This window comes from Scytonema hankhaensis NUACC26 (assembly GCF_045865695.1).
Lineage (GTDB): Bacteria > Cyanobacteriota > Cyanobacteriia > Cyanobacteriales > Nostocaceae > Scytonema.
This window is the reverse complement of sequence record NZ_BAACAP010000228.1, coordinates 56160-105513: the sequence shown is the minus strand read 5'-3', so window position 1 is coordinate 105513 and position 49354 is coordinate 56160. Positions and strand designations below refer to the sequence as shown.

The window sequence follows — 49354 nt, the reverse complement described above, 5'->3', positions numbered from 1 at the left end:
GAAATCCACTTTATGAAGTCATGTTTGTCCTGCAAAATACTCCAATGTCTGTGCAGGAAGTGTCTGGATTAACCTTGCGTACTTTGGAGTTTGATAGCGGTACAGCTCAACTAGATATTTTTCTGTCAATGTCTGAAGCCGAAGAAGGATTAACAGGGTGTTTGGAATACAATACAGATATTTTTGATTCAATAACAATTACCAAATTTATCAACAATTTCCAGACTTTGTTGGAAAATATCGTTGCTAATCCAGAGCAACGTCTCAGCGAATTGTCGCTACTAACTGCTTCTGAGCAAGAGCAACTATTATTTAAGTTTAATCAAACTCGTGCAGATTATCCTCAAGATGTATCTCTGAATCAATTATTTGAGCAGCAAGTTGAACTAACACCTGATTCTTTAGCACTTACGAGCGAGTCTGAGGAACTAACTTATCGTCAACTTAATTATAGAGTTAATCAGCTTGCTCATTATTTACAAAAACAGGGTGTAACAAAAGAAACCCTAGTTGCTCTATGTCTGGAACGCGACCTAGACATGGTAGTAGGAATTTTAGCTATTCTTAAAGCTGGTGGTGCATACATTCCCCTCGATCCAAGTTATCCAGTGGAGCGTCTGAATTTTATGCTCTCTGATTCTCAAGTGTCATTGGTCATTAGTCATTCGTCATTGGTTAATAGGTTCAGACAAATGACTAATGACAAAGGACAAATGACAATCATTTACTTAGACAGTGACTGGGAAATAATCAAGCAAGAAAGTCAACAAAACCCCATTAACATTTCAAAAGCTGATAATCTCGCCTATATTATCTACACTTCTGGTTCAACTGGAAGACCTAAAGGCGTTCTTGGCACTCATCGCGGTACAGTAAACGGCTTACACTGGTTATGGAAAACCTATCCTTTTACCCAAGGAGAAGTTTGTTGTCAGAAAACAGCTATTAGCTTTGTCGATTCTGTATGGGAAATTTTTGCTCCTTTACTTAGAGGAGTTCCTACAGTAATTATCAGCAATGCAACTATACTAGACCCGCAATTATTTATAGAAACTCTAGCGCATCACAAAGTGACTCGTATCATACTTGTACCCTCACTACTACGCTTACTTCTTGATAATTACAGTCACGTAATCAAGAAATTATCACAGTTAAAACTCTGGATAACTAGCGGAGAATCATTATCTGTTAAGTTAGTTCAAAGTTTCCGAGAATTGATGCCGTCTGCAAAACTAATCAACCTTTACGGCTCATCGGAAGTTTCCGCCAATGCTACTTACTACGATACCAATTTATTACCAAATCAAGCGCACAGCGTCCCCATCGGTCGTCCTATTGACAATACTCAAGTTTATGTGCTAAGCCGCGATTTACAACCAACACCTGTAGGAGTTGTCGGTGAACTTTATGTTGGGGGTGATGGATTAGCGAGAGGTTATTTGCATCGTCCGGAATTAACTCAGGAAAGATTTATCGATAACCCCTTGATTCCTGGAAATGAACTTTACAAAACGGGTGATTTAGTACGGTATCTCAAAGATGGTAATCTTGAGTATTTGGGTCGCCGTGATGAACAGGTAAAAATCAGAGGGTTTCGAGTAGAGTTGAGTGAAATAGCAACTGCGATCGCACAACATCCAGATGTGCAAGAATCAGTGGTAATTGCCAGCGATGATATTCAGGAAAATCGGCGTTTGATTGCTTATATCGTGACAGATAAACAGGATCTAGCTACACAACTGTTGCCAGACTTACAACAAAAACTCCCTAATTATATGCTACCATCTGCTTTTGTTGTACTGGATGCACTTCCACTAACACCTAATGGCAAAATAGATAAACGTGCGCTGCCGAATAATAAAATTAGTCAAAAAAATAAAAATGAATCCTTCATTGCTCCTCGTAATTTTATAGAATTATCATTAGTAAAACTTTGGGAAAATCTCCTCAATACTAGTCCTATCGGGGTGACAGACAACTTTTTTGATTTGGGCGGTCACTCATTTTTGGCTGTTCGCTTAATGGCTCAAATTCAAGACAGATTTGGGCATAACCTCACCCTATCTACTCTTTTTGAAAATCCAACAATTGAAAAACTAGCGCTCGTTGTCAGCCAGCCATTTCGTGAGAGTTCTAATTCTCCTCTAGTAGCAATTAACTCGAATGGTTCCCAAATACCTTTCTTCTGTATACATGGCGCTGGTGGCAATATTAGCCCATACTTTAATTTGTCCAAGAGACTTGGTGAAGATTATCCACTTTATGCTTTGGAAGATACTCTAGAGCAGGAGAAGCCTGAAATCATATCAGTAGAAGAGACAGCAACTCGCTACCTGCAAGAAATCCGTCAAGTACAGCCAAATGGTCCTTATCTTTTAGGTGGTCATTGTTACGGCGGTGTACTAGCTTTTGAAATAGCGCAACAATTACAAAAGCAGGGTCAAACAGTAGGTTTATTGGTTGTCATCGATGCCATATTATCAGAAACACCCATTAAATCTACAGAATCGGACGATGCAAAATTTTTACTTCGCATAGCTGAATCAATGAAAACTGATAATAATATAGACTTTTCATTGCCTTTTGAAGAACTTCGAAATTTGCCATTAACTGAGCAACTTAATTTGATTAATAAAAAGGCCAACTTCATCTTTAGCGATGCAGAAATTCAAGATTTTCTCCGTTATTACAACCTTTTCAAAGCTCATGTTCAAGCCATGCGAAAGTATATTCCCCAAGTTTATCCTCAGTCTATAACTCTATTTCGAGCTTCGGAGGAAATAATTCATGACTTCGACAATCCAGAATGGAATACTAACGATCCCTTATTAGGTTGGAGTAAGTGTTCTAGTCAATCTATTCAAGTCATTGATGTTCCTGGGGATCATTTCTCGATTTTCGTTGAACCTCATATTCAAGAATTAGCTAAACATTTGAGAATTTGTATCGATAATGCTGTGTGCGATCTAAATAGATAATAGGAGTAAAAAGGCTTATGAAACTACCCCCAGAACCGAAAACTCCTTCTTGGTTGCTAAGTCTACAATTCAAGGCCGATCCCTTTGGCTATATGGATGCTATTTCCAAACGTTATGGTGATATCGTTACTCTAATGTTTGGTTCTACACCAACAATTTATGTTAGTAATCCTTCAGGAATAAAGGAGATTTTCACAAATACTAAGGAAATTACAGCTAGTGGCGAATTGAACCGAGATGACGCCCTGATGACAGGAAAACAAGGAGTCCTTCAACTTGATGGGATACGTCATAAACATCGACGTAAGCTTTTAATGCCTGCTTTTCACGGTGCGCGGATGCAAACCCAAGGACAGCGAATTTGTGACCTTACACACAAGGTTATGCAACAGCAGGCAATCGGCAAGCCTTTTATTGGCTATCCAACAATGGAAGATATCACTCTGCGGGTGAGTATAGAAGTTGTGATGGGATTGCCTGAAGGAGAGCGTTACAACAGACTCAAGCAATTGCTTTCTTTGTCTTTGAAACAGATGTTATCTCCTTTGCTGATAATTGCTAAAAAACTGCCTTTTGGAGGACGAGATTTAGGTCGATGGAGTCCTGCCGGATACTTGCTTTACCTCCGGCAAGAACTTTTTGATTTGCTCTACACAGAAGTTCAAGAGCGCCGCAAGCAAACAGATACTTCACGCACTGATATTCTCTCTGAGTTAGTATTGGCAAGCGATGAAGCAGGTAATCCTTTGACGGATGAGGAAGTGCGAGACTTATTAATCTCACCTCTTTTTGCAGCTCAGGATGCTTCCTCAACAGCACTTGCTTGGTCTTTGTACTGGGTTCACCGTTTACCTCATGTTCGCTCGCGCCTGCTTCAGGAACTTGATAGTCTTGGCGAAAATCCAGATCCTATGAGTATTTTTACACTTCCGTATTTAAGTGCTGTTTGTAACGAAGTTTTACGAATTTACCCAACTCAGTTATTCACATTTCCCAGATTGGTAGAATCTCCTGTCCAGGTGATGGGCTACGAGTTGAACCCCGGTACAATACTTATTGGTAATATTTATTCAACACATCAGCGTGAAGATTTATACCCGACACCAAAAGAATTTCAGCCAGAGCGCTTTTTAGAAAAACAATTCTCCCCCTACGAATTTTTACCTTTTGGCGGTGGTTCACGTGTGTGTATTGGCGGAACTTTTGCCCTATTTGAAATGAAACTTGTATTAGCAACCATTCTTTCACATTATGAATTAGAGCTAGTCAGTCAGCGTCCAGAACGTCCCAAGTATATCGATTTGATTTGTTACCCTGCTAGCGGTGTGAAGATGATCGTGCGTGGTCTACGTCAACATCAAGCACAGTCTCAGCCATCGGTTATTGGCTTAGTTTAACACCTATCTATAATTTAACATTTATCAAAAAATCCTAATGAAACTACCTGATGGACCAAAAACTTCTCCCCGATTGCTTAGTCATCAATTTGAGACCAATCCCCTTGGCTTCATGGATGCTATGGGCTCGTGCTATGGGGATATTTTCACCATTATGGCTGATTCTATACCTTTAGTGATAGTTAGCAACCCAGAAGGGATGAAGCAAATTTTTACTAATGCAAAAGAGATTACAGCTTCTGGTAAGTTAAATCAAGGTGGAGAATCAATAGTCGGGAATCACGGGTTGCTCGCACTAGATGGGTTGCGTCATAGAAATCGTCGTAAGTTGTTGATGTCACCTATGCGCGAAACTCAGACGCAAGAATACGGACAGCGTATCTGTAGAGTGACAGAAAAAGTCATGAATCAATTGAGCATAGGTAAATCTTTTCTGGCTTACCCGACAATGCAAAAGATTACCTTGGAAGTAGTTTTACCAGCATTGTTTGGTTTGCACTCAGGAGAGCGTTACGAACAATTTCGACAACTGTTTTCTCACTTAATAAGTTATGCTAGGTCTCGCTGGCTAGATATCTCTCTTTCCTATCCAATTTTAAAAAAGGATTTAGGTCGCTGGAGTCCTTGGGGATACTGGCTTTATCTGCAACGGCAATTTGACAAACTACTCCATGCCGAAATTGAAGAACGCCGTCAAAAAGTAGACTCTTTAGGTACTGATGTATTATCAGAATTGGTGTTTGCTTGCGATGAAACGGGTCAACCAATGACCTATGAATATACACGAGATTTGTTTCCATCATTACTATTTGGTGGTCAAGATGCGTCAGCAACTGCTATAAGTTGGTCTCTGTACTGGATTCATAGTACACCTGGTGTTCGCGATCGCCTCCTTGAAGAACTTAATACCCTTGGTGAGTCCTTAGAGCCTGAGAAGATTATTGCATTACCCTACCTGAATGCTGTTTGTAATGAATCCTTACGAATTTATCCAACTCAGGTTGTTACATTTCCACGACTTGTAGAATCGCCAATTGAAATAATGGGCTACCAATTAGACCCAGGTACAGTAGTAAGAGGATGTATATATTTAACTCATCAACGAGAGGACTTATATCCACAACCAAAGCAATTCAGACCAGAGCGCTTTCTAGAAAAAGAATATTCTCCCTATGAATTTCTGCCTTTTGGGGGTGGCGCTCGTCGCTGTCCGGGTGAAATATTAGCGCTTTTTGAAATGAAACTAGTCTTAGCAACAATTCTCTGTCGCTATCAACTTGCACTAGCCAATGAAAAAAGAGTCGAAAAACCGAAGGCTCGAGGTGTTAACTATCCTCCTGCAAGTGGCTTAAAAATGGTAATGCTTGGTGAACGTCCACGCCAACAGCGATCGCACCAACTTATTGTTAGTTCAGCTAATCCATAAATATGCAAACTCAACAAATCGATCGACTTCCCCTGACAGATTGTCGTTTTTGCTCGCTGGTTTCCAAAACTAATGGAGAAGACCCAATTGGCACAGCAGGTACTTGCGACCATTGGCTAATTATGGAAATCCCACAACCTTGGTCGCAAAACATCTTTCAGGAAAATGCCACAATCAAAGCATTGATAAGTTTATTCCAAGAAATTATTGTCAAGCATGGAATTAACCTGAGACCAATGCTGATTGCTCCAGATCGCGATTACTCTCATCCTGGCTTTACCCGCGTGCTGTACTACTATCGTCCTACCAAACTGTTTTCTCAGTTTGAGAAGCAGGAGTTTGTCCTCCCAAAGAAAGAAGCAATTCCTTTGGTAACGGCAATACTGAAGCAGTTGATACAACAACCCAACGATTTATCAAAGTTTCAGCAGTATCAGCAACAAACCAGCCATATCCGCGAACTCATGGTTTGTACCCATGCTCAAGTAGATCTTGCTTGTGGCAGATTTGGAACTCCCTTGTATCGTCGGTTACGCAAAGAATATGCTCCTGCTGCCAATGGAAAGTTAAGAGTATGGCAGACAACTCACTTCGGCGGTCATCAATTTGCTCCTACCCTAGCGGATTTACCCCAAGGGTGCTTATGGGGACATTTAGAACCAGAAGTCCTTGATTCACTGGTCAAGAGAAATGGTTCAGTTGTTGACTTGCGTAAATTCTACCGAGGATGGACGGGTTTAACCAAGTTTGAGCAAATTGCTGAGCGCGAAATCTGGATGCAGTTGGGCTGGACTTGGCTCGACTACTTGAAAGCTGGTAAAGTGGTTGCTATTGAAGAAGTTGGTCAAGGACAAGAAGCTGATTGGGCGGAAGTACGTATTGATTATGCTGATGCTGCGCCTGATGAGAGTTTATCTGGAGCCTATGAAGCCAGAGTTGAAGTCAGTGGTGAGGTCATAAGCGCACTTAGCTCGGGAAAAGAGATGGAGTTAAAAGCGGTGAAGCAGTATCGTGTTAGCCGTTTAGTCAAGGTTGAGTAAACAGCAAAAAACCGAGAACTTAAAAATGACTTTCCAAAAACAATCTCAACTCACTAATGAGATCCTCCAAGGCAATCTCATTAAACTGATGTTCAAGTTATCAACTCCCGGTATTTTAGGAACACTGCTACTAAGCTCAAGCACTTTTATTGATGCTTTATTTGCAGGGCAACTTATTGGTGAAACTGCTGTCGCTGGTATATCTCTTACTTCACCATTAACTTCTATCATAAATGGTTCTGCTTACTTAGTTGGAGTAGGTTCTGCTTCTGTTCTCAGTCGAGCTATTGGTTCTGGAGATATCAAAACTCAGTCCAAAATATTCGGCAACTTAATAGTAATAGGTGTTGTTATCTCCTTTGCGCTCACAATCGTTGGCTACAGTTTTAGTGAAGAATTAGTTGTATTCATGGGAGGAAATGGTGAAGTTGCCTCAGATGGAGCAGAATTTTTTAAGACTTATATGCTTTGTTCAGTATTTTGCATCATAGGTGTTTCTGCTAATCATCTCATTAAATCTGAAGGTAAACTCAGATTGTCTATGATATTTGCTGGTATTTTTGTTATCGTTAACATTATCTTAAATACTATATTTATTAGCATCTTTCGCTGGGGAATTCGGGGATTAGCTCTTGCTACAGTTATTGCAATGATTGTTTACTGTATTGTCATCTTAACCTATTTTATTTCTGGGAAAAGTTCTATCCCAGTTCATCTCAAAAAATTGGTTATAGCAATAGATTTACTACCTGATATTTTATCAGTAGGAATCGCAGAGCTACTGACTCCAGTTATGAGCTTAATTCAAAGTTTTGTAGTTTTTCAATCCATCTCTCATTATGGAACACAGAATGATATAGCCTTTTTCGGAGCAACACTAACATTAACTTCATTGGCATTGATTCCCTTAAATGGTTTTATGCAAGCCTTACAACCCGTTATTGGTATAAATTATGGAGCCAGAAATTATGACAGGCTCAAAAAAGCTTATTTAACTTTTGTCATTGGTGCCATTGCTTTATTAACATTATTTTGGCTACCTCTACAATTGTATCCAAAAACGTTTCTAGGCTGGCTGTTGCCAAACATTACTTTTACTAAAAATGATTTACTCAACTTTCGCATTTTTAATTCATTTATACCAATTATGCCCTTTGTTCCCTTTGGAGCAGTTCTCTTTCAATCTATAGGTAAAGGGAAAGTAGTTGCCATAATAGTTATTTTAAAAAGTCTAATTTTATTTATTCCATTTGTGGTGATATTATCAATGTTGATGGGTTTAAGAGGTATGTATTATGGTATGGTTATGACAGATACCGTAATTCTATTAATTGCACTTAAATTAACAATTAAAGAATTTTATTGTTTTAGTAAGAAGCAAAGCCAAAAACACTATTTATAAATGATTTAAAAAAAATAAACTTATTTTTAAGTTTTTATCTTGCAGATAAATGTTTTACCGATCGTGAGGGTCAAAAAAATGGTTCAGAGACAAAAAGGTGCTGTTTTGATTACAGGAACATCTACAGGAGTAGGTCGAGCAGCAGCGCTCTTACTTGACAAAAAAGGATATCGTGTGTTTGCTGCGTTGCGTCAAGAAAAAGATGCTGAATCACTCAAGCATGATGCATCTGAGAATTTGACACCAATATTGATGGACATTACAAAAGGAGAAGAGATTAAATTGGCTGCAGACATTGTCTCGAAAGCTGTCGGTGATGAAGGACTGGTTGGATTGGTGAACAACGCAGGTCTGTTGGTGGATGGACCAGTGGAGTATATTGCGATTGACGACCTCAGATGGCAATTTGAAGTGAATGTTTTCGGGCAAATAGCAGTTACGCAGGCATTCTTACCGTTAATCCGAAAAGCAAAAGGTCGGATAATCAACATTGGCTCAGTAGGCGGTAAAATTGCCGGACCATTTGTCTCTGCCTTGTGTGCTTCCAAGTTTGCATTGGAAGCATTTACAGATGCATTGAGAATAGAATTAGATCCTTGGGATATTGAAGTCATTTTGGTCGAACCGGGTTCAATTGCTTCTGCAGCGCCGGATAAAGTGGAAGAAAGCTTTCAGAAAAATTTTGCTAATATGTCACTTGAAGCTAAAGCTATGTATGGTGATGCCTACAAATTTTATGTTGAGGGTTTGATTAGATCGAATCGTACAGGAATGCCACCTGAACAAGTTGCAAATGCAATTTTAGAGGCTCTAGAAGCTAGTAAACCCAAAACGCGTTACTTTTTATCCAAAGGACAGATATTTCTAATGCTTGAGTTGATGCTGAAAAAATTCATGCCCGATCGGAGTTTTGATGCAATGATACTCAAAAGTTGGAAGTTAAAAAATCAGAATTGAAGCTATCTTTTTGTATTCTATCCAACTAGGTACTCGAAGCCGAGGTAGATTCACGCTCGAATGCTTTCAAAATAACAACACGCAAGAGATTTAGTTAAAAACCATGATTTTATCAGACTCTAAGCCTAGCAAGATACAGTCTCTGTTGACCCCCATACAATGGGTACACGCCTACTGGGTTTCACGGTGTATCTATGTCATTGCTAAACTTGGCATTGCTGATTTGCTCAAAGACGGTTCCCAGCACTGCGATGCTTTAGCTGCTGCAACAAATACCCACAGTGATTCTCTTTATCGGGTGTTAAGATCTCTTGCTGGGCTCGGAATTTTTGCTGAGATACAACCTCGATGCTTTGAGCTAACTCCACTAGCAGATTGTTTGCAGAGCAATGTCCCTGGCTCCATACGGGATATGGCAATCTTCCGGGGCGAAGAGCATTACTACAAATCGTGGGGAGATTTGATGTATAGCTTACAGACAGGAAAAAGTGCCTTTGAATATTTGTATAACATGGATTTGTTTGAGTACAACGAGCAAAATCCTCTTCAAGGAGAAATCTTTGATCGGGCTATGACTTCGTCAAAAGACGAATATACCGAATTCTTAAAAGCTTATGATTTTTCGTCAATTGGCACGCTGGTTGATGTTGGTGGTGGCAAAGGTAGCTTTTTGAGTGCTGTACTCGAAGCAAATCCCACAATGACAGGGATATTATTCGATCAGCCGGAAGTGATTGATAGAGCTAAGAATTCACATCAATTTCTTAATAATCGCTGTCAACTTGTAGGCGGTAGCTTTTTTGAGGGTATTCCAGAGGGAGGAGATGCCTATGTACTTAAACATATTATCCAGGACTGGGACGATAGGCGATCGTGCGCCATTTTGAGGAACTGCTATCAAGCCATGGGAAAATATGCTCGACTTTTGGTGATAGACTTCGTACTTCCTCCTGCAAACGAGCCTTCTGAAAGCAAGTTTATTGATGTTAATATGCTAGTGATGTGCCCTGGTGGATGTATCCGTACTGAAGCTGAGTTTCGAGAATTATTTAAATCTGTAGGATTTAAACTCAATAAAGTTATTCCAACCCAATCCGAAGTTAGCATACTTGAAGGAGTCAAAATAACCAGTTAACAGTCATTAGTTATGTACTGTTGACCGAGCGCTGAACACTCTTAGAAGAGGTATCACGATGGCAACAATGGGAAAATATTGCAAAGCTTATCCAATCCAAAAATTACGACAGTTCAGTCAGTGGACTGAGAATGCTGAAAATACCAGAAAAGAGAAGAAAGAAATTGATGGTAAAGAAGTCGAAGTCAATAGAGAGTTAACAGATGATGACTTTCTCTATCTGCAAGAAAACTACGTAGTCACAGATGGGATTTTCAAGGACGAGAATATCATTTTTGATAATGTAACTCCCGAATGGAAAGAGTTTTGCCACAAGTCCCTCGCTTTTGAGATTCCAGTTTACGAACCCGTGCAAGTCAAAGCATCAGCAGGTCAAGAAAAAAGTAAGCCCTAAAATTAGGATAAACTGTAATGAACGAGTTAGTACAACGATTGTCATCCGGGGAACACCCTGTTGAAGCCAGCTTACGACCTGAAAAAACACCTACTGCTTTAAAAGAGTGTATTGACCGTGGATATGTTCATATCAAATTCACGAATACCAGGGGAGGGACTGATTTAGGTGTTAGACTTGACCCAAAAGCCTCTAATTTCAATGAAGCTGATTTCGAGAACCAAAAAGGTCAGGTTCATCTAGTTGGTGATTTGACACTGAATTATGTGAAAGTTAGATGTATTGCGGATATTGACCTGGGGACATTGGAAGGTAAAGGACGCCTGGAACCTGTGGAAGTATAATGTTGATTGAGATTTTAACTGCAGACGGACGCACCCTCGACGCAGATAGTTTTCTAATGTATTAGCTAGGAGGATAAATATGTATCAAGACGACAAAGAAGATACGACGATTTACAAAGTTGTCGTCAATCACGAAGAACAGTATTCTATTTGGCCTGCTGCCCGAGAGAACGCACTAGGTTGGAAGGATGCTGGCAAAAGTGGAGAGAAACAAGAATGTCTCGATTATATCAAAGAAGTTTGGACTGACATGAGACCGCTGAGTCTTCGGAAAAAGATGGAGGAAGCTGCTCGCAGTCAAGGATAACGCAAATAAGCTCGTACATTCATTCAAGAGTCATTAGTCATTTATCCTTAGTCGTTTGTACTTGTACTAGATAAAGGACAAATGACTAAGGATAAATGACGATCGCAAATTATGAACACCACACAAATATCTGACTCCTGCGTTACTTGTCCCTATCCTAACCCTCAAGCCTCCCTGCGTTTATTCTGCTTTCCCTACGCAGGGGGCAGTTCTCTCATTTTTCGTCCGTGGTTCAACAGCCTACCTAAGACTGTCGAAGTTTGTCCTATCGAGCTTCCTGGACGAGGAATTCAGATGAAGTTAACTCCTTTGTCACGGCTAGAACCCTTGATTGAGGATCTAGCTTCCGCCCTCGTGCCACATTTAGACAAACCATTCGCCTTCTTTGGCCACAGCATGGGTGCGCTTGTCAGCTTTGAGCTTGCCCGTCTACTCCGCAGAGAATATAATATCAGCCCAATTCACCTGTTTGTATCCGGTCGTCGCGCTCCTCAAATCCCTGACCCAAAGCCACCCATCCATGCTCTACCAGAACCTGAGTTTATAGAAGAACTGCATCGCCTCAACGGTACGCCCAAAGCAGTACTAGAGAATGCCGAACTGATGCAGCTACTTATCCCTATCCTACGGGCAGATTTTTCCGTCCACGAAACTTACATTTATACTCCTGCACCCACCCTCGACTGCCCTATCACTGCCTTTGGTGGTTTGCAGGATGAAGAAGTCAGTGGCTCGGAACTCCAAGCTTGGCAAGAGCAAACAAATGCTACTTTCTCTCGGCAAATGTTTTCTGGAGACCATTTCTTTCTGCACTCAGCCCAATCACTTCTGCTACAGTCTCTTTCCCAAGAACTACACCGAATTACAAGTGAAATAAGTTGTTAATCTCTTTAACTCAGGGGTAAGAGGATGTCGGCTAAACATTCCAAGTTTTTCCAACTCACCTCATGATTCCACAAACACGTCCCAATGATTACCGATATCCCATCACTGGGGACAATAAAGTTGAGACAGTGCGCTACACCTTGCCGGAGCAAAGTGCGAGCAAAGGGCTTGTTTGGATTAACCAAACACAGTACTTTGAAGGCATATCAATGGATGTCTGGAACTTCCGTTTGGGAGGGTATCAGATTTGTCAAACGTGGCTCCAGTCTCACCAAGGCTACTCTCTTTCTCATAAAGATATTCAGCAATATCAGCGCATTATTGTAGTATTAGAAGAAATCATTGAGTTAATATTAGGAATAGATACAGCCATTCGACTTAGCCAATTGAAAAACCAGAAAATTTTTGAAAAATTGCAAGTCATAGTCGCAGAGCAATTGGGGATCGAGCAGAACCAAGTCAGCTTAACATCAAATTTTGCTCTAAACTTAGGGGCAGATTCCTTAGATATGTTGGAATTACTCATGGTTCTGGAAAAAGCTTTTAACATTAAAATTAATGATGAAGTGGCTAAGAATATTTCGACAGTACAAAATCTGGTTAATTACATTAGTCAAAAGGTGGTGATTTAAAAGTGTTGCCTGAAGAGATTATCGATCGAATTCTAGCTAAAGTTTAACAAGAAAAATGCTTAACATCATAATGATTAACCAAGATTTTGTCATTTGGAATAAAGTTTTGAATTTAAGAGAAGGACATTGTACTGAGTCCCAAAGGGGACACATTTCGCGTGCCTCGCTCTACGAGGAGCTTACGCTTAGGCGGAGCATCTGGGCAGGAAATACACGCAATCGCACAATGGCTCTCAAAAGCTTGCGTGCAAAGTTTCATGATTCTCCTTGCTCTTACACTGGTCGGTATTCCTTTTCCTACGATCGCATCCGAAGAGAAGCCCGAAGCCAGTAACAAACTGGAACCTCTTCAAACCGAGATGACACAACTAGACCTCAAAATTATTGAGCAGTTAGTTGCTATTGCTCAGCGCAACTCAGCTTCTGTGCAGGAGACAAAAGCAGCAATGGGATTGAATGCCTTTGGAGACGTTTTGTCCATAGAATTATCATCCTATCAAACCACGTCAAATTTTACATCAGCCGATGTCTCATCAAATGAACGCGGTTTGTCCCTCAACGTCACAATCGATCCAATTAAGCTCTTAGGTACCATTGAGAAACGATCTGTCATGCAGGTTCGTTGGAATGAAGCCAAGCATCAAAAACGACTAGCCGTCGTGAAATACTATGTTGCCTATCTCCAAGCCCGTCAAGCTGCAAAAATTGCCGCCTATCAAATGCAAAAGTTCACAAGGAGTACTCCCATTGCCAGTCTCCATGCCCAAGCAACCTCTCCTGAGAGCGTCAATCATCTTGCCAATCCTGACTATGTTGCCGCTGTAACTCAAATGCTGAGTACGAGCACAGGCGAACGAGTCGCATTGGAAGAATTAGCAGCTTGTGTCGGTTTATCTCCTCAAGCAATAATTCCTGTTATCAATAGTCGATAGATATTGTACAGTTTTTACTACTTATTACCAGCAAATTATAATTTCTACCAGTTTATGGTTTACTTACATAAAACTTTCAGGCGAAAATCATTCCGACTTTTACCATTTGTACTTGGTCTGATCTTTACTTTAGTCATAGGGTGCTACACTTCAGCACAAGTGGCAAAATCCACTGAGATACTCTGGGACACATATGGAATTCCCCACATCTACGGTAAGGATGCTCAAAGTGCTTTCCAAGCATTCGGTTGGGCGCAGATGCAAAGCCACGGTAATCTGCTTTTACGTCTGTACGGTCAAGCACGAGGACGCGCTGCTGAGTATTGGGGAGAGAAATATTTAGAATCAGACCGTTGGGTACTGACTACAGGAGTGCCAGAACGCGCTCGTTCTTGGTATAAGGCACAAAGTCCGACTTTTCGCAACTACTTAGATGCCTTTGCTGCTGGAATTAATGCTTATGCAAAGGAGCATGGAGAAAAGCTTGACGATGAGGTAGAGGTTGTGCTACCAGTCAAGGCAGAAGATGTGATGGCTCACTTACACCGAGTTGTACATTTCACTTTTGTTGTCAATCCACAAGAGGTTGCAGGCGTCGCCAAGGAAGAATCAAAAGCCGGGTCTAATGGTTGGGCGATCGCACCAAAGCATTCTGCAAGTGGCAAGGCAATGCTACTTGCAAACCCCCACTTACCCTGGTCAGATTTATTCTTATGGTACGAAGCACAAATAACGGCTCCGGGTATTAATGCGTCTGGAGCGACACTTGTTGGCATTCCCGTGTTGGCGATCGCCTTCAACGATAATTTGGGTTGGACTCACACTGTCAACACTTTCGATGGCTGGGATACTTATGCACTCCAACTCGTTGACAAAGGTTATCGCTTCGATAATCAAGTTCGTCCCTTTGAAACGACAACCCTTTCTGTGAAAGTCAAGCAAAAAGACGGCACGCTACTCGACCAACCCCTAGTCGTGAAACAGTCTATTCACGGACCTGTCGTGTCAGAAAAAGAAGGCAAAGCCATAGCACTGCGCGTTGTTGGTCTTGACCGACCTGGTGTCTTAGAGCAATGGTGGGATATGGCACGTTCTCAAAACTTAAAACAATTTGAAACGGCTCTCCAACGCCTGCAACTGCCAATGTTCACGGTGATGTATGCAGATAAAGACGGACACATCATGCACCTGTTCAACGGTCAAGTTCCTGTGCGACAACAAGGAGATTTTAAATACTGGCAAGGAATTATTCCCGGTAACACTTCTAAAACCTTATGGACAAAAATTCATCCCTACAAAGATTTACCACGCATTGTTGACCCACAAAGTGGCTGGTTGCAAAATACCAATGACCCACCATGGACTACAACATTTCCCACCGCTATCAAAGCGAATAACTACCCTTCTTATATGGCACCTCACTTCATGGACTTTCGATCGCAACGCTCGACCCGGATGCTCTATGAGGATGACAAAATCACTTTCGATGAGATGGTGGAATACAAACATTCGACTCGCATGGAACTCGCAGATCGTCTACTGGATGATTTAATCCCCGCAGCCGAGAAGAAAGGAAGTGAATTAGCACTCCGAGCAGCTGGTGTCCTAAAAGCATGGGATCGACAAGCGAATGCTCATAGCAAAGGCGCAGTCCTTTTCGCTGCTTGGGCACAACAGATGGACTGGGATAAAAGCTTTAGCAAACCCTGGAACGAAAACTCTCCACGTACCACTCCTGACGGTTTAGCCGATCCATTGAGTGCAGTCGCAACACTAGAAGCTGTTGCTGCCAAAGTGGAAAAGACATACGGGTCGCTAGATGTAGCTTGGGGAGATGTTTTTCGGTTGGTGGTCAGCAACAAAAATTTGCCGGCTAATGGTGGTTTGGGAGATCTCGGTATTTTCCGTGTCCTCGATTTTGCGCCTGCTTCAGAAGATCGCTTTCAAGCAGTCGCGGGGGATTCGTTTGTTGCCGCAATTGAGTTTTCGCAACCAGTACGGGCAATGGCGCTCACTAGCTACGGCAATGCCACTCAACCAGGTTCACCTCACGTTGGCGATCAGTTGCCCATGTTTGTCAATAAACAATTGCGTCCAGTGTGGCGCGAGCGTCAAGATATCCTTGCCCACTTAGAAGAGCGCAAAATGTTTTGAGTCGGACATCGACTTCGATCGAGTTTAAGATAAATTTGTGCGATAAGACGGGTACGGCTTATCGCACAAATTTATGCAGTACCAAGCCAATGTCCGATTGACTGCTTGGTTCGCCAGCGATCCAAGATTTTCAGTTTTCACCCAGGCTTTCGAGGATAATAGAGTAAATATTTTTCCCCCCACTTCCTAAGATATTAGCGATTAGCTGTAACTTCGGGGTAACATTTCCAACCAAGCAGATCAAGTAATATTTCAGACGCCCAGAATAATAATGGATAGCAGGATTGAACTACAGACAACACAATATATAGTTTAATTTTGCACAATAGTATTACCAACCAATACAACGTGCATTAGCTCGGGCGAATAGTCATATGGACGAACAAAGAATCCAGATTTACTTAAACGTAATCGCCGCCTTGCTCAATTGCCCTAGTCATCAGGAAGTGATGAAGATATTAGCACTCAACTCTCAATGGATAGATGAAGGGTTCGTGCAGGTAATGGGACAAGTCGCAGAAGATATGGTCTCGCTTGGTCGCCATTATACAGCAGATTGGTTGCTAAATCTTAGTCAGGAGTTAGCATCTTCTTTAAATAAACAAGCAACTCCTCAAAATTTGGAGCTTTACCAAACTTTTCTAGTTGAAGTGTTGCAGACAATCCAAGACAATCATAACACACAAATGGCGTACCTGTTATTGGTAGCAAATCAAGACAAGCTCAATGATAATTTGGCTTATGTATTACAAGCTTGGGCAATAGCTACTCTGCCTTCCTTGTCGGAAATAGCAGCACAATATACTGCAGCAACTCTTGTCGAATTCAGTAACCTCATGAAGGGTTTTGGTCTTGGCAACAATGAAGTTAACATAGAAATTGCAATTATCAGCTATCAAGTAGCAGCCACAGTTTTCACACGCGATCGCTCTCCTCATGCATGGGCAACGATACAAAGTAATATCGCGCTGGCTTTGTGCGAGCGTATCCGTGGTGAGCGAGCAGATAATCTAGAACTAGTGATTCACTACTACAATCAAGCGTTGCAGGAGTACAAACGTTTAGACTTCCCCGATGATTGGGCAAGAGCGCAAGTTAATCTCGGGCTTGCCTATTGGGAGCGTATTCGTGGTGAACGAGCAGGTAATCTAGAAAGAGCGATAGAGTGTTATCAACAAGCATGCACCGAATTCACACTCGTTCGCTCTCCCCAAATGTGGGCGAGAGCACAAAACAATCTTGGACTTGCCTACAAAGAGCGTGTTTGTGGTAAACGAGCGGATAATCTGGAACTAGCGATAGAATGTTACAACCAAGCATTGCAAGTCTATACACGCTCTGACGAGCCAGAAATGTGGGCATCAGTGCTAAATAATTTGGGTAATGCCTACTGCGATCGCCTGAGTGAGAAGAAGGCAGATAATTTGGAAAGAGCAATAGAGTGTTATCAACAAGCATGCACCGAATACACTCGCGAGCGCTTTCCAGAAGTCTGGGCAAAAACGCAAAACCATCTGGGGCTTGCCTATATTGAGCGGATCTATGGTGACAGAAGCGAGAACTTAGAACTAGCAATAAACTACTTTAACCAAGCGTTGCATTAGAAAGGATATGAGCGTGCAGAGCAACTAGACGAATTATTTGAAGCCACAAGAGAAAAGCAATATACCCATGCCACTCAACCAGGTTCGCCTCATGTTGGCGACCAGTTGCCCATGTTTGTAAATAAACAATTGCATCCAGTGTGGCGCGATCGTCAAGATATCCTTGCCCATTTAGAAGAGCACAAGATGTTTTAAATCAGACATTGACTTTGGTCAATTTTAAAATAAACTTGTGCGAGCGCTCTCCTGAAATGCGATCGCATAGATGTTTATAATTGCCTATCCATTTATAAAAAATATTACCTCGCAAACTGAAATTAGTAGCAAGTTCCAGAAAAGAGTTAAGCTCTTCATAGCAAGAACGCAAGCCACCCGTTACAGAGTGTAAGGTGAATGAGTGTATCTAACTTTTAAATTATGCTGCATCGTTTAACAGAAAAAGGGCTAATTTGCATTACTCAACCGCATCACGCTTGGCTTGCGGGTCAATTAGCACTCTGTTGGGGCAACGAACAATTCGGTACATTGACTCCAAGAGTTGAAGTTTGTCTCGGTGCAGAAATTCACGATATCGGCTGGCTTATGTGGGAACAATCGCCAACCTTAAATCGAGAAACTGGCTATCCACATAAGTTTACAGAACTGGTGACACAAGTACATATCGATATATGGTCAAGTGCCAAACAGCTTGCCATGCCAATGGGAAGGTATGCAGCGTTACTCGTGTCAATGCACGGGACAGGGCTGTATGAAAGGTTTACAAGTTGGCAAAATTCAGCTTCTTCAATTCAAATCGTGCAGGATTTTTTAAAACGCGAATACGAATTTCAAGAAAAACTTATCGATACCTTGATCCATGATGAATACTACGCACAGTATGCAACACGAGAGGTTATCGAACGCAACCAAAAGCTAGTAGCAACGTGGGACACTCTCTCAATTCTTCTATGTCAGAGATTTACTGGTCAACAAGAGGTCACGCAAGTGCCAACAATTAATGGCACGATCTCACTTCAATTAACTCTAAGAGAAAACAAAAACAATTGCGATCGAATTACGGTATCTCCTTGGCCATTTAGGGAGAGCGAGGTCAATTTGGTTTATGAAGGACGGCTTTTATCATCAACTTTTAATGATGAACAAAGAATGCGAGACGCTCTTATGCAAGATTGTTGGGTAACTTTAAGCACTACATTAGAGTCAGGTAAGGATTAAAAAACGCGATATAGGAATCATAAATAATTTATGAAAAATTTCAGTACTGTAGGGTGGGCATTGCCCACCAAATTTATGAAAAATTTCAGCACTGTAGGGTGAGCATTGCCCACCAAATTTATGAAAAATTTCAGCACTGTAGGGTGGGCATTGCCCACCAAATTTATGAAAAATTTCAGCACTGTAGGGTGGGCATTGCCCACCAAAAGCTTTATGTAGTGGGCAATGTCCTACGTATATTTTACAGGTATATAAATTTAAATAGTATGAATTATAACTAATTATACACGCATAAGTCTTCTGATTCCGTAAGAACGCCAAAGTCAGCGATAGATTAACAAAAGTTTTGGGCAAGATAAACCTAACATCCTCGTAATCATTATCCTCTGGAGTTAGGAGTCATCACCATGTCTCGTTTTGACAAAAACGTCATTGCCACCTTAAACCGCATTGCTGCTCAGAAGATCTTTGAAAAGATACGGATTTTAAGAATGTCATCTACAGAAAACTCCAAGAGACGTTGGATTTGGGAACTTCTACAAAATGCTAATGATAAAGCTGCAGTCGATTTCCCTGAAAAACAGGTTGCTGTTAAGGTAAAATTGTCTCCTAAATCTCTAGAATTCAATCACAATTACAGCTATTTTACCAATAAAAATCTTGAAGGTTTAATCCGTCAAATTAGTTCCGATGATAAAGACTGGGGAGAAACCGATAAAACAGAAATGCCCAAAACTATAGGGAGATTTGGTACGGGCTTTTTAACTACTCACCTGCTTGCAGAGAAAGTCAACGTCAGTGGTCTTTTTCAAGATGACAATGGCGATCGCCAAAGGTTTTCTTTTCCCCTAGACCGGACTGGTAGAGAACTCAAAACCCTCATTGAGAGCATCGATCGCTCATTCCAAGAAGTCAACACGAGTTTAAACAATTCTCCAAGAATTGAAGCTCCTGACTTTAGTGCTTACAATACCACTTTCCAATACGAACTTGACAATCTAGGCAGAGGAATTGCTGAAGTTGGATTAGACGATCTAGAAAATTCGCTCCCCTATACGTTAATTTTTATCGATAAAATTAAATTAGTGGAGATAGAAAGAACTAATTGCGAACAAATAATTTATGAAAAGCAAGAACCAACTCATTTAACTAAAGATATCAAAATCGTTGAATTTGATAAAATTCAAGGAAATCGCACGGAGAAGTTGTATTTTGCTTGTCTTTCAAAAGAACTGACAAGTATAGCTATTCAAATTGACAAAGATGAAAACCAAACATCTATTTTCCCTTTTAATAACAGTACGCCAAAAATCTTCCTAGGATTTCCACTTATTGGAACGGAAGATTTCAATTTTCCAGTTGTTATCAACAATCCCTTTCTAGAGCCTACAGAGCCAAGAGATGGTGTGTTTCTCACAATGAAGAATGAAGAGAACATTATCAATAATAAAAAGATAGTACAAGACTGTGTTGAGCTATACTTTATTCTTTTGCAGTATGCGCTCGAGCAGAACTGGCAAAACTTGTACCTATTGGCAAAAACGGATTTACCGAACCAGAAGGATTGGGTTTCCACAGATTGGTACAGACAACATATCCAAAAAGTCTTAAGAGCTAGATTAATGCAATCTAGTATTGTTTATACTGACAATTCCCAATGCCCGAAAATTAAACTTGAAGAAGCTTTGTTCCCCTATGCCAAGTTAAAATCCAAAATATCAGAAATTTGGGATTTTGCTAATGCGTTTTTAAGCGATCGCCTGCCAAAAAAAGAGCATATTGAATCGTGGTACGAGATTATAGACAATAATTGGGGGAAAGATTTACGCTATAGTTTAAAGCGGCTGGTTGCTGATGTTGCTAAATTCTCAAATGTAACTCAACTAGCAGATAAAACCAACCAATCCGAGGAAGAAGCCTTAAATTGGTTGGATAACCTGATTAACTTTGTGTTATCCGAAGAGCGAGATTTATTAAGTGAAGTTGCGATTATTCCAAATCAGCATGGTAAATTTAAGACAAAAGAAGAATTATGGACAGATAAAGATATTCCAGAAGAACTGAAAGATATCTTAAAGATTTTACAAGAAGACTGGCGTGGTAAACTCAAACACAATCAAATTACAAGTTGTGAGTTAGCGATCGCCAAATCCATTCACGATATTGTCGATTGTATCAATAAAATTATCAAAGGCAATACCAATTCCAAGATAAAAGATGCTGTTTTGGGATTAATTGCTTGTTTTCCTGTAGATAGTACTTTATCTAAGAATGGCGATGAAGTGTTGAGGTTTGCTAAGGACTTCTACCCAACCCCAGACAAAAAAATATTAGCCAATTGGGTACCTGGAATTTGGCAGGAGTGCCAGGAGTGGTTCGTCAATCAACTCTGTAATGATATCGCCCATCAAACAAATGTTTCCAATCTGACAAACTATCTCCTTCAAGATGCTTTAAAATGGTTGAGCGATTTTGTGACATTCACTGTCAAGTATAACTTTGACGGTTACTTCAATAAGTACGCGATTTTACCAAATCAGAAAGGGGAGTTTGTTTACAAAAAGGAATTGTATGTAGACTTGGGAATCGATGAGGATTTAAAAGATATTCTAGAGGAATTGGGTGATGATTGCCGCAGTGGGTTGTTAGCCATTGAAATCGAACTCGACCTTGATGGTAAAACCCGCACGTCAAAAGACATTGCCCATGAAATTTCTGAAAGAGTGCAGTTAATTCTAAAAAGTGAAGGGTTGGATAAAAGACAAGAAAAAGACAAAAAAGTTTTTGCAAAGCTCTTACTATGGTTTCACGAGAATGAATCTTTGGCAAAGGATATTTTTGGAGATATATATGAGAGACGTCACCGTTTAAGAAGCGATGAAGAAATCATTGAGGATATTAAATTTAGACAAGCTATTCTCAGTAATAAAAATGGGTATACTGAACAAGATATTTTAGAATTGATAAATACTCCAAAAGAAGAGCTATTTCGGATTCCTCCCGAAGATTTTCAAAAATTTGAACAGTGGAAGCAAAATCAAAACCAAGTAGTTCAATACATAGATCGAGAAGAGGATAAAGATTTTGCCACTCCTCAAGAATTGTTAATGCGGTTGTGTATCTATTCTCCCGAAACATTAGAACTAGCAAAGAGAAGATATCGAGGAACGAGAATTTATGAGGTGATTCGTTATATCTCTAATGATTTCTCAGAGCTTTATCATTACGTAAATTCCACGGTCGAACGTGCTAAGAAGAACATTAGAGCATATTTGAGCCAGAGAGATGATTATAACTGCGATCGCTGGTACGAACAAAGCAAGACTGTTATTGCAGGAATCACGAAAAATGATAGACCGATAAGAATTGTGGTTAGACCCTCAGATGGGGGACAAGTTATCCTCATCTATGACGAAGAGTTCGATGCTCTGGAATACCCCGAAACCGAACTGTGGGTGGATAACGATATCAAGCAAGAAATTATCACTCTTGGTAGGGTCTTGAAAAATACGGGTATAAATCGCATACCTTTGTAGGGATTGTTGGGAGCCTTGGAGTGCGATCGCTTCGGCGCAAGCCGTACCCGTCTTATCGCACGCTCGTGTGGATGGGCATTTTTTGCGGCGAACCACGCTTTTAGCTCAGATGCGATCGCGACTCAACGCTTCCACATACGGAAAATGCAAGTACAGTTCGGGTCAATGCCCATAGGATAGTTTACTCGTGAGTCGTGCCATCTGGCATGATAGTGCCAGTAAGCTTTGCTCCATCCAGATTTGCACCAGTAAGGTTTGCGTCTTTCAAGTTTGCTTGTATAAGATTTGCATTCGTCAAGTTGGCTCCACGCAGTTCGGATGAAATCAAGCTTGTCCCACTCAAGTTTAGACTGGACAGGTCAGCCCCACATAGGTTAGTCTCGTTAAAATTCGCCCCACTGAAATCGCCTCTAAGTGTTACTCCAACTAAATTTACCCCTGCCAGATTGGCATCGTTTAATTTTGTATAGCCATCAAATTTTGCGTTTTTTAAATTCGCTTTACTTAAGTCTGCTGCAATCAAGTTAGCAAACTTAAGATTGACATGAATTAGATTAGAACCTTTCAAATCTGCTGCTCTTAAGTTTGCCGATTCTAGAATTGCGTGACTCATATTGGTTTTACTTAAATTTGCCGCTACTAATTTTGTGCTGCTAAGGTTTGTCTTACTCAAATTTGCTTCACATAGATTTGCTGTAGTTAAATCTGCTCCATTGAGGTTTGCTTCGCTTAAGTTAATTTGAACTAGATTTGATTGAAGAAGTCTTGCATTGTTTAAAATCGCCTTGGATAAGTTGGCTCCATTCAACTTAGATTCGCTTAGATCTGCACCTTCCATGTTTGCTGAGTTGAGGTTTACTCCTTGTAAATCTGCCTCAGTCAGGTTTACTTTATAAAGGTTTGCACCAGCTAAATTAGCATTTTGCAGTGATGCACCAGGGGCAATCAAATACGCACCAGCTTGAGCAGCGTTAAAGCCTGTGGGAAAGATAGTTGCTGAGTCGTAATAGCTATGCAAGAGATTAGTGTTCTCAAGATTAGCTCCTTCCAAATTTGCGTTCATCAGGTTGACTTTACTAAGATCGGCATGGCTTAGGTCTACCCTCATTAAGTTGACTTGCTTCAAATCTGCTCCGCTAAAATTTGCTCCATTGAGGTTTGCCTCACTAAGATTTGCCTCATGCATATAAGCTCCACTGAGGTTAGCTTTTTTTAATGTTGCTTTCTCTAGCTTGTGATGACTTCTACCAGCCCATCTATTTTTTAGATTAGCAGCTTGACCTACATACCAGACACATTGATTGATATCCGCTATTACATATATTCCAGAACAAGAAGGTAAAAGATGCCGTTCGTTAAATTTGACATTTGACCAAGATGTCCATTCCATAACTTCTACATGAGAACTTAGCATGAAGATGACTCTTCTAGAATGCCCACTGCTAACTCAAAGGAAGTCACTTTTCTCTAGAATTTGACAAAATGTTCATACTATCAACATGGTAAATTTCGATCGCGATCTAACTAGTCCTGCCAAACCACGTGCTGATTCGGATAGCGGCAACTAGTGTTAATCCCGTGGATTGCAAGCTCCGACAGGGTGTAGTTGTAGGCATTGCCCCTGATTTTCCCTCAGGTTTGCATGGGGATGTTGCTATAGCGATTGAAGCGTTTGGCGAAGGAGTCACGGCTTTTCAGCTAGGAGTGGACGAATAGCGCCCAACCTTGGGTAACAATTTCAAATGATATGCTTAACTATCCGGGACAGCCAGAAGATATGCGTCCTTTGTCAGAGAGATGGCAACAACTGCATTCGGAAACGAAAAAAGCTGTTGAATAGGTGAGCCGTGGGTCATGCGATAAGCGGAGCTTAATGGAAGACAGCCGAATCGCTCATCTCCTACTAGATATTTTCATGATTATGAACCAATTATGAACCAAGAAAGAAAAGAAATCTTAAGACAGTTACGTCAAGCGTGTCAGGAATCAGCACAGAAATACGCTTATCAGTTACTACCAGAAGTTGCACAATCGGTAATTAAAAGCAACTTAAACGCGGGTTACTATCATGCTAAAAAGCTACAAGAGACGGGGAGTCGCAAGTCAGCCAATCATTTGTACACCTACTTTTTAGAAGCTTTAAAGCGCCCATTAATTTATCGATGTGCCAGAGATGTTGGTATTTGGGTTGACCTATGGGCGCTGGTTTCAATAGAACCTGGATATCGTCAGTACCTGCCTAAAGATTTAAAAACTGAGTTTCTTTGGTGGGTACTGAGTCAGGAGTTAGAAGATCCAGAAGCTGAGTTGGATGATGCTTATCAATCTGAAGAGTGAATCACTCGAAACTAAAGACGAAACTTTCAGTCAATATAAGTATGATTTGGCATATATTTGGTGTAGATTTTTCTCAAAAGGATGTTCAAGAAGCCCTGCTAAATTATGTTAATGGTTTCCTTAAAGAGAAATATCCCACCACTTACGCTCATAAAATAGATTAGGAAGCCGTTAAATCTTTTGAGGTCTTTGAACCAAACCCAACATTGCTTGAAGCAATGCCAGCGACAATTCTAAAATTCTATTCAGAGACACATATATATAAGTTTATACCAAGGTAAACGAAATAACATGGGTGTGTGAAAAAGCGACCGCCACTTTACCAGCAACAACCTATTACAATTTTTACAGAACTTAATCCTAACGATGAAGTGCAATGGAAAAAGCGACATTTGGGGCTGGCTGTTTTTGGGGCGTGGAGGCAGCATTTCGTAAAGTCAAAGGAGTCATTTCAACCTCAGTTGGCTACATGGGAGGGCATTTTCCCAACCCCTCCTATTTAGATGTAGTCTCAAGAATCACGGGTCATGCCGAGGTCGTGCAGGTAGAATACGATCCGCAACAAGTGAGTTACGATGAACTGCTAGATGTGTTTTGGAATATCCACGACCCCACAACGTTAAATCGCCAAGGACCCGATCGCGGCGAGCAGTACAGGTCAGTTATCTTTTTCCACAACCAAAAGCAAGAGGTTACTGCAAAGCAGTCCAAGGAAAAGCAACAGAGATCTGGCTCCTTTGATAAAGATATCGTAACCCAGATTGAACCAGCAAGTGAATATTACTTAGCGACAGAAGACCACCAACAGTATTTTGAGAAGAAGGGACGACGTTAGTTAGTGTAAACACTGCCTATGGTACGACTAACCGTTTGGCTAGTCAAAAATTACATATTGGTGTATTTTACAGAAAAACGTTTCAGCATTTTCCACTATAATTTAGGTGAATTATGCTTTGCTTATCCACTGCTAGACTATTTGGTGTAGCTCTCACGCTCACAGGTTTTGGGTTAAATGTACAAAGCGCAGCAGCCCAAACGACTTACACATTTGATGCCACCTACGACGCCGTGTCTCGTGTTAGTAGCTTCATTACTGAAGATGTAACAACAAATATCGCCCTAGGGGACAGTAATAATGCACCCTTTGGTTTGACCAAAGCGAGTGTTTTAGTTTACACCCAAACTGACTTAACTAGTGGTTCTTTCCGTTTTAGCACTAATCCAGCAATATTTGGCTTGCCCGGATTACCAATAGGTGGAATTACATTATTCGGATCTGGGGAGAATAAATTATTTTATAGCGTTGAAAACGGTACTGGAGTTTTTGATTTTACGACTCTAACCACTAGAGCCTCCAATACTGCCAATATCACTGGCGGTGAAGGTTTATTTGAAGGTGCTACTGGAACACTGACTGGTTCTGAAGTTTATCAAGTCGGTAATCTTTTAGTAGATCCTACGAGCACTGTTAGAGGAACTGTGAGACTGAGCGGTACAATTCAAGTGCTGTAAAAATACTTAACAAAGTTAACAAACCTTATCAAATATTTCATTTTAATTGGCCTTTCTGATACACCCAAGCATAGACGACCGAACTGGCGGCTACTATATTGATTGGGTATCTAGTAGCGATTAGCTACACTACAGCGCAAACCAACTGGGAATCAGCACAGTTCCCTTGACGTCAGGCTTTGGCAACCACGCCACACAACCCGAGACCGAACCTGGGTGTTTTAATACCACAGGCTTTTTCAACTTGCTGGCTAGATATTTTAAGGCGATGTTTCTAGCCGCGTTATCCCCTGAGTCATAAATTTTCCCCTCTGGAGTTTTGACCAACTTTCCTAAACCACCATCGCTCCACAAGTATAAGTTTAAACTTCCTACTTGAGAACCACGTAGGCATTTACCACCCATAAACGCATCAGTGATTGAAGTGTAAGCAGGGTTAATGCGTGTTGTATAAATCGAATAACGTGCCAGCGCTTTGTGTTCAGTTCGTTTTTGAATTTTCTTTGCTATCCAGTTTGAACGTTTGATATTACTCCGATGTGAGTATTTACCTTTGATAGCTTTTAAACTTTTTAAGTTTTCAAAAACGATTAATTGACACTGATATTTTAGAGCGAATTCTACTAGAAAATTTGAGATTTTTTCAATCAAATCTTTCTCAATATTTTTGATTCGCTCCCACAAAGTCGCACACATTCGCTTTGGCGGTAAATTACCTAACTCTGTATGTGTATTAGTGAGTTTTTTAGCTTTGGCGATTAGTCCTAGGTAGCGCTTCCTAAGATGAGATAAGCGATTGTTTCCTTTAAGGCGAAGAGTAGTTATTTCTTCAACAACGCCCGTATCTTCGTACCCTTCTAGCACCTTGGCAACGACAATTGGGTCGTCTAAATTTAAATCGATGCTTAGAACTCGGAGTTTGCCATAAGCTTGAACATGCTCATCTAATTTACCCTTACTTGGAGTTAGTTTTTGAATCACCCAACATAAGTTAAGATTACCATTTGATATCATCAGTGACATTGTACTTTTTTGATAGCCATCTGGTAATTCTCGACACTTGTAGAGTAATTTTTCTTTCACCCAACTTGAACCAGTCCACAGCTTTACAACTATAGAGTCGCCTGTATCTTGCTCAAACATCGAAGAGTAAAACTGTGTAGGGAAATTAGTTGATGTAGGTAATGTTGGGGGTTTTCCTGCTTTCTTTTTGAGTCGAGTTTTTTTCTTGAGTGTTTTAGCTTTATTTGCTCTCTCAATTCGTTGATTCCAGCGTTTTAAATTACTATCACGAGATTTAACAATGCCGAACGCTTTTTTGATGGCAGCACGTCTAAAATCTTTGGGAACATCTTTAAAAGGTATCGGATGTGGCACCTCAGCCCGTTTTTTATTTGTAATGGTTAGAGATTCATAGACTTGGTATAAATCTGAGACGGATACTGTCAGGCATTTTTCAACATCTACTATCATCACATTAACATAGAACATCACAACATCATTAAATAGCTTTTGTGTTGCCTCTACATAAGCAGGATGTTTTGTTTCAATTACACCTAAAATGGCTTCATTAATCAAGAAATGTCCCTTCTGTTTTCTGAGTGCCACGCTATTATCACCTCCTGTGTTCATACTGTTTTGACTGGATAAATTTTATTTTATCTAAGGAATTTAGATCATTTAACACCTCAAGCAAAGAAAACATAATAGATATTTACAATTACATCAAGAGCTAAAATATTTTACTACCTCAACTCAGTAATGCTTCTGTTTTCTATTTAAGATTTATAAGAGCTTTCATAGGACTGACTCAGTATTAAGTAATACAAACAATACCTAAGTCACACATATATGTAGAACAGAAATTAACATTAATTGTACCGAAAGTGCTGTTTGAGGCGGCAATATCCACAGAACGTAACATTATTTCAAATTATTTGAAAGCTTTATAGATGTTTGTGAGGTTTAATAAATAATTTAGCTACTTGGTAACACCTCCCTTCAACTCAGAAGGTTCCAGAACCAACCAACACAGTGGCACTTATAGGCATGGGCGTAATGGGCGTTAGCTTTCTGCTAAGGCAACAACGCCATAAAGCTACTTCAAACTAGTTTGGACTGTGCTGTGAGGGGAGAAAAATTTTTGACCTGATTTCCGGAATGCTGTAGCTCGGTTTTGTAGTTACAGTCAACAAAAACGAATTTTAATTTATTAATTTTAAAGCTTATACCTAAACCAAACCACGCTGTTTATTGCAGTGTGGTTTTATACAATGTAAAGTGCGATAAGTGAGCGATTACGGCTTAAGCCGTAATCTCTTTGGGATGGGAGAAATAAGTACCTGCCTTTATGCGCGATCGCATCTCAGATTGCAGTGCTCTTAAGAACGCAAGTTCCTTTTAGCGAGGAAGTTTCAATCCGTGAGAAACTGCATAGCAATGGCAGTATTGTTACAATCTGTGCAGCACTAAAAAGGAGGAAAACTGTGAGCGTTACCTATACCGGGCGCTGTCAATGCGGCAATATTCGTTACGAAATCCATGCCGAACCACTAACGCTTTACCTTTGCCACTGCACTGAATGTCAGAAGCAATCATCAAGCGCTTTCGGTATGTCTTTGACAGTGCCAAGAGATGCTGTTGTCATTATTCGGGGATGCCCTAAAGCTTGGACTCGTGGAGCAGATAGTGGGCGGGAGGTGAAGTGCTTGTTCTGCGACAATTGTGGAACGCGATTATTCCACGAGCGGAGTTACAATCAACACACTATCAATGTCAAAGCCGGAACTTTGGATGATACAAGTTGGTTACATCCAGTTGGCAACCTGTGGACGAATAGCGCCCAACCTTGGGTAACAATTTCAGATGATATGCTTAACTATCCGGGACAGCCAAAAGATATGCGTCTTTTGTCAGAGAGATGGCAACAACTGCATTCGGAAACGAAGAAAGCTGTTGAATAGGTGAGCCGTGGGTCATGCGATAAGCTATTAAACTAATAACATAAATAAATGGCAAGAAAAGAATTTACAGGGCTAAAAACAGAAGTTTATGAGCATCCATTTGACCGGAAAGCGCTGGTGTCGTTAGAAAGAACCCCAGTGCTACCCCTGTTGCTTAAAAAAGTCAACGAGTATGGCATTGACAAGTTACTGTGGATGCAAATCATTGGTAATGATTTCAAAGTCACTACGAGTAATTTTCCCCACCTCAATGATGCTTTCGTTGAAGCTTGTAAAATCCTGGATATTGCTCCAATCCCAGAACTGTACCTCCAACGTGGAACGGGATACATTAAAGCTTATGCAGTAGGGGTAAACAAGCCAGTAGTCGGTATCAATCTCGAAGGGATGGAATGGCTTTCCCACAATGAACTACTCTTTCTGTTTGGGCACCAAGTCGCTCTTATAAAAGGAAAATATTTAGCGTATCAGCAATTGGCTTCCGTCATGCCCATTGTGAAAAACTTGATTAGCAGTACAACACTTGGTCTGGGCGGACTAGCGGCAAATGGTCTAGAAATTGCGTTATACAACTGGATAGTTATGGCAAGATTTACTGCCGATCGCGCTGGTTTGTTAGCTTGTCAAAACGTGGATGTTGCGATTACTGCCTTGATGAAATTAGGAGGCTTACCAGATGAATATTTAAATGAGGATACGATCGACGATTTTGTCAAGCAAGCTCGTTCTTTTACGGTAAGCAATCTTAATCGTTTAGGTCAATTGACCAAGACGTTTAGCTTTATGGAATATCAATTACCTTGGACAGTGATGCGAGCATCTGAACTTTTGAAGTGGGTTGATTCAGGCGACTATCAAAATTTGATTCAAGGAAAAGAGTTAGGCACGCAGCAAATCGAGACTCAGGAAGACGATGAGGATTGGGATTTTCTGGCAGGTTGAAACAAAAGTGTGGATGTCTTGTAATATCATAACCTGCCATCAGGTAATGTAGTTGATTACGCCAGAAATTGCGCTACACCGACCAAAGGAATCACTTCGTCCTGTATTTAGTGGCGGGCACCAATCCCGCACCACAAGATATTATGGTTGGAAACCTTATTGCTCGTACTCGGCACTCTTGATGATCGAAGTTGAAAAGTTAACTAAAAGATACGGTTCTACCCCAGCTATCTCTGATGTCACGTTTAATGTGGAGGAAGGTGAGATTTTGGGCTTTCTCGGTCCGAATGGCGCTGGCAAAACAACAACTATGCGGATTTTAGCTGGTTATCTACCTGCAACAAGTGGTACTGCTCGGATTGCTGGCTTTGATGTTCACGATAACTCCCTAGCTGTGCGCCAACGCATTGGTTATCTCCCTGAGACACCGCCTTTGTACCCCGAAATGACGGTTGAGGGATTTTTGTATTTTGTGTCGCGGATTAAAGGAATTCCCGCAGGCGATCGCACGGCAAAAGTCAAAGCAGCGTTAGAAAAGTGTAACCTAGAAGATAAGCGCCACACCATCATTCGCAAACTTTCTAAAGGATACCGCCAAAGAGTCGGCATAGCCCAAGCTATTGTCCACGATCCACCAGCCATTATTCTTGACGAACCTACTGTTGGACTCGACCCCAGGCAAATTATTGAAGTCCGAAATTTAATCAAGAGTTTGGCTGGTAGCCATACAATTATTCTTTCAACCCACATTTTGCCAGAAGTGAATATGACCTGTAGCCGCGTAGCAATTATCAATCGAGGTCATATTGTAGCAACTAATACTATAGATAATTTAATGTCACAGTTGACGAGAGGTTCTGGCTATGAAATAGAAATAAAGGGAGAAGCCAGCCTCGCCAAACAAATGTTACAAAACATACCGGGTGTGGGTTTGGTAGAATCAGTTCCCACAGTGCCAATGCAAGGTCATAACGATTTAAAAGATAACCGAACTCACTTACGAGTGCTATCACAACTGGGAACTGAACCGGGTGAGGAGATTGCAGTCGCATTAGTGCGTGCGGGATTTAGTTTATGCGAAATGCGACGTGTTAGCGCTACTCTGGAAGATGTCTTTTTACAACTGACAACAGCAGAAAAGAGTTTGGAGATGGAGACAGAAACAGCAGAAGCCAAAGAAGGAGAAGCCGCTTAGATGGGTGTAGTACTGGGTAATATTATCGCCATTTATCGCCGAGAGCTGCAAAGCTACTTTGTATCGCCTCTAGCATATGCTGTCGCTGGCGTATTTTGGTTTTTATCTGGATTGTTCTTTGTGCTTATTCTGATGGGACCCGAAGGAATTTTGTCAACAGTTGCTGCTTACGATCTACGAGGACAACAACTAGGAGTACCAGTTCCGCCAATAGATGTTCCTTATGAATTTATACGTGCTTTTTTAGACAGAATGGGATGGCTGTTGTTATTTGTGCTGCCCATTCTTTCCATGAGTCTTTATGCTGAAGAACGCAAGCGCGGCACTTTGGAACTTTTATCCACATCCCCCATTACAAACTGGGCAGTCGCTATCGGGAAATTACTAGGAGTGCTGACATTTTTTACAACAATGGTTATGCCCATGCTAGTGTTGGAAGCGATCGCATTAAGTGCATCCAATCCGCCAATACCGTCAACAATTCCCCTGCTCGGTCATTTAGCGCTCATTTTACTAGCAGCAGCAATCTTATCCTTGGGAATGTTTATTTCCTCCCTGACAGACAGCACGATTTTATCTGCAGTCCTCACATTTGCATTAATTTTATTACTCTTATTCCTAGATTTAATTGCCAAAAACATTGGTGGTTCTTTAGGAGAAGCGATCGGGCATCTATCATTGCTGAAACATTACAATACACTGGTACAAGGTATTTTCGATACCAGTAGCTTGATTTTGTTCTCCAGTTACATTATTCTGGGAGTTTTTCTCACAGCACAATCAATTGATACATTACGATTCCAACGTTCATAATCAGTGACCAGTGACCAGTGACCAGTGACCAGTGACCAGTGACCAGTGACCAGTGACCAGTGAGCGAAAATTCGTAATTCATAACTACGAATTACGGATTTTCGAGAAGTGACTTGATAAATGACAAAAAAATGAAGACTATTGCTAAAAAGAAAATTTGGAAATCTTTAATTTGGTTGGGTCTGTTTCTCATAACGGCGGGTGTGACTGCTGGGTTGGTATCCGAAAATTGGGGACTCTTGCCACTAGTACTTATAATTGCAGGTGCTGTTGTCATTGGATTGTGGCTGCTCTGGCAAAACCAACAAAATAATTGGTGGGGAAGACGTTCCACTCAAGCTAGTACTAATGCTCTATTTGCAACTTTGGCAGTTTTAGCAATCCTGGGTTTAATTAACTTTTTAGGAACTCGCTACAACTGGCGAACTGACTTAACGGAAACCAAATTATTTACTCTTTCTCCCCAATCACGGGAATTAGTGCGTTCTCTGGAAACTCCTGTAAAGGTGTGGGTGTTTGATGCCAATCAAAATCCTTTAGACCGAGATTTACTAGAAGATTACCGACGACAAAGCCCAAAATTTAAATTTGAGTACGTCGATCCACGCGGGAGACCGGGATTAACACGCAAGTTTGGAGTTAAAGAAGATGGAGAAGTGTATCTAGAATCTGGAGATAAAAGACAGTTAGTACAGGTAGTCAGTCAGCAAGAATCTTTATCTGAAATAAAGGTAACAAATAGCTTGCAACAAGTGACTAACTCGGGTTCGGCTAAGGTGTATTTCCTTCAAGGTCACGGCGAACACCAAATTTCAGGGAGTGAAGAAGGTATTTCCCAAGCCATCAAAGCCTTAAGTGATAAAACTTACACGACTTTACCACTCAATCTTGCTGAGAAATCTAGCGTTCCTCAAGATACCAATGTTGTTGTCATAGCAGGTCCGAAACGAGCACTGTTTGAAAGCGAAGTCAACGCTTTGCGGCAATTCCTCAATCGAGGTGGTAATTTACTATTAATGATTGACCCCAGTATCGACCCTAAACTTAACAGCTTATTTGCTGAATGGGGTATTAGGTTAGATAATCGTTTGGTTGTGGATGTTTCTGGAAGTGTAGGGCTTGGTCCTGCCGCACCTTTGGTGAGAGAATACGGAAAACATCCCATCACTAAGGATTTTGGTAACGGCATTTCTTTTTATCCCTTAGCACGACCAATTGATACAATTCCAGTAGCTGGTGTAGAAGCAACTCCCCTTCTACTAACTAAGCCATACCCTGATAGTTGGGCAGAAAGCGATCTAGAAAGTGAGAATTTAAAGTTTAATCCTGAAAGCGATCGCAAAGGACCTTTGACATTAGGTGTTGCACTAAGGAGGAAACTGACAGCTACACCTCCAACCCTACCAAACTCCATCCCAGCACCGACAGCATCACCAACACCAACAACTCAAGCTAGCCCCAGTTCCAGTGCTAAACCTACACCCACAGTATCACCAACACCAACAACTCAAGCTAGCCCCAGTTCCAGTGCTAAACCTACACCGACAGCATCACCAACACCAACGACTCAGGCTAGTTCCACACCCAGTGCTAACCCTACACCCACAGCATCACCAACACCAACGACTCAGGCTAGTTCCACACCCAGTGCTAAACCTACACCCACAGCATCACCAACACCAACAACTCAAGCTAGTCCTACACCTACACCCACAGTATCACCAACAACTCAAGCGCAAAGTAGCCCCTTAACCCCCGTTCCCAGTTCCACTTCTACCGCCACTCCTTCCGCTACCGAATCGCGGATGGTTGTAATCGGAAATTCAGGTTTTGCTGTAAATAATTTATTTGAACAGCAGCTGAATAAAGATGTCTTTTTAAACTCAGTCACATGGCTAAGCCAACAAGATAGACAACCTCTGTCCATTAGCCCTAAAGAAGTGAAAAACCGTCGCATTAACTTAACAACAGCCCAAGCTAATCTTTTAGAGATATCATCTCTGTTTGTTTTACCACTTATAGGGTTATTAGCTGCAGGTCTTCTTTGGTGGGTAAGAAGGTAATTTTTAGTTAGTTGTTAGTAATCTTAAGTATATGCGGACTTTTACTGAGGCTTATCCTAATGAAAAATTTGTGCAGCTGGTTGCTGCACAAATTCCTTCGTTTCTTCAGAACAGTTTAATTTTAGATAGAATTAAAGACTATCTTGAGTGTGAATGGTATGTACAAAAAAAGCATAGAAAATGGTTGGATTAGAAATATTTTAAGAAAGAATTAACCGCAGATGAACGCTGATGGACGCTGATAAATTTGTACTTCATCTGACTAGAAAACGCTATATCCTATGAGTTTTAATTTAATGTTTCCGTTTAAATAATATTTAAATCAAAAGTTGGTATAAACAATTAACTACTAACCACTAACCAATCTATGAAACTCCAACGAACAACTTTAATTCTGCTACTGATAGCATTAGGTTTAGGAGGATTTGTGTACTTCTATGAAATTAGAGGTTCATCTCAACGAGAAGAAGTGAAGGACGACAAGCAGCCAATTTTCACTTTTAAAGAAGATGATGTGCAATCTTTAACAATTAAAACTCAAAATCAAACTATTAATTTAGAACGTAGTGGTAAGTCTGAAGGAACTAAGTGGCTGATGAAATCTCCTTCTGTTGTCCCAGCAAGTGACCCAATTGTCGGCTATTTGATGAATTTGTTAGTGGAAGGAAAGAGCGATCGCACTATATCCATTTCAAGCGATCGACTTTCAGAATTTGGTTTAGATCGACCTCAAGCCACTATTGATATAAAACTGAAAAATCAACAAAATCATCAGTTAATTTTGGGACAACCTGATTTTAACCGTCGTTTTCTCTACGCGCAAGCAGTTCCTTCCACTCAACCAAAAGGAAAGATCGATGTACTGTTAGTATCTACAGATTTTGAAAATGCTGTTAAGCGAGACCTTTCAGAGTGGAAACAAGAGGCTGACAATACCAATAAACAACCTACACCCAGCCCTCAGCCCAGCCCGACAAAAAAGAAATAAACGCAAACTCTATCTCGGAGTTTGAATTTGTGCAACAGTCACCACACACATCTCTAGATGAATGCGCCGAGATACGCGCAAAATGAAACATCTTGTAAATTTATGTAAACGCAATCGGTTGAGACCTTTGATTTTTCGTTATTTCATTTGTGAAATGTAATATCTGCAATCGAGGGAAACATTGCCAACAATGATTAATAATCGAGTATTGCCCTGTAAAAGTCAGGGCAAACACATCCAGCCCTTTCAATGCGAACAAATGAACTATCCAAACACCTATTGCTCAATTCCTTTTCCCAGTTGCTGCACAAACGCTTGATGCTCTAGCGAACTTATCCCATCCTGTAACACAGACAATACCCGTTGCATTTCTCCCGTCACTAACGCTGGTACATTGAGCCACAATCCAGGAAACACTTTACTTTGAATTATACCTGCTGCATCCGATATCAACGAAACGTATTCACCATCCTCCAAGCTAAACCAACTCACAGTGCTTTCAAAAACCTGCCAGACAATATATTCCTGAATGCCGTTGCGACGATAAGCGCGTTTTTTGTCGTGTAAGTCTTTGGTCGCACTGCTTGCTGCAATTTCTGCCACTAATTCTGGCGCACCTTCCACATAGCCATCAATACTTATGTGAGACCGTCCGCCACAATTGGCATCAATTAACAGAATAGCATCAGGTTGGGGTTCATTGTCCAAGTCCAGCCGTACCGTTGGGTTATCACCCATTCTGACACCGGGTGTTGCCACTTTGTAATTACCAAGCCAAATCATCAAATCACCATGCGGTTCTGCATGAGGTTCAAAGCGTAAAGGAGATGCCACGTAAACGATTCCTTCAATCAATTCAGCTTTTTTGACATCGGGCATACCATTATATCGCCGCTCAAATTCAGGACGTGTGAGGCGATCTCCACTTTCCAAAGGTGGTATCCGCAAAGTAAAATTGCCCGGTGTCCTTGCTTGGGAGGAATGGTTGACCATAGTCGCGGTTATTTTGGACAGGAGTACGGTATTTAAAATATAACTCACTTATTTTTGTTTCAGCAGTTAGTGAACTCAGAACAATAGGACTTACGTAAAGCCCCCCTTTTTAAGCTATCCATTACCCGCATCTTTCTTAACAATTGCAAAATTGTTATGGACAGAGGGTTTGAGGAGATAGGCTCTTTAAGGGGGGTTGGGGGGAGCTCCAAAGCGTGAAATCCATAAAATACCATTGAGGTTGCGTAAGTCCTGATATAATTAAAGATAAGTAATTCAAGCATTACCCCTAAACGTTGCATCGGTTAGGGGCTGTTCTATTTTGAACCAAAGGAAGTTTCTGCTGAAGCAACTTAGCCTTGCTCCAGACCGTTCTGGTAGGTTAGATTTAACCAACCCTTTCAACACGAACAAATGAACTACTGAGATGAAGGCTCAAACGCGCTTCCACTCTCCTGTCCTTAAGGGCGTAAATCCTTAAGTTTGCCCAGGTTTTGAGTAGCGCCCTAGAACTTGCTGTTCGTTATTTCGTTTGACTTTGCAGCTTTTTGGGCACGTGCTAAAATCTCCGCAACCACAGTACTCTTGGCATCCGCATAATTTTGCGTATATTTCCACGACTGCTGCGCCAGTTGGCGTTTAGTCTGCTCATACAGTTGCCGATCGCCTGGGTTGCAGCGTAACCAATTGCGGAACAGGAGCATCCGCTCAATCTCTGCACAGCCCTGCGAAAATATATGCAAGTTCACATCGGTGTCTGGTCCCTTCAGCATCCGGTGTTGGTACCAGTCCGGCTCGCGGATTGTTAAGACATAGCCTGTAGCTTCCAGTGCTGGAACGTAGTTTGCTTCATCAGCCGAGTTTGCTACCACCAGCAGGATGTCAATCCTCGGTTTAGCCGCCAGTCCTGGAACCGAGGTTGAACCCACGTGCTCGATGGACAAGGCGCGATCGCCGAGATCTGCTCGGATTCGTGTCGCCTCGCGTTCAAATAACTGCGGCCACTCTGGATCGTAATCGACGATAAGGATTGGTTGGTTGAGAATTACGGGCGCTCCAATTGTTACCGCCTGTAGTTGTGCCTCGGTCATTGGCTCTTGTGGAACGCCTTCTACCTGCTCCGTTGGCTCTGTATTGTCAGTTGCTTCATTGGGCAATGTCATTTTCACCCGATCTCGTAGTTAGAGTTTGTTCGACTGTCAGTACTAACTCAGGAAAAATCCGAGAAATAATCTGCTGTGTATTGGTAAAAACGGTTGACTCATAACGACCATTCATTAAGAAACACACCGTCACTTGGTTTTTTATGGGGTCAACAATCCAGTACTCAGGAATACCCTTGTTAGCATATTCAGGAGGTTTTTCCTCGTAATCCCGTTTTACTGAACTAAGGCTAACTATCTCTACTGCCAGTCGTGCAGGAACGCGAAAAACAGCAGTTTCATCCATTAATTCACTGACTTGCTCTTCTGTCACCACACAAACATCGGGCAGTCTGGAGCTATCAACTTCAGTTTGTAGCCCTGCTTCTCTTAAAGCAACCAATGCTAACTTTAATCGATTGATTTCAGCATCTAAAATCCGTTCAAGAAACTTGGCAATTAACAAATGTCTGACAGTGGGAGGTGTCATTAAAATCAGTCTCCCACGGAACAATTCATAGCGGTTGTTAGTGCCGTCATCGTAAGTTAAGTACTCCTCAAATTTGTAAAGATGTTCTACGGGTGATGTAGCAGTCATATTGCTTCATTGCCTTCCTTTTTGTATGCAGGTGTAGGTTGTTCCTGCTTTTTCAAGGATATCGCACCCTCTGTTTTAGAGCTTCATTTCAGGTTAATTGCAAAGTATGTTTACCACAACCAGAAACACGTATCACTATTTTTTACTCTTACCATAGTATACTCACCCAGTTAAGCTATCTCTATCAATTATAAAAAAAAATTATATTTAAAAAGCATTGTAATTTTTTAAATTTATAAATATAGTTCTTTACAGAAGCATATAAAAATTCATCTAACACACTACAACATATTAATTTTCACCCGGAGGCTCTTATGGTAGCACTAACCGATCGCGTTCAGCGTCGTCTGACAATGCATTCTATGGAAATTGCCCTCAATACAACTGCAATCCGTTGCTTGGATTGGGATCGCGATCGCTTCGACATAGAGTTTGGTCTGCAAAATGGTACGACTTACAATTCGTTTTTGATCCGGAGTGAAAAAATAGCTTTAGTTGATACCTCTCACGAAAAGTTTCGCCAACTCTACTTGGATGCTTTGGCTGGACTCGTTAACCTCAATTCACTCGACTATTTGATTGTCAGTCATACCGAACCAGACCACAGTGGATTGGTTAAAGACGTACTAGCACTAGCTCCTCACGTTACTGTTGTCGGTTCAAAAGTGGCAATTCAGTTTTTAGAAAATTGGCTACATCAGCCATTTAAGCAACAAATCGTCAAGAATGGCGATCGCTTGGATTTAGGTAACGGACATATCCTGGAATTTGTCATTGCACCAAATCTGCATTGGCCTGATACGATATTCACCTACGATGCAAAAACACAAATTTTGTATACCTGTGATGCCTTTGGTATGCACTATTGTGACGACCACACCTTTGATGAAGATTTAGATCTCATTGAAGAAGATTTCCAGTATTACTACGACTGTCTGATGAGACCAAATGCTCGCTCGGTGTTATCTGCTCTCAAACGGATGGGTGAGTTACCATCATTGACGACTATCGCTACAGGTCACGGACCGCTACTCCATTACAATTTAACCGATCTTGTCAATCGCTATCGACAGTGGAGCCAAGAACAAGCCAAAGCAGAAACCACTGTTGCGGTCTTTTACGTCTCCGATTATGGATTTAGCGATCGCCTTTCACAAGCCATTGCCCATGGTATTTCAAAAACTGGGGTAGCAATAGAAATGATGGATTTGAAATCAGCCGATCCTCAAGATGTTAAAGAATTAGTTAGTCTTGCTAGTGGATTAGTCATTGGAACCCCACCAATTTCAGGTTCTTCTGCTGCTTCTGCCCAAACTGCCCTCAGCACTATTCTTGCTACAGCTAAGCCCAAACAAACTATTGGTGTATTTGAATCTGGCGGTCAAGATGGTGAATCTGTCTATTTACTGCTCAATCGGTTTCGGGATCTAGGCTTAAATCCTGCTTTTTCACCAATTGTTCTAAAAGAAACACCAACAGAAACAACATATCATTTGTGTGAAGAAGCTGGGACAGATATGGGACAGTGGTTGTCTCGCGATCGCAGTATCAAGCAACTCAAATCCTTAAATTCCGATCTAGAAAAAGCTTTGGGACGACTCAGCAATGGGTTATATATTCTCACTGCTCAAAAAGGAAATATTAGCAGTGCCATGTTTGCTTCTTGGGTAGCACAAGCTAGCTTCAAGCCTTTGGGAATAACAGTTATGGTAGCTAAAGACCGTGCTATTGAGTCTTTATTACACGTAGGCGACCACTTTGTTCTCAATGTTTTAGAAGAAGACAACTATCAAAAATTGATGAAGCACTTTTTACAACGCTTCCACCCAGGAGCCGATCGCTTTGCAGGTATCAAAACTTATCCAGCAAACAATAATTGTCCGATTTTAGCAGATGCCCTTGCTTATATAGAGTGCGAAGTCAAAAGCCGTTTAGATTGCGGTGACCATTGGGCTATCTACAGCACTGTCTCTGTAGGTCGTGTTTCAAAACCCGATGCTCTCACTGCAGTTCACCATCGTAAAGTTGGGAATCATTATTAAATTGCTCATGGCTAATATTAGTCAAATTAGCATTGCCCACCCTACTAGCTAACAACTAACCACCAACAACTAACAATTAACCAATATGAAATTACGTGATGTTCAAGTTGCTTCGATTGGCGCTCATACCACTGTGTTGCGATCGCGCACGTGGGATCGACTTAAGTTTGAAGTAGAATACTCTTTACAAAAGGGTACAACTGCAAATTCTTACCTCATCCAAGCTGAAAAAACAGCGCTTTTAGATCCTCCAGGAAAATCATTTACAGAGATTTTCCTACAGCAGTTACAGCAGCACCTAAATCTCAAACAACTGGATTATGTGATTTTGGGACATATCAATCCCAATCGCTGTGAAACCTTAAAGGAGTTGTTGGAACTGGCTCCTCAAATCACATTTGTCTGTGCGAAAGCAGGCGCAGTTGCTTTACGTGCAGCTTTTCCAGAAAAAGAGTTAAAAATTAACGTCGTTAGGGAGGAAGAAGTTTTAGATTTAGGCTTAGGTCACAAATTGCAATTTCTTCCCGTTCCTACTTCACGTTGGCCTGATGAGCTTTATACTTATGATTCCGAAACTCGCATTCTCTTTACTGATAAACTGTTCGGTGCTCATATTTGTAGTGATGAAATTTTTGATGAAGGTTGGAAACTTCTAGACGAAGACCGACGCCACTACTATGATTGTCTTCATGCTGCTCAGTCTCGGCAGGTGGAAATAGCACTGGATAAATTTACTGCTTTATCAGTTAGTTTCTACGCTCCCGGTCACGGTCCTCTTGTACGTTACAGCAAAAGCCGACTCAATCACGACTATCGACAGTGGAGTCAACAGCAAAAGGAACGAGACTTGACAGTTGCTCTACTTTATGCATCCGCATATGGAAATACAGGCACTTTAGCACAAGCGATCGCCAAGGGTATCACAAAAGCAGGTGTCGCTGTAGAATCAATAAACTGTGAGTTAGCAGAGCCATCTGAAATTCAGTCAGTCATCGAAAAATGTGATGGGTTTATTATCGGTTCCCCCACATTAGGAGGACATATGCCCACGCAAGTACAAACTGCTTTGGGGATCGTCCTTTCCGTTGCTGCCAAAAACAAGTTAGCAGGTGTATTTGGTTCTTACGGTTGGAGTGGAGAAGCCGTTGATGAGATTGAAAGCAAATTGCAAGATGCAGGTTATCATTTTGGCTTTGATACCATTCGAGTCAAGTTTAAACCTAGCGATACCATTCTTCAACAGTGTAAAGAAGCTGGTACTGATTTTGCTCAAGCGTTGAAAAAGGCGAAGAAGATTCGGACTCCCCGCCAACCAATTAGTGATTCTCAAATTGACAGAACCGAGCAAGCTGTGGGACGAATTGTTAACTCTTTATGTGTACTATCTGCTCAGCGTGGAGATGTTAAGAGTGCAATGTTAGCTTCGTGGGTGACTCAGGCTAGCTTCAATCCTCCTGGTTTAACAGTTGCAGTTGCTAAAGACCGAGCCATTGAATCTATAGTGCATACAGGAGACGAATTTATTCTCAATATTCTCAAAGAAGGGATGAACTTGAGGCGACACTTCCTTCAACCCTTTGCACCAGGAGAAGATCGCTTTGTTGGTTTAGCAACTCAAACCACTGAAAATGGTTGTCCTATCCTCAGTGATGCTCTTGCTTATTTGGAATGCAGCGTTCAAAGCCGTATGGATTGCGGAGACCACTGGCTTGTTTATGCGATCGTTAACAATGGTCAAATGCTACAACCAACAGGAATGACAGCAATGCACCACCGGAAATCGGGGAGTCAGTACTAAATGGTTAGTTGTTAGTTGATAGTTGTTAGTTGTAAAGATTAACTACTAACTACTAACCACTAACTACTAGCTACTAAGCACTTACCACTAACTACCAACCACTAACCACTAATAGGAGAAAAAAATGCAAGGATTGTTGAAGAAATCGTTCATAATAAAAGATGAATGGCTAAATAGAACTTTAATTGTACGTTGTCTTGAAACCGTACAAGATTTAATTGTCATTTCTTTGTGCATTGGTTTATTTAGCTTAATGGCAATTCAGTTGCGTGCTATGTTCTATTCTTTATTGCCTCCTCTGAATTTCCAAGCAGTGACTTCAGATATTTTATTTCTATTGATTTTAGTCGAATTATTTCGACTGCTGATTATTTACTTACAAGAACAACGAGTTTCTATTGGTGTAGCAGTGGAAGTTTCAATAGTGTCTGTTTTGCGAGAAGTTATTGTTAGGGGAGTACTGGAAGCACAATGGAATCAAATTTTAGCTGCTTGTGCTTTTCTATTAGTTATGGCAGTGTTACTTATAGTTCGAGTGTGGTTACCACCAACTTTTAATGGTATCGATCCGGAAAAACGTGCTTCTTTGAGAAATCAATTATTAGCATCAGATACAAGAAATTTGGAATAAAATATAGCGATTTTTTTTGACGGCAAAGCATGAGCCGTAATCGCTCGCTATCGCCGTCCATCTAGGGTATTGCGATCTGCATCCGGAGCGCAGCAGCGAAGCGATCGCACCTCCCAAAATGAAATTCTGTACTGCATTTAGCCTGAAACCCATCGGCTTTCAGCCGTGGGTGTGGCTCATTGTTGTCTTCTAAAATATTCAATGCAAAGCTTTCTCACAGAATCGTTCTCGGCATCGAAAAAGCTCTGTGTGCGAACTTCAGAAAACCCCAACTCCTGAAACTGGGCAAGTTCTTCTTCTGACAAAGGCCAGGGCGGACCATCAACCTTAACATTGGCATCGCGAACACGAGTAATGACCAACAATGTTCCCCCAACCGCTACCAATTTCCCAATTGATTCTATAGCACATGAGCGTACATTGAGCGGTAATGCTTGAATATTGCGGCATTCAAAAACAAAGTCAAAAGCACCATGCCATACCGGAGCTAGCGCGAATAAATCGGCGACGAGGTAGTTAACCTGTGAATCAGGAAATCTTTTCTGACACCAAGCGATCGCGGTGGGTGAAATATCAAACGCGGTTACCTTGAAACCTCTTTTTTGCAAAGCTTCAGCATCATCGCCTAACCCACAACCAATGACTAATGCAGACCGACTATTGACCTGCCTTTCCTGACGCTGTAGCCAATTTTCTAAATAAGGATGAGGTGTCATTTTTGCCCACGGCACTTGCTTTGAATCGCCATTGGCTTCGGTGTATAATATTTCAAACCATCCGTCGGGGTCTGATTGTCGTAACGATTGAGTCGCCAACCGCTTGACCTTCTGTCGCAGTTCTTCTGATTGTTTCTCAAGCATAGTTTTTGGTTCTGTGAGTCATTAGACAGCTTTTGCCCTACCGCTCAATAAAGTCTACTCAGATCTACTCACGTATGAGCAAATCTCTTCAACCGGAAAGATAGCGGTCAATCTTTCCTACCTTGAAGGATTCACGCCTTCACAGACGGATGGATTCTTGATTCTCGTGCTTGTGCCGAAGCGCGTGGAAACCCAAGATTTCCGGTGTTCGCCAAGCCATCACCCGCAGACCCTGTAAGAGTAGGTGTACTAAACCAAGCATGACGAGAAGCGACCTTCAAGTAATGCTTATGGAATCGCTGCCAATGTGCAAAGACGTGCTGACGAGCTTCGGGGCGAACCGAAGTCTGAAAGGCGTATCTCGCTGGCAGTTTCTCATGGTAAATCCCCATGCCACGACGGGCTAAAACTAGACCGGCGGCGCTATCACTAGCCATACCATAACGTTTCATATATTTGACAACGCCGATTTGGCTAGAATACTTGGGACTAACCTCGATCGTTTTAATGCCTAGCTTTAAACATCGAGCTTTTAACAATTCAAAGAACTTGGCATAAGCAAAACCAGAGAGCATTCGATTGTACTTGCGTCCGCTATGAAATTGCCTCTTCTTGTGGGAAAAGTCTAACTTCTCAATCACAATTGGCTTTTGAGTTACCAAAGCTCTGTTGGTGATTTCTGTCACGGCGTAGGCTAATCGAGCTTCTGTTTGCTCGGTTGAACACGAATGCAAATCTAAGTTAACTTTTCCCCATGCTACGGGATTGCCGTGACGATTAGTCGCACACCAACCAATAGTTCCGGGATTAATATCTAAGCCAATACAGCCCCATGATTTGTCATGACTGGTAATAGAGAAGTTGACTAAACAAGTAATAGCGACTACCCACTTTCCTTTTTGATTAAGGCTAAACACATAAGTGAGAGCGTTGTTTAATGCCCAAGCGGTCACTAGCTTGTCATATCCATACTGATTAATTTTATGAAGTGGTAAGGTACAATATTCGCCGTATATTGATTCTAAAAAATAAGGCACACGAATTTTTAAACTGGGGATGACACCCGGTGTTAGCTGACAGATTTGATTGCTGTTAGTTTCATGAGTACTCCCGACAAATGGAATCTTACCGTTTAAACCCAAATTTACTTTGATCCCTCGTTTGATGACTTGAGATCGGCGGTCTTGATACATCCGCAATTGACGCTTTTTTTGATGCAATTGCTGTTTAGCTAGTTGCAAGTAAGTTTGACCATGCGACTGACCATTAATGGGGCAAGCGTCATCAAATTCTGGTTTTCTCTTCAGTAATGGGACTTTCTTTAGCTTTCGGGTTTTAGTTTTTTGGGGAGACTTGATGGCTAATTTATGCTTCTCTACTGCTCGAGCATACTCCCGATGATTCTTCAATCTTTTGAGAGATCTCGCAATTTCTGCCTGAACTGATTTGATTTGGGCATCTAGTATATCAATATGTCTTGTCTGGCACAACCGAGCTGACTCTAACTCCCCTGACACAAAATTTATCACGCTATTGGCATGGCGCTTGTTGACCCCAAATGTGTTTTGAATTAAGGAGTTTAACTTCTGCTTTTTCAGATTATCTTGCAAGCCTTCTAATGCCATAACAGACATCTTTGCTGCTATAGGTGAGAACTTCTCTAACATCTCAAGCGCTTGTGTTTCCCCCGTTAAATTATTAGAGATTTGCGTCACATAAGTTTGATAAACTTGAGGCATTTGCTTCACCACCTTTCCACCGAGATATTATGCTATGACCGCGACAAGATGTTTAACAGAGCAATACTTAAAATGGTTTGAGATTGTAGATGACTTGTGAGACTGACCGAAAACAGCAAAAAGTAGAGCAACTTGATTGAAAATTGGAAGTCTTAACGTCAGAAGTTATTTAATATTTTCTTACTATTTTATCTCAAAGAGCTAATAATAGTCAACCTCTACTCAAAAAAGATGAGCAATGAGCAGATCTGAGCAGAAATTATTTAACAGTTTCTCGCCCCTACCCCCTACTCTGTTTTACCCAAATGCTAAATTCTTCTGGCATAAATTTTCTATATAAGGGGTATCGTTTTAACTGCTTTTGAGTGAGATAAACATAATCGCAAATTGCCTCTTTCAATTGAGTGGTTTTATCTATTGTCCATGCTTCTAAACACGCTCCCGTAAGCTTTGCTTGTCGAAAATCCGCTTTTATTGCTCTCGCTTTCGTCAGGTTTGCTCCTTCTAAGTCGGCATATTCAAATGTTGCTTCACTTAGATCTGCTTCTGTAAAATCAGCATTGCGGAGATCTGCTCCTAACAAGTTAGCACCTTTGAGGTTACAACCAGCATAAGATTTTGTGGCTACCCTTTTTGTAACGACTACATTTCTCACTCGTGAATCGGACAAAATTGTATTGTCAACTTTAGCTGTTTCAAGATATTGCGCTAAATGAAAGTGCGTGCGCGTCAGCGTGGCATTTGTAAAATCTGTATTTTTGAGGATAGCATGAGCAAAATCAGCATGAGTTAAGTCAGCTCCTTTAAAACTGGTTCCCCATCTGACTAAAATAGCGATCGCAATCTTCCTCATCCAGCTAAATGCTTTATCTTCTGCTAAAATTTGCCGTGCTATGTATCTCACTATCATTGCACCGCTAGCAATTCCAAAAGCAGTTGTCATAAGGATTCCAAATAGAGCTTCGGTTTTGGGCATAGATAAGATTGCGTCGTTACGAAGAGACCGAATAACTGCTATACCGAGTGTAACTCCAAGTATAGAACCTTGGATTGCGGTAGCTATAGTTATAAATGCAGTGACAAATACAGCTATAACTCCGTATATCATCTCAGAAATTGTCACAGCTATAGTGGAGATTGCGATCGCAATCGTACACAATCCTACAGCTATACCAGCTGCAACTATTCCAGCACTAACGCTAAAAAAGTTACCTGTGGTTAGTACAAATATTACCCCAAATATAACTCCAGTGGTTGCGATCGTTCCTAAAGCCGCTCGTAAGTTATGAGGAATATTGAACAGTATATAGACAGCAAACAATTCTGAAACAAGTGTTGCTGACAAGATTTTTCTTGGGGTTACCGTCAGAGGAAAAAGTACACATCCAAAAAAAACAATAGCAAATGTAGCTGTCAATCCCAAGAGTGCTGACAGGATGACTGCTATAAATACCAAACGCATTGCTTGAGATGGCTGTAAACCAGCCGTTGCTTGACTGAAATTAGCACCTGTAAGGATAGCATTAGTAAAATCTGCACCGCGAATATCCGATTGAGAAAAGTTAGCACCCGTAAGGTCAGAACCTCTAAAGGAACAACCTCGTAAGTCTTTGCCTGAAAATGCGTGAGCCATGATAAATGGCACCTAAATGATAAACTTAGATTATCGCTTTTTTTTGACGTTTAAAGTACCCAGAAGGGGAATTTTGAATTGAAAAGTCAGATTCCCAACTTCTTGAAGGATACAGAGTCGGGAATGAGGGGCGTCCAGTATTTCAACTGAGTTATTGGTAGTTATTGTGAACTTGGTTGCCACTAGCAGGTAAAATCGTACTTCGACACTCTCCAAAACCTATCCTGACAAAACCTGGTTTCTCACAGTAACCGCGCAAGGTAACTTCATCACCATCTAATAAGAAAGAGCGCGTCTCACCTGTAGGTAGTTCAATCTGATTGACTCCACGCTGAGTTATCTCTAACAAACATCCTTGTGAACCAGTTGCAGCACCTGAAACCGTCCCACTAGCTAACAAATCGCCAGAACGAAGGTTACAACCATTACTTGTGTGATGAGCGAGCATTTGTGCTATTGTCCAGTACATTTCTTTAAAGGAGCCACGACTTAAGCAGAATTGTTCTATTCCCTCCTCTTGCATTTGGAGCGATCGCAAGAACACTTCTAGTGTAATATCAATACTTCCCATTTCAGTATTTTCTGGGGAAGACAGATAAGATAGCGGCAAAGGGTCTTCCGGACTGCGTTGAAAAGCTGGAGTTCGGAAAGGTGCTAGTGCTTCGAGAGTTACTACCCAAGGTGATATAGTCGTCGCAAAGCTTTTAGCTAAAAAAGGACCGAGAGGCTGATATTCCCAAGCTTGAATATCCCTTGCTGACCAATCATTAACCAAACATAGCCCGAAAATATGTTCTTCGGCGGTATCTATGGAGACGGGTTGTCCTAACTGATTGCCAGTACTCACAAAGAAACCAACTTCGAGTTCGTAATCTAGCATCTGAGTTGCTTCAAAACTAGGGGTGAGTGCTTCAGGGCTTTTTCTCTGACCCTTGGGGCGCATAATAGCCGTGTCGCTCGGTATAATTGAGGAAGCTCGTCCGTGATAAGCGATAGGAATATGTTTATAATTAGGCAAGAGGGGATTGTCTGGACGAAATAGCTTTCCTACATTGGTCGCGTGAAAAATTGAAGCATAAAAATCAGTATAATCACTAATATTAACTGGTAATAAAAGCTTAGTATTGGATATAGAAACGAGCATTTGTTGTGCTGTAGGGGAGCGATCGTTCCATTGCAGTAATTGGCTCAGGTGACGGCGTAACATTAATGAAGCCTCACTTCCGAGTGCCATCAGTTGATTTAAATTGGATTCCCCGCAAACTGCTTGTAGATGTTCGGGAAGTTCTTGCAAAAGCCCTGTTCGCAAGCATAAGGACAAATCAAGTATTTGGTCGCCAATAGCAACACCAATGCGTGAAGGTTCGGTACTGTTTAAAAGTTGAAATACTCCAAAGGGTAAGTTTTGAATTGGAAAATCAGTGTCTTTGCGATTGGCAGATTCTACCCAACTACGCAAGTTTGGATCGTGGGTGGTGTCGATAGGACGGCTCATAACATTTGCAATGACATTTGAATTTTGAATCAGCAGGTCAATTACTCCCTTCCCGCCAGATGATTACCATTACAGGTAGGTAGGGCTATGCCGCACATTCGCCATTGTAGGGCATAGCCCCACCTACAAAGTTCAGTAATTTTAGAGCAGAAAGGGAGTAGTTCGAGTTCTGCTAGTATGTATTGTAGTGAAATAAAGTAATATTCTATTGCTTTCACTTCCATTCATCTGTTTGTCAATAACTATCCGTATTTATTGAGTTTCGTTTTCTTACAAAATCTCTGGGCGCTTCATACTTCTGTATCAAAAGTAGTCAGACGTTGTAGCGAAGGTCTTCTATCTCACGATCGCACTGGCAAATTCTATTTATGAATAATCAATGCGAACAAATTATGGATATTTTAAGACTGGAATGAAATCATCCAAAGAAAAACAACTTTGCGAATTTATGGTAAGCTTCTACAATATTCGTATTACGAAATACTTTGACTCCCTTTGGTCTCTAAAATTACCGATCTTTGTAGGGTGGGCAGTACCCACCCTAGGTGTTTGGGTAATCTTCTGGCGGAAAGGGAGTAATTACTTAATGCTGAATTAACTGTGCTGATTGGTTCAAACTTTACATTCGCTCACTCATCAAAAATTTTGAATTAACTTAACAAGAAAATCGTTTGTGGAATTCTGTAAAAGTTCCTTGTTGTTTGCTGTTGTCAAGAACAGAAAAAATCACACTTTTAAACCTGCCCCAAAATTGTCCGCCAGCTAATAAGAAATCTGTAAAGATTTGGGCAACCATTGCTGGATCGTTCTTAAAGACTCCACATCCCCAAGCGCCTAAAATCAAAGCATCGCAACCGCCAAAGGCTGCCAAACTCAAAACTTTTGAGGTACGACTAATAAGAACTTCAGGTATTTTCACGCTTAGATGCTGTTGATTTTTCTGAATCATTCCAGCATTTGGTGCTGGACTGGTGATAAAATCTACAACATACTGCTGTTCTAATAGGTTTCCATCATCGTTTTTGAAAACTGGACAACTCGGAGAATAAATCATCCAATTCGAGTACAAAAGTGATTGCCCAGAGCGATGAAAATCATAATATTCACGGCATTTCAACTGGCTTTTGTAGAGTGCAGAACTTCTTGCTAAACTCTCTTCTTGTGCTTGAGAACCTTTGAGAAATCCACCTCCAGGGTTTTTCGCTGAAGCAAAATTCAGAACTCCAATTTGTTGAAATTTCCCTGTTTTCGCTATGCGTTCTGCTCCCATCA

43 protein-coding genes (1 of these 43 running past the window's edge) are annotated in these 49354 nt (G+C 41.1%); 33 read left to right on the top strand and 10 right to left on the bottom strand.

The window, feature by feature from the left end:
• The 18 genes from ACKTT2_RS34210 to ACKTT2_RS34125 all read left to right on the top strand — a co-directional run.
• The coding region (locus tag ACKTT2_RS34210; RefSeq protein ID WP_407895194.1) for a non-ribosomal peptide synthetase at positions 1-2978 on the top strand (2978 nt) is incomplete at its 5' end.
• A gap of 17 nt (positions 2979-2995) precedes the next feature.
• Complete coding sequence (locus ACKTT2_RS34205) at positions 2996-4375, top strand: cytochrome P450 (RefSeq protein ID WP_407895193.1); 1380 nt, start codon at positions 2996-2998, stop codon at positions 4373-4375.
• 37 nt (positions 4376-4412) lie between these two features.
• Positions 4413-5801: a cytochrome P450 gene (locus ACKTT2_RS34200; protein WP_407895190.1), complete on the top strand. Its 1389-nt coding sequence runs from the start codon at positions 4413-4415 to the stop codon at positions 5799-5801.
• 2 nt (positions 5802-5803) lie between these two features.
• Positions 5804-6841: a ferredoxin family protein gene (locus tag ACKTT2_RS34195; protein WP_407895187.1), complete on the top strand. Its 1038-nt coding sequence runs from the start codon at positions 5804-5806 to the stop codon at positions 6839-6841.
• Positions 6842-6866: 25 nt separating this feature from the next.
• A complete protein-coding gene (locus ACKTT2_RS34190) occupies positions 6867-8243 on the top strand; it encodes an MATE family efflux transporter (RefSeq protein WP_407895185.1) in 1377 nt (458 codons plus the stop codon).
• A gap of 78 nt (positions 8244-8321) precedes the next feature.
• Positions 8322-9200, top strand: coding sequence for an SDR family oxidoreductase (locus tag ACKTT2_RS34185; protein WP_407895183.1), 879 nt, complete (start codon positions 8322-8324; stop codon positions 9198-9200).
• A gap of 103 nt (positions 9201-9303) precedes the next feature.
• Positions 9304-10335, top strand: coding sequence for a methyltransferase (locus ACKTT2_RS34180; protein WP_407895182.1), 1032 nt, complete (start codon positions 9304-9306; stop codon positions 10333-10335).
• A gap of 58 nt (positions 10336-10393) precedes the next feature.
• Entirely contained in the window at positions 10394-10729 is a 336-nt protein-coding gene (locus ACKTT2_RS34175) for a hypothetical protein (protein WP_407895180.1), read from the top strand.
• Positions 10730-10746: 17 nt separating this feature from the next.
• A complete protein-coding gene (locus ACKTT2_RS34170; protein WP_407895178.1) occupies positions 10747-11073 on the top strand; it encodes an MbtH domain protein in 327 nt (108 codons plus the stop codon).
• 79 nt (positions 11074-11152) lie between these two features.
• Positions 11153-11380 (top strand): MbtH family protein, encoded by a 228-nt coding sequence (locus ACKTT2_RS34165; protein ID WP_407895176.1) that lies wholly within the window; start codon positions 11153-11155, stop codon positions 11378-11380.
• A 111-nt stretch (positions 11381-11491) separates the two neighbouring features.
• A complete protein-coding gene (locus ACKTT2_RS34160; RefSeq protein ID WP_407895174.1) occupies positions 11492-12265 on the top strand; it encodes a thioesterase II family protein in 774 nt (257 codons plus the stop codon).
• 62 nt (positions 12266-12327) lie between these two features.
• On the top strand, positions 12328-12897 hold the full coding sequence (gene acpP, locus ACKTT2_RS34155; protein WP_407895172.1) for an acyl carrier protein: 570 nt from the start codon (positions 12328-12330) through the stop codon (positions 12895-12897).
• A 158-nt stretch (positions 12898-13055) separates the two neighbouring features.
• Positions 13056-13829 carry a hypothetical protein gene (locus ACKTT2_RS34150; protein ID WP_407895170.1) on the top strand — a complete coding sequence of 258 codons (774 nt, stop codon included), beginning with the start codon at positions 13056-13058 and terminating at the stop codon, positions 13827-13829.
• Between the two features lie 54 nt (positions 13830-13883).
• Positions 13884-15983: an acylase gene (locus tag ACKTT2_RS34145; protein WP_407895169.1), complete on the top strand. Its 2100-nt coding sequence runs from the start codon at positions 13884-13886 to the stop codon at positions 15981-15983.
• 374 nt (positions 15984-16357) lie between these two features.
• On the top strand, positions 16358-17587 hold the full coding sequence (locus ACKTT2_RS34140; RefSeq protein WP_407895167.1) for a tetratricopeptide repeat protein: 1230 nt from the start codon (positions 16358-16360) through the stop codon (positions 17585-17587).
• A 417-nt stretch (positions 17588-18004) separates the two neighbouring features.
• On the top strand, positions 18005-18802 hold the full coding sequence (locus ACKTT2_RS34135; protein WP_407895165.1) for a DUF3891 family protein: 798 nt from the start codon (positions 18005-18007) through the stop codon (positions 18800-18802).
• Positions 18803-19209: 407 nt separating this feature from the next.
• Entirely contained in the window at positions 19210-22338 is a 3129-nt protein-coding gene (locus ACKTT2_RS34130) for a sacsin N-terminal ATP-binding-like domain-containing protein (RefSeq protein WP_407895163.1), read from the top strand.
• A gap of 3 nt (positions 22339-22341) precedes the next feature.
• The gene (locus ACKTT2_RS34125; RefSeq protein WP_407895161.1) at positions 22342-22518 is read left to right on the top strand and encodes a hypothetical protein; all 177 of its coding nucleotides are present in this window, start codon (positions 22342-22344) and stop codon (positions 22516-22518) included.
• A gap of 1 nt (position 22519) precedes the next feature.
• Here the strand turns inward: ACKTT2_RS34125 and ACKTT2_RS34120 are convergent, their stop codons facing one another.
• Positions 22520-23752: a pentapeptide repeat-containing protein gene (locus ACKTT2_RS34120; RefSeq protein ID WP_407895159.1), complete on the bottom strand. Its 1233-nt coding sequence runs from the start codon at positions 23750-23752 to the stop codon at positions 22520-22522.
• Between the two features lie 128 nt (positions 23753-23880).
• Between ACKTT2_RS34120 and ACKTT2_RS34115 the strand changes: the two genes are divergently transcribed.
• The 5 genes from ACKTT2_RS34115 to ACKTT2_RS34095 all read left to right on the top strand — a co-directional run bounded on the left by ACKTT2_RS34115 (position 23881) and on the right by ACKTT2_RS34095 (position 26187).
• Positions 23881-24054 carry an alcohol dehydrogenase catalytic domain-containing protein gene (locus tag ACKTT2_RS34115; RefSeq protein WP_407895157.1) on the top strand — a complete coding sequence of 58 codons (174 nt, stop codon included), beginning with the start codon at positions 23881-23883 and terminating at the stop codon, positions 24052-24054.
• A 216-nt stretch (positions 24055-24270) separates the two neighbouring features.
• Complete coding sequence (locus tag ACKTT2_RS34110; protein WP_407895155.1) at positions 24271-24675, top strand: hypothetical protein; 405 nt, start codon at positions 24271-24273, stop codon at positions 24673-24675.
• Between the two features lie 41 nt (positions 24676-24716).
• Positions 24717-24839, top strand: a complete 123-nt coding sequence (locus ACKTT2_RS34105; RefSeq protein WP_407895153.1) for a hypothetical protein — start codon at positions 24717-24719, stop codon at positions 24837-24839.
• 212 nt (positions 24840-25051) lie between these two features.
• Positions 25052-25510 (top strand): peptide-methionine (S)-S-oxide reductase MsrA, encoded by a 459-nt coding sequence (gene msrA, locus ACKTT2_RS34100; RefSeq protein ID WP_407895151.1) that lies wholly within the window; start codon positions 25052-25054, stop codon positions 25508-25510.
• A gap of 113 nt (positions 25511-25623) precedes the next feature.
• Positions 25624-26187: a hypothetical protein gene (locus ACKTT2_RS34095; RefSeq protein ID WP_407895149.1), complete on the top strand. Its 564-nt coding sequence runs from the start codon at positions 25624-25626 to the stop codon at positions 26185-26187.
• A gap of 129 nt (positions 26188-26316) precedes the next feature.
• On the opposite strand, the gene ACKTT2_RS34090 is transcribed toward ACKTT2_RS34095, so the two are convergent.
• A complete protein-coding gene (locus tag ACKTT2_RS34090) occupies positions 26317-27795 on the bottom strand; it encodes an IS200/IS605 family accessory protein TnpB-related protein (RefSeq protein WP_407895147.1) in 1479 nt (492 codons plus the stop codon).
• 878 nt (positions 27796-28673) lie between these two features.
• Between ACKTT2_RS34090 and ACKTT2_RS34085 the strand changes: the two genes are divergently transcribed.
• From ACKTT2_RS34085 to ACKTT2_RS34060, 7 genes are all read left to right on the top strand, one after another.
• Positions 28674-29150: a GFA family protein gene (locus ACKTT2_RS34085; protein WP_407895145.1), complete on the top strand. Its 477-nt coding sequence runs from the start codon at positions 28674-28676 to the stop codon at positions 29148-29150.
• 48 nt (positions 29151-29198) lie between these two features.
• Positions 29199-30092 carry a M48 family metallopeptidase gene (locus ACKTT2_RS34080; RefSeq protein ID WP_407895143.1) on the top strand — a complete coding sequence of 298 codons (894 nt, stop codon included), beginning with the start codon at positions 29199-29201 and terminating at the stop codon, positions 30090-30092.
• A gap of 181 nt (positions 30093-30273) precedes the next feature.
• Positions 30274-31287: an ABC transporter ATP-binding protein gene (locus ACKTT2_RS34075; protein WP_407895141.1), complete on the top strand. Its 1014-nt coding sequence runs from the start codon at positions 30274-30276 to the stop codon at positions 31285-31287.
• Positions 31288-32100 (top strand): ABC transporter permease, encoded by an 813-nt coding sequence (locus ACKTT2_RS34070; RefSeq protein WP_407895139.1) that lies wholly within the window; start codon positions 31288-31290, stop codon positions 32098-32100.
• Between the two features lie 131 nt (positions 32101-32231).
• Positions 32232-34163 (top strand): Gldg family protein, encoded by a 1932-nt coding sequence (locus ACKTT2_RS34065; RefSeq protein ID WP_407895137.1) that lies wholly within the window; start codon positions 32232-32234, stop codon positions 34161-34163.
• Positions 34164-34194: 31 nt separating this feature from the next.
• Positions 34195-34356 (top strand): DUF1016 N-terminal domain-containing protein, encoded by a 162-nt coding sequence (locus ACKTT2_RS52420; protein WP_500691410.1) that lies wholly within the window; start codon positions 34195-34197, stop codon positions 34354-34356.
• Between the two features lie 174 nt (positions 34357-34530).
• Positions 34531-35151 carry a DUF4340 domain-containing protein gene (locus tag ACKTT2_RS34060; RefSeq protein WP_407895135.1) on the top strand — a complete coding sequence of 207 codons (621 nt, stop codon included), beginning with the start codon at positions 34531-34533 and terminating at the stop codon, positions 35149-35151.
• Between the two features lie 276 nt (positions 35152-35427).
• Here ACKTT2_RS34060 and ACKTT2_RS34055 read toward each other — a convergent pair whose 3' ends face one another.
• From ACKTT2_RS34055 to ACKTT2_RS34045, 3 genes are all read right to left on the bottom strand, one after another.
• A complete protein-coding gene (locus ACKTT2_RS34055; RefSeq protein WP_407895133.1) occupies positions 35428-36144 on the bottom strand; it encodes a Uma2 family endonuclease in 717 nt (238 codons plus the stop codon).
• Positions 36145-36650: 506 nt separating this feature from the next.
• Positions 36651-37307, bottom strand: coding sequence for a GrpB family protein (locus ACKTT2_RS34050; protein WP_407895131.1), 657 nt, complete (start codon positions 37305-37307; stop codon positions 36651-36653).
• Positions 37291-37884, bottom strand: a complete 594-nt coding sequence (locus ACKTT2_RS34045; RefSeq protein ID WP_407895129.1) for a Uma2 family endonuclease — start codon at positions 37882-37884, stop codon at positions 37291-37293. The genes ACKTT2_RS34050 and ACKTT2_RS34045 overlap by 17 nt, the downstream gene beginning before the upstream one ends.
• 314 nt (positions 37885-38198) lie before the next feature.
• On the opposite strand from ACKTT2_RS34045, the gene ACKTT2_RS34040 reads away from it, so the two are divergent.
• The 3 genes from ACKTT2_RS34040 to ACKTT2_RS34030 all read left to right on the top strand — a co-directional run bounded on the left by ACKTT2_RS34040 (position 38199) and on the right by ACKTT2_RS34030 (position 42355).
• A complete protein-coding gene (locus ACKTT2_RS34040) occupies positions 38199-39926 on the top strand; it encodes a diflavin flavoprotein (protein ID WP_407895127.1) in 1728 nt (575 codons plus the stop codon).
• 85 nt (positions 39927-40011) lie between these two features.
• A complete protein-coding gene (locus ACKTT2_RS34035; protein WP_407895125.1) occupies positions 40012-41724 on the top strand; it encodes a diflavin flavoprotein in 1713 nt (570 codons plus the stop codon).
• 124 nt (positions 41725-41848) lie between these two features.
• Positions 41849-42355: a phosphate-starvation-inducible PsiE family protein gene (locus tag ACKTT2_RS34030; RefSeq protein WP_407895123.1), complete on the top strand. Its 507-nt coding sequence runs from the start codon at positions 41849-41851 to the stop codon at positions 42353-42355.
• A gap of 176 nt (positions 42356-42531) precedes the next feature.
• On the opposite strand, the gene ACKTT2_RS34025 is transcribed toward ACKTT2_RS34030, so the two are convergent.
• From ACKTT2_RS34025 to ACKTT2_RS34005, 5 genes are all read right to left on the bottom strand, one after another.
• The gene (locus ACKTT2_RS34025; protein WP_407895121.1) at positions 42532-43215 is read right to left on the bottom strand and encodes a class I SAM-dependent methyltransferase; all 684 of its coding nucleotides are present in this window, start codon (positions 43213-43215) and stop codon (positions 42532-42534) included.
• 131 nt (positions 43216-43346) lie between these two features.
• The gene (locus tag ACKTT2_RS34020; protein ID WP_407895119.1) at positions 43347-44954 is read right to left on the bottom strand and encodes an IS200/IS605 family accessory protein TnpB-related protein; all 1608 of its coding nucleotides are present in this window, start codon (positions 44952-44954) and stop codon (positions 43347-43349) included.
• A gap of 280 nt (positions 44955-45234) precedes the next feature.
• Positions 45235-46587, bottom strand: coding sequence for a pentapeptide repeat-containing protein (locus tag ACKTT2_RS34015; RefSeq protein WP_407895117.1), 1353 nt, complete (start codon positions 46585-46587; stop codon positions 45235-45237).
• Positions 46588-46738: 151 nt separating this feature from the next.
• A complete protein-coding gene (fahA, locus tag ACKTT2_RS34010; protein WP_407895115.1) occupies positions 46739-48082 on the bottom strand; it encodes a fumarylacetoacetase in 1344 nt (447 codons plus the stop codon).
• 655 nt (positions 48083-48737) lie between these two features.
• Positions 48738-49354, bottom strand: the 3' portion of a protein-coding gene (locus ACKTT2_RS34005; RefSeq protein WP_407895113.1) for a TIGR02452 family protein. 223 nt of this gene lie beyond the right edge of the window; only the last 617 of its 840 coding nucleotides appear in the window; its start codon lies off the right edge, out of view; it ends in the stop codon at positions 48738-48740.

Bases quoted from the DNA above. Each gene is read 5' to 3' on its own strand.
- ACKTT2_RS34205 (WP_407895193.1), top strand. From the start codon at position 2,996: ATGAAACTACCCCCAGAACCGAAAACTCCTTCTTGGTTGCTAAGTCTA.
- ACKTT2_RS34200 (WP_407895190.1), top strand. From the start codon at position 4,413: ATGAAACTACCTGATGGACCAAAAACTTCTCCCCGATTGCTTAGTCAT.
- ACKTT2_RS34195 (WP_407895187.1), top strand. From the start codon at position 5,804: ATGCAAACTCAACAAATCGATCGACTTCCCCTGACAGATTGTCGTTTT.
- ACKTT2_RS34190 (WP_407895185.1), top strand. From the start codon at position 6,867: ATGACTTTCCAAAAACAATCTCAACTCACTAATGAGATCCTCCAAGGC.
- ACKTT2_RS34185 (WP_407895183.1), top strand. From the start codon at position 8,322: ATGGTTCAGAGACAAAAAGGTGCTGTTTTGATTACAGGAACATCTACA.
- ACKTT2_RS34180 (WP_407895182.1), top strand. From the start codon at position 9,304: ATGATTTTATCAGACTCTAAGCCTAGCAAGATACAGTCTCTGTTGACC.
- ACKTT2_RS34175 (WP_407895180.1), top strand. From the start codon at position 10,394: ATGGCAACAATGGGAAAATATTGCAAAGCTTATCCAATCCAAAAATTA.
- ACKTT2_RS34170 (WP_407895178.1), top strand. From the start codon at position 10,747: ATGAACGAGTTAGTACAACGATTGTCATCCGGGGAACACCCTGTTGAA.
- ACKTT2_RS34165 (WP_407895176.1), top strand. From the start codon at position 11,153: ATGTATCAAGACGACAAAGAAGATACGACGATTTACAAAGTTGTCGTC.
- ACKTT2_RS34160 (WP_407895174.1), top strand. From the start codon at position 11,492: ATGAACACCACACAAATATCTGACTCCTGCGTTACTTGTCCCTATCCT.
- acpP (WP_407895172.1), top strand. From the start codon at position 12,328: ATGATTCCACAAACACGTCCCAATGATTACCGATATCCCATCACTGGG.
- ACKTT2_RS34145 (WP_407895169.1), top strand. From the start codon at position 13,884: ATGGTTTACTTACATAAAACTTTCAGGCGAAAATCATTCCGACTTTTA.
- ACKTT2_RS34140 (WP_407895167.1), top strand. From the start codon at position 16,358: ATGGACGAACAAAGAATCCAGATTTACTTAAACGTAATCGCCGCCTTG.
- ACKTT2_RS34135 (WP_407895165.1), top strand. From the start codon at position 18,005: ATGCTGCATCGTTTAACAGAAAAAGGGCTAATTTGCATTACTCAACCG.
- ACKTT2_RS34130 (WP_407895163.1), top strand. From the start codon at position 19,210: ATGTCTCGTTTTGACAAAAACGTCATTGCCACCTTAAACCGCATTGCT.
- ACKTT2_RS34120 (WP_407895159.1), bottom strand. From the start codon at position 23,752: ATGCTAAGTTCTCATGTAGAAGTTATGGAATGGACATCTTGGTCAAAT.
- ACKTT2_RS34110 (WP_407895155.1), top strand. From the start codon at position 24,271: ATGAACCAAGAAAGAAAAGAAATCTTAAGACAGTTACGTCAAGCGTGT.
- ACKTT2_RS34105 (WP_407895153.1), top strand. From the start codon at position 24,717: ATGATTTGGCATATATTTGGTGTAGATTTTTCTCAAAAGGATGTTCAA.
- msrA (WP_407895151.1), top strand. From the start codon at position 25,052: ATGGAAAAAGCGACATTTGGGGCTGGCTGTTTTTGGGGCGTGGAGGCA.
- ACKTT2_RS34095 (WP_407895149.1), top strand. From the start codon at position 25,624: ATGCTTTGCTTATCCACTGCTAGACTATTTGGTGTAGCTCTCACGCTC.
- ACKTT2_RS34080 (WP_407895143.1), top strand. From the start codon at position 29,199: ATGGCAAGAAAAGAATTTACAGGGCTAAAAACAGAAGTTTATGAGCAT.
- ACKTT2_RS34075 (WP_407895141.1), top strand. From the start codon at position 30,274: ATGATCGAAGTTGAAAAGTTAACTAAAAGATACGGTTCTACCCCAGCT.
- ACKTT2_RS34070 (WP_407895139.1), top strand. From the start codon at position 31,288: ATGGGTGTAGTACTGGGTAATATTATCGCCATTTATCGCCGAGAGCTG.
- ACKTT2_RS34065 (WP_407895137.1), top strand. From the start codon at position 32,232: ATGAAGACTATTGCTAAAAAGAAAATTTGGAAATCTTTAATTTGGTTG.
- ACKTT2_RS52420 (WP_500691410.1), top strand. From the start codon at position 34,195: ATGCGGACTTTTACTGAGGCTTATCCTAATGAAAAATTTGTGCAGCTG.
- ACKTT2_RS34060 (WP_407895135.1), top strand. From the start codon at position 34,531: ATGAAACTCCAACGAACAACTTTAATTCTGCTACTGATAGCATTAGGT.
- ACKTT2_RS34055 (WP_407895133.1), bottom strand. From the start codon at position 36,144: ATGGTCAACCATTCCTCCCAAGCAAGGACACCGGGCAATTTTACTTTG.
- ACKTT2_RS34050 (WP_407895131.1), bottom strand. From the start codon at position 37,307: ATGACATTGCCCAATGAAGCAACTGACAATACAGAGCCAACGGAGCAG.
- ACKTT2_RS34045 (WP_407895129.1), bottom strand. From the start codon at position 37,884: ATGACTGCTACATCACCCGTAGAACATCTTTACAAATTTGAGGAGTAC.
- ACKTT2_RS34040 (WP_407895127.1), top strand. From the start codon at position 38,199: ATGGTAGCACTAACCGATCGCGTTCAGCGTCGTCTGACAATGCATTCT.
- ACKTT2_RS34035 (WP_407895125.1), top strand. From the start codon at position 40,012: ATGAAATTACGTGATGTTCAAGTTGCTTCGATTGGCGCTCATACCACT.
- ACKTT2_RS34030 (WP_407895123.1), top strand. From the start codon at position 41,849: ATGCAAGGATTGTTGAAGAAATCGTTCATAATAAAAGATGAATGGCTA.
- ACKTT2_RS34025 (WP_407895121.1), bottom strand. From the start codon at position 43,215: ATGCTTGAGAAACAATCAGAAGAACTGCGACAGAAGGTCAAGCGGTTG.
- ACKTT2_RS34020 (WP_407895119.1), bottom strand. From the start codon at position 44,954: ATGCCTCAAGTTTATCAAACTTATGTGACGCAAATCTCTAATAATTTA.
- ACKTT2_RS34015 (WP_407895117.1), bottom strand. From the start codon at position 46,587: ATGGCTCACGCATTTTCAGGCAAAGACTTACGAGGTTGTTCCTTTAGA.
- fahA (WP_407895115.1), bottom strand. From the start codon at position 48,082: ATGAGCCGTCCTATCGACACCACCCACGATCCAAACTTGCGTAGTTGG.